General features: G+C 49.1%; 55 protein-coding genes and 2 pseudogenes (1 of these 57 running past the window's edge). 33 read left to right on the top strand and 24 right to left on the bottom strand.

The window, feature by feature from the left end:
• The 5 genes from AWU56_RS09660 to AWU56_RS09640 all read right to left on the bottom strand — a co-directional run.
• Positions 1-131, bottom strand: partial view of a M28 family metallopeptidase gene (locus AWU56_RS09660; protein WP_272977527.1) — the beginning only. 1,267 nt of this gene lie to the left of the window's left edge; only the first 131 of its 1,398 coding nucleotides appear in the window; it begins with the start codon at positions 129-131; its stop codon lies beyond the left edge, outside the window.
• 107 nt (positions 132-238) lie between these two features.
• On the bottom strand, positions 239-2,158 hold the full coding sequence (locus AWU56_RS09655) for a nucleoside-diphosphate sugar epimerase/dehydratase (RefSeq protein ID WP_286682385.1): 1,920 nt from the start codon (positions 2,156-2,158) through the stop codon (positions 239-241).
• A 157-nt stretch (positions 2,159-2,315) separates the two neighbouring features.
• The gene (locus AWU56_RS09650) at positions 2,316-3,065 is read right to left on the bottom strand and encodes an HNH endonuclease family protein (RefSeq protein ID WP_286682384.1); all 750 of its coding nucleotides are present in this window, start codon (positions 3,063-3,065) and stop codon (positions 2,316-2,318) included.
• Between the two features lie 55 nt (positions 3,066-3,120).
• Complete coding sequence (locus tag AWU56_RS09645) at positions 3,121-5,379, bottom strand: putative inorganic carbon transporter subunit DabA (protein WP_286682383.1); 2,259 nt, start codon at positions 5,377-5,379, stop codon at positions 3,121-3,123.
• The gene (locus tag AWU56_RS09640; protein ID WP_286682382.1) at positions 5,376-6,689 is read right to left on the bottom strand and encodes an NADH-quinone oxidoreductase subunit L; all 1,314 of its coding nucleotides are present in this window, start codon (positions 6,687-6,689) and stop codon (positions 5,376-5,378) included. The genes AWU56_RS09645 and AWU56_RS09640 overlap by 4 nt, the downstream gene beginning before the upstream one ends.
• Before the next feature lie 116 nt (positions 6,690-6,805).
• Between AWU56_RS09640 and AWU56_RS09635 the strand changes: the two genes are divergently transcribed.
• Entirely contained in the window at positions 6,806-7,672 is an 867-nt protein-coding gene (locus AWU56_RS09635) for a LysR family transcriptional regulator (RefSeq protein ID WP_006955049.1), read from the top strand.
• Here the strand turns inward: AWU56_RS09635 and AWU56_RS09630 are convergent, their stop codons facing one another.
• The gene (locus AWU56_RS09630) at positions 7,673-7,840 is read right to left on the bottom strand and encodes a hypothetical protein (protein WP_006955048.1); all 168 of its coding nucleotides are present in this window, start codon (positions 7,838-7,840) and stop codon (positions 7,673-7,675) included. It abuts the gene before it with no gap.
• A 264-nt stretch (positions 7,841-8,104) separates the two neighbouring features.
• On the opposite strand from AWU56_RS09630, the gene AWU56_RS09625 reads away from it, so the two are divergent.
• The 9 genes from AWU56_RS09625 to AWU56_RS09585 all read left to right on the top strand — a co-directional run bounded on the left by AWU56_RS09625 (position 8,105) and on the right by AWU56_RS09585 (position 20,739).
• A complete protein-coding gene (locus AWU56_RS09625; protein ID WP_286682381.1) occupies positions 8,105-10,213 on the top strand; it encodes a TonB-dependent receptor in 2,109 nt (702 codons plus the stop codon).
• Between the two features lie 38 nt (positions 10,214-10,251).
• Positions 10,252-11,304: a sensor histidine kinase gene (locus AWU56_RS09620; RefSeq protein WP_286682380.1), complete on the top strand. Its 1,053-nt coding sequence runs from the start codon at positions 10,252-10,254 to the stop codon at positions 11,302-11,304.
• On the top strand, positions 11,277-11,816 hold the full coding sequence (locus AWU56_RS09615) for a response regulator transcription factor (RefSeq protein ID WP_286682379.1): 540 nt from the start codon (positions 11,277-11,279) through the stop codon (positions 11,814-11,816). Before AWU56_RS09620 ends, AWU56_RS09615 begins: the two co-directional genes overlap by 28 nt.
• Before the next feature lie 108 nt (positions 11,817-11,924).
• Positions 11,925-14,234: a bifunctional diguanylate cyclase/phosphodiesterase gene (locus AWU56_RS09610; protein ID WP_286682378.1), complete on the top strand. Its 2,310-nt coding sequence runs from the start codon at positions 11,925-11,927 to the stop codon at positions 14,232-14,234.
• A gap of 102 nt (positions 14,235-14,336) precedes the next feature.
• Positions 14,337-16,187 (top strand): methyl-accepting chemotaxis protein, encoded by a 1,851-nt coding sequence (locus AWU56_RS09605; protein WP_286682377.1) that lies wholly within the window; start codon positions 14,337-14,339, stop codon positions 16,185-16,187.
• A 97-nt stretch (positions 16,188-16,284) separates the two neighbouring features.
• Positions 16,285-17,433 (top strand): PepSY-associated TM helix domain-containing protein, encoded by a 1,149-nt coding sequence (locus AWU56_RS09600; RefSeq protein ID WP_286682376.1) that lies wholly within the window; start codon positions 16,285-16,287, stop codon positions 17,431-17,433.
• A gap of 1 nt (position 17,434) precedes the next feature.
• A complete protein-coding gene (locus tag AWU56_RS09595) occupies positions 17,435-17,914 on the top strand; it encodes a PA2404 family protein (protein ID WP_286682375.1) in 480 nt (159 codons plus the stop codon).
• Positions 17,915-17,981: 67 nt separating this feature from the next.
• Positions 17,982-19,334 (top strand): sensor domain-containing diguanylate cyclase, encoded by a 1,353-nt coding sequence (locus tag AWU56_RS09590; RefSeq protein WP_286682374.1) that lies wholly within the window; start codon positions 17,982-17,984, stop codon positions 19,332-19,334.
• Between the two features lie 154 nt (positions 19,335-19,488).
• Positions 19,489-20,739, top strand: coding sequence for a hypothetical protein (locus tag AWU56_RS09585; protein ID WP_286682373.1), 1,251 nt, complete (start codon positions 19,489-19,491; stop codon positions 20,737-20,739).
• Between the two features lie 3 nt (positions 20,740-20,742).
• Here the strand turns inward: AWU56_RS09585 and AWU56_RS09580 are convergent, their stop codons facing one another.
• Positions 20,743-21,654, bottom strand: coding sequence for a LysR family transcriptional regulator (locus AWU56_RS09580; protein ID WP_006955038.1), 912 nt, complete (start codon positions 21,652-21,654; stop codon positions 20,743-20,745).
• A gap of 109 nt (positions 21,655-21,763) precedes the next feature.
• Between AWU56_RS09580 and AWU56_RS09575 the strand changes: the two genes are divergently transcribed.
• The gene (locus AWU56_RS09575; RefSeq protein WP_286682372.1) at positions 21,764-22,618 is read left to right on the top strand and encodes a DMT family transporter; all 855 of its coding nucleotides are present in this window, start codon (positions 21,764-21,766) and stop codon (positions 22,616-22,618) included.
• 21 nt (positions 22,619-22,639) lie between these two features.
• Here AWU56_RS09575 and AWU56_RS09570 read toward each other — a convergent pair whose 3' ends face one another.
• The gene (locus AWU56_RS09570; protein WP_286682371.1) at positions 22,640-23,494 is read right to left on the bottom strand and encodes an NAD(P)-dependent oxidoreductase; all 855 of its coding nucleotides are present in this window, start codon (positions 23,492-23,494) and stop codon (positions 22,640-22,642) included.
• Positions 23,495-23,612: 118 nt separating this feature from the next.
• On the opposite strand from AWU56_RS09570, the gene AWU56_RS09565 reads away from it, so the two are divergent.
• Positions 23,613-24,242 (top strand): DUF502 domain-containing protein, encoded by a 630-nt coding sequence (locus AWU56_RS09565; protein WP_286682370.1) that lies wholly within the window; start codon positions 23,613-23,615, stop codon positions 24,240-24,242.
• Here the strand turns inward: AWU56_RS09565 and AWU56_RS09560 are convergent.
• The 3 genes from AWU56_RS09560 to AWU56_RS09550 form a co-directional block, all read right to left on the bottom strand.
• Complete coding sequence (locus AWU56_RS09560) at positions 24,239-25,582, bottom strand: diguanylate cyclase domain-containing protein (protein ID WP_286682369.1); 1,344 nt, start codon at positions 25,580-25,582, stop codon at positions 24,239-24,241. The genes AWU56_RS09565 and AWU56_RS09560 overlap by 4 nt on opposite strands.
• A 133-nt stretch (positions 25,583-25,715) precedes the next feature.
• Positions 25,716-25,919: a hypothetical protein gene (locus tag AWU56_RS09555; protein ID WP_006955033.1), complete on the bottom strand. Its 204-nt coding sequence runs from the start codon at positions 25,917-25,919 to the stop codon at positions 25,716-25,718.
• A 39-nt stretch (positions 25,920-25,958) separates the two neighbouring features.
• Positions 25,959-26,249, bottom strand: coding sequence for a hypothetical protein (locus tag AWU56_RS09550; protein ID WP_286682368.1), 291 nt, complete (start codon positions 26,247-26,249; stop codon positions 25,959-25,961).
• Positions 26,250-26,387: 138 nt separating this feature from the next.
• On the opposite strand from AWU56_RS09550, the gene AWU56_RS09545 reads away from it, so the two are divergent.
• The gene (locus AWU56_RS09545; RefSeq protein WP_006955031.1) at positions 26,388-26,669 is read left to right on the top strand and encodes a hypothetical protein; all 282 of its coding nucleotides are present in this window, start codon (positions 26,388-26,390) and stop codon (positions 26,667-26,669) included.
• 97 nt (positions 26,670-26,766) lie between these two features.
• Entirely contained in the window at positions 26,767-28,215 is a 1,449-nt protein-coding gene (gene dgt, locus AWU56_RS09540) for a dGTPase (RefSeq protein ID WP_416361538.1), read from the top strand.
• Between the two features lie 27 nt (positions 28,216-28,242).
• Here the strand turns inward: dgt and AWU56_RS09535 are convergent, their stop codons facing one another.
• Positions 28,243-29,022: an HAD family acid phosphatase gene (locus AWU56_RS09535; protein ID WP_286682366.1), complete on the bottom strand. Its 780-nt coding sequence runs from the start codon at positions 29,020-29,022 to the stop codon at positions 28,243-28,245.
• Between the two features lie 400 nt (positions 29,023-29,422).
• Between AWU56_RS09535 and AWU56_RS09530 the strand changes: the two are divergent.
• A pseudogene (locus tag AWU56_RS09530) lies at positions 29,423-29,515 on the top strand (VOC family protein); the annotation flags it as partial.
• A gap of 22 nt (positions 29,516-29,537) precedes the next feature.
• On the opposite strand, the gene AWU56_RS09525 reads toward AWU56_RS09530, so the two are convergent.
• Positions 29,538-30,797 carry a M23 family metallopeptidase gene (locus AWU56_RS09525; RefSeq protein ID WP_286682365.1) on the bottom strand — a complete coding sequence of 420 codons (1,260 nt, stop codon included), beginning with the start codon at positions 30,795-30,797 and terminating at the stop codon, positions 29,538-29,540.
• A 296-nt stretch (positions 30,798-31,093) separates the two neighbouring features.
• Here AWU56_RS09525 and AWU56_RS09520 point away from each other — a divergent pair, with 296 nt between their 5' ends.
• Positions 31,094-31,588 carry a hypothetical protein gene (locus AWU56_RS09520; protein ID WP_006955026.1) on the top strand — a complete coding sequence of 165 codons (495 nt, stop codon included), beginning with the start codon at positions 31,094-31,096 and terminating at the stop codon, positions 31,586-31,588.
• Between the two features lie 19 nt (positions 31,589-31,607).
• Here AWU56_RS09520 and AWU56_RS09515 read toward each other — a convergent pair whose 3' ends face one another.
• From AWU56_RS09515 to AWU56_RS09505, 3 genes are all read right to left on the bottom strand, one after another.
• Positions 31,608-33,170: a PAS domain-containing protein gene (locus AWU56_RS09515; RefSeq protein ID WP_286682364.1), complete on the bottom strand. Its 1,563-nt coding sequence runs from the start codon at positions 33,168-33,170 to the stop codon at positions 31,608-31,610.
• A gap of 83 nt (positions 33,171-33,253) precedes the next feature.
• A complete protein-coding gene (locus AWU56_RS09510; protein WP_286682363.1) occupies positions 33,254-33,454 on the bottom strand; it encodes a hypothetical protein in 201 nt (66 codons plus the stop codon).
• Positions 33,455-33,543: 89 nt separating this feature from the next.
• Positions 33,544-34,029, bottom strand: coding sequence for a hypothetical protein (locus AWU56_RS09505; protein ID WP_286682362.1), 486 nt, complete (start codon positions 34,027-34,029; stop codon positions 33,544-33,546).
• 256 nt (positions 34,030-34,285) lie between these two features.
• On the opposite strand from AWU56_RS09505, the gene csrA reads away from it, so the two are divergent.
• The 8 genes from csrA (at position 34,286) to AWU56_RS09465 (ending at position 40,859) form a co-directional block, all read left to right on the top strand.
• The gene (gene csrA, locus AWU56_RS09500) at positions 34,286-34,453 is read left to right on the top strand and encodes a carbon storage regulator CsrA (RefSeq protein ID WP_286682361.1); all 168 of its coding nucleotides are present in this window, start codon (positions 34,286-34,288) and stop codon (positions 34,451-34,453) included.
• Positions 34,454-34,597: 144 nt separating this feature from the next.
• Positions 34,598-35,509, top strand: a complete 912-nt coding sequence (locus tag AWU56_RS09495) for a GGDEF domain-containing protein (protein ID WP_286682360.1) — start codon at positions 34,598-34,600, stop codon at positions 35,507-35,509.
• A gap of 144 nt (positions 35,510-35,653) precedes the next feature.
• The gene (locus tag AWU56_RS09490; RefSeq protein WP_286682359.1) at positions 35,654-36,493 is read left to right on the top strand and encodes a sigma-70 family RNA polymerase sigma factor; all 840 of its coding nucleotides are present in this window, start codon (positions 35,654-35,656) and stop codon (positions 36,491-36,493) included.
• A complete protein-coding gene (locus AWU56_RS09485) occupies positions 36,490-37,167 on the top strand; it encodes an anti-sigma factor (protein WP_286682358.1) in 678 nt (225 codons plus the stop codon). The genes AWU56_RS09490 and AWU56_RS09485 overlap by 4 nt, the downstream gene beginning before the upstream one ends.
• A gap of 82 nt (positions 37,168-37,249) precedes the next feature.
• A complete protein-coding gene (locus tag AWU56_RS09480) occupies positions 37,250-38,824 on the top strand; it encodes a DUF4331 domain-containing protein (RefSeq protein ID WP_272977806.1) in 1,575 nt (524 codons plus the stop codon).
• A gap of 15 nt (positions 38,825-38,839) precedes the next feature.
• On the top strand, positions 38,840-39,331 hold the full coding sequence (locus tag AWU56_RS09475; protein WP_286682357.1) for an Ig-like domain-containing protein: 492 nt from the start codon (positions 38,840-38,842) through the stop codon (positions 39,329-39,331).
• The gene (locus AWU56_RS09470; protein WP_286682356.1) at positions 39,328-40,380 is read left to right on the top strand and encodes a tetratricopeptide repeat protein; all 1,053 of its coding nucleotides are present in this window, start codon (positions 39,328-39,330) and stop codon (positions 40,378-40,380) included. The genes AWU56_RS09475 and AWU56_RS09470 overlap by 4 nt, the downstream gene beginning before the upstream one ends.
• A complete protein-coding gene (locus AWU56_RS09465) occupies positions 40,377-40,859 on the top strand; it encodes a hypothetical protein (protein ID WP_286682355.1) in 483 nt (160 codons plus the stop codon). Before AWU56_RS09470 ends, AWU56_RS09465 begins: the two co-directional genes overlap by 4 nt.
• Positions 40,860-41,648: 789 nt before the next feature.
• Here the strand turns inward: AWU56_RS09465 and AWU56_RS09460 are convergent.
• A complete protein-coding gene (locus AWU56_RS09460) occupies positions 41,649-43,700 on the bottom strand; it encodes an EAL domain-containing protein (RefSeq protein WP_286682354.1) in 2,052 nt (683 codons plus the stop codon).
• A gap of 498 nt (positions 43,701-44,198) precedes the next feature.
• On the opposite strand from AWU56_RS09460, the gene AWU56_RS09455 reads away from it, so the two are divergent.
• A complete protein-coding gene (locus AWU56_RS09455) occupies positions 44,199-45,461 on the top strand; it encodes a M1 family aminopeptidase (protein ID WP_286682353.1) in 1,263 nt (420 codons plus the stop codon).
• A 300-nt stretch (positions 45,462-45,761) separates the two neighbouring features.
• The gene (locus AWU56_RS09450; protein ID WP_006955007.1) at positions 45,762-46,406 is read left to right on the top strand and encodes an epoxyqueuosine reductase QueH; all 645 of its coding nucleotides are present in this window, start codon (positions 45,762-45,764) and stop codon (positions 46,404-46,406) included.
• Here AWU56_RS09450 and AWU56_RS09445 read toward each other — a convergent pair.
• The 4 genes from AWU56_RS09445 to AWU56_RS09430 all read right to left on the bottom strand — a co-directional run bounded on the left by AWU56_RS09445 (position 46,403) and on the right by AWU56_RS09430 (position 49,005).
• Positions 46,403-46,564, bottom strand: a complete 162-nt coding sequence (locus AWU56_RS09445; RefSeq protein ID WP_286682352.1) for a hypothetical protein — start codon at positions 46,562-46,564, stop codon at positions 46,403-46,405. The two genes, AWU56_RS09450 and AWU56_RS09445, sit on opposite strands and share 4 nt — an antisense overlap.
• A 36-nt stretch (positions 46,565-46,600) precedes the next feature.
• Positions 46,601-47,122, bottom strand: coding sequence for a DNA starvation/stationary phase protection protein Dps (dps, locus tag AWU56_RS09440; protein ID WP_040487759.1), 522 nt, complete (start codon positions 47,120-47,122; stop codon positions 46,601-46,603).
• A gap of 340 nt (positions 47,123-47,462) precedes the next feature.
• Positions 47,463-48,035, bottom strand: a complete 573-nt coding sequence (locus AWU56_RS09435; RefSeq protein WP_286682351.1) for a DUF6624 domain-containing protein — start codon at positions 48,033-48,035, stop codon at positions 47,463-47,465.
• Positions 48,036-48,270: 235 nt separating this feature from the next.
• Positions 48,271-49,005, bottom strand: a complete 735-nt coding sequence (locus tag AWU56_RS09430; RefSeq protein WP_286682350.1) for an SIMPL domain-containing protein — start codon at positions 49,003-49,005, stop codon at positions 48,271-48,273.
• Between the two features lie 82 nt (positions 49,006-49,087).
• Between AWU56_RS09430 and AWU56_RS09425 the strand changes: the two genes are divergently transcribed.
• The 4 genes from AWU56_RS09425 (at position 49,088) to AWU56_RS09410 (ending at position 53,471) form a co-directional block, all read left to right on the top strand.
• A complete protein-coding gene (locus AWU56_RS09425; RefSeq protein ID WP_286682349.1) occupies positions 49,088-49,453 on the top strand; it encodes a hypothetical protein in 366 nt (121 codons plus the stop codon).
• 168 nt (positions 49,454-49,621) lie between these two features.
• Positions 49,622-50,092: a GNAT family N-acetyltransferase gene (locus AWU56_RS09420; protein ID WP_286682348.1), complete on the top strand. Its 471-nt coding sequence runs from the start codon at positions 49,622-49,624 to the stop codon at positions 50,090-50,092.
• Between the two features lie 509 nt (positions 50,093-50,601).
• Positions 50,602-51,156 carry an REP-associated tyrosine transposase gene (locus tag AWU56_RS09415; protein ID WP_286682347.1) on the top strand — a complete coding sequence of 185 codons (555 nt, stop codon included), beginning with the start codon at positions 50,602-50,604 and terminating at the stop codon, positions 51,154-51,156.
• 224 nt (positions 51,157-51,380) lie between these two features.
• A complete protein-coding gene (locus AWU56_RS09410; protein WP_286682346.1) occupies positions 51,381-53,471 on the top strand; it encodes a TonB-dependent siderophore receptor in 2,091 nt (696 codons plus the stop codon).
• Between the two features lie 559 nt (positions 53,472-54,030).
• Here AWU56_RS09410 and AWU56_RS09405 read toward each other — a convergent pair.
• Entirely contained in the window at positions 54,031-54,600 is a 570-nt protein-coding gene (locus tag AWU56_RS09405; RefSeq protein ID WP_286682345.1) for a hypothetical protein, read from the bottom strand.
• Positions 54,601-54,655: 55 nt separating this feature from the next.
• On the opposite strand from AWU56_RS09405, the gene AWU56_RS09400 reads away from it, so the two are divergent.
• On the top strand, positions 54,656-54,829 hold the full coding sequence (locus tag AWU56_RS09400; protein WP_286682344.1) for a hypothetical protein: 174 nt from the start codon (positions 54,656-54,658) through the stop codon (positions 54,827-54,829).
• 71 nt (positions 54,830-54,900) lie between these two features.
• Here AWU56_RS09400 and AWU56_RS09395 read toward each other — a convergent pair whose 3' ends face one another.
• On the bottom strand, positions 54,901-55,302 hold the full coding sequence (locus AWU56_RS09395) for a GFA family protein (RefSeq protein WP_006954998.1): 402 nt from the start codon (positions 55,300-55,302) through the stop codon (positions 54,901-54,903).
• A gap of 119 nt (positions 55,303-55,421) precedes the next feature.
• Positions 55,422-55,979: a hypothetical protein gene (locus tag AWU56_RS09390; RefSeq protein ID WP_286682343.1), complete on the bottom strand. Its 558-nt coding sequence runs from the start codon at positions 55,977-55,979 to the stop codon at positions 55,422-55,424.
• Between the two features lie 96 nt (positions 55,980-56,075).
• Between AWU56_RS09390 and AWU56_RS09385 the strand changes: the two genes are divergently transcribed.
• Positions 56,076-56,882, top strand: coding sequence for a TonB-dependent receptor (locus AWU56_RS09385; RefSeq protein WP_286682342.1), 807 nt, complete (start codon positions 56,076-56,078; stop codon positions 56,880-56,882).
• Positions 56,876-57,671, top strand: a pseudogene (locus tag AWU56_RS09380) (cytochrome-c peroxidase); the annotation flags it as partial. The gene AWU56_RS09385 and the pseudogene AWU56_RS09380, both read left to right, overlap by 7 nt.

The raw sequence follows: 57,671 nt of genomic DNA, 5'->3' as shown, positions 1-57,671 counted from the left end.
CGTTTAGCACTTACGGCATCGGCAATGTCGTGTAATTTTTGCTGGTCGTTGTACGTGATAGCATCTTGAGCCTGAACACCACCCGCCAATAGCAGACCAAGACCGAGAGTCACGGAGGAAAGTTTTTTCATATTGTTTTCACCATATTTGGACTGTATTTAACGATTATGGTGAGAAAAAATAGATTTGCAATCCCGCGGCGATGATTCCGCGAGACTGCAAGTTGTATAAGTGTAAACTACTGAGGCTGTTGAGGTTGGCTCAAAGAATGTTTAATCTTTTTTGTGATCTGTACCGGGTAGTGCAGGTCAACACAGCGACTATCCGGAGTGTAGTCCAAAGGAGCGTCTTTTAAAATGTCACGTAAGCGCTGCCCATCCATTTCTGCACAACACGCAATCACATCATTTAATAGCGCCTCAACCTCCGCCCAAGCAAGCGAATGCTCAGATGCACGACGAATACGAGGGTGAGGAGTGAGGCGATCGGTATTGCCGATAATTAACTCTTCGTATAGCTTTTCGCCCGGTCGCAGCCCGGTGATTTTGATCTCGATGTCGCCATGAGGGTTTTGCTCATCTTTAACCGTTAAACCCGACAACCGAATCATTTGTTTCGCCAAGTCATAGATTTTAATCGGTTCGCCCATATCCAAAACAAACACATCGCCTTGATCGCCCATAGCACCTGCCTGAATAACGAGCTGAGCGGCTTCAGGGATAATCATAAAGTAACGCGTAATATCCTTGTGAGTGAGCGTAATGGGTCCGCCTTTCTTGATCTGTTCTCTAAATTTAGGCACAACAGAACCCGACGAACCCAGCACATTCCCAAACCGCACCATACAAAACGCAGTTTTATGGGTCGTTTTAGCGAGTCCTTGTAGGATCAACTCAGCCAAACGCTTTGTCGCCCCCATCACATTGGTAGGACGGACGGCTTTATCGGTAGAAACCAAGACAAACTTCTCGACACCAGCGTCAATCGCTGCTTGCGCGGTGTATAAAGTACCCAGTACATTATTTCTAGCTGCCTGTATAATGTTCATCTCCACCATTGGGACATGTTTATAGGCAGCGGCATGATATATCGTATCAATACGATGCGAATTCATCACCGATTTCAAGGTAATCTCGTCTTGCACCGAGCCCACAAATGGGAAAATAGCAACGTCTGGATAGGTTTGTGTGAGCTCTTCATGTATATAATACAGCGAAGGCTCTGACCACTCGTATAAAATAAGTGCCTTGGGCTTCTGTGCAGCAACTTGACGGCACAATTCTGAGCCAATCGACCCTCCTGCGCCCGTGACCATCACCGCTTTACCGCGGATGTTCTGGGTCAACAGATCCATTTGCGGCGCGACCGCATCTCGTCCGAGCAGGTCTTCAATATTCACCTCGCGCAACTCATCAATTTTTGCATCCCCGGCAATAATATCGGCCATACCGGGAATGGTTTGTACAGTTACGGGTAAGTGCGACAGCATTTCAAGTGCGTTCCGACGTGTTGAACGCGATGCACTTGGAAATGCCAACAGTATCCGTTTGACGTCAAGCTTGTGCGTCAGTTCGCCAATTTTGCTGACAGGAAATACAGACAAGTTCTGTATCATTGCACCTTGCAACGTTTCATCGTCGTCGACAAAGGCAACCGCGTGATATTCACGCCCATGTATCAGCGCATGTGCCAGTTGGCGCCCTGCCTCACCCGCGCCATAAATAATGACGTTGTCTTTCGGTCGCGACTGCACCTGACGAAACACAGAACGCGCCCCAAAACGCGAAGCGGCGATAAAAATAAAGGCTGACAAACTATAAATAACAACAACGTTGAGGTTAACGCGAGCATCCATCAGCGCACTAAAAAGCACCAACGCCGAGGAAGAGGCGAGCATACCAAATACAACCGCTCGAAATGCTTTCGAACCGATATAGCGGGTTACTGAACGATAAAGACCTAATTTATAAAACAAAAATACTGAAGCTACGGAGAGCACAAAAGCAAAAGCAACATCGTTCCAATTTCTCGGCAAGTAGAACACTCGAGCATCAACACTCACGGCAAACCACAGTGCCAGCATAATGCCAAGCACATCAACGGTTGCAGCGACCACCCGCTTTAAATTTCTTGGCAGAGCCAAAAGTTGAATCAGCATATTACGCTTAATCCTCAATTCTCAAAAAATCCCTTTATGCAACGAGACGCTATTGTAAGCCGACACTTGGCTAAAATAAATAATAAAACCGTGTATTATGGATAGTATATCTGATTGTCTGATTTTTGCATTATTAGCACACAAAAATTTTCAATCATTAACGCTCTGCAACGGTCGTCTCCGCACACACCCGTTGTCGCTGTGCGTCGATGCGTTGTCGCGCTGCAGCCTGAAACGAATAGATCCTGAGTACACGTTGAAATCGTGTTAAATATTGGCACTGAAATGCTTGATTAGGCGGCAGCCAGTCCATCGGACCCTGAGCGCCTTTACGACGGTTGGTACTATCATCGACGGCAAACAGATTAATAGGATCATTAGCAAAACGCTCGCGTTGAGCGCGATCCCACCGATCCGCTCCATGCGTCCAGGCCCATTTGAGCGGTACTAAGTGGTCAACATCTAAGTCGTCCGCACTTAGGAATGTGCGTCCCGTATACGGGTCCAGCCAGTGTCCTCGTACCACACGACAGCCATCTTCACTCAAGGTAACCGCGACACTCGATAACCGTGCGAGTAACTCATGACGCGTGTTCATACAGTCGTTATCATCGTCGTTCCAACGGCCAAACGCGTTACGTTGATAAGCCTTTGATTCATTTGAGCTGGCAGACGCTGCCGGCTTATAACCTTTTGGCAATCGTCCGCCATCGGCTAAGCAATCTTTTAAATTGTGATAAGCGGTAAACCGCTTTGTGCGATCATAGTAGGGACTACTTGGCGTATGACAGATACCAGACTGGGACTGTTTAACAACATCGTCCACCGACGTCTGTGCACTCGCCAAAAAGCTATAACTCGTTAACCATAACGCCAGTGAAATGATAATAATGGGGGCAACACGCATGGGACAACGCCATAGTCCAGTGATGCCCCCCTTTTACGCGAACTGATTTGTAAGTTCAAGCGTACATTTGAATCAGCTGACCATCCTCCGCCAGTCGATACAAATAGAGCCATCGATTCTGAACCAATGGTTTAAAACTCGGACTCGCGTCCAGCGCTTGCTTGATCTGTGATTCTGTTGCCTCAACGACCACCTGAAGCCGACACGGCCGGTGCCGCCATTGCGTGCCATCCCAAACCGACTGCAATGACAGGCCGATACGCAGATCGCCACTGTTGCCCTCAAAAACTCCGACATTTTGCGCCACACGGTTATGTAATAACTTATTACCACTACCGAGCCGCGTCGGTGCAGTCACCGACGTGAGATACTGCCAGTTTATCCAGTGAGCAACGACACCCGGAGCACTGATTAAGGCGGCCAAAATACTCGCATCAGGGTCCTGCTGGGCATCGTAATCGTGCAAAAACGCACGTCCGTCTAAGTCGATCGAAGCCGTACGTTGCCGTGACGCGATAATCATCATAAAGTTATCTGCCAGCCCCCATTCCGGTCGAACCTCGGCCCAATCACGCGTTTTCTTGAACAGACCAGCCAAGCGGTTCAAACCCGAGCGCGTTTGCGGATACTGCTTGCGGTCCCGAACCGCTGCACTCGCCTGTTCAAAGGTTTGTCTTACAGCGTCCGGAAACGCCTCACTGAGGGGCAAAATTCTATCCGTCACAGTCTCATGTAACCCCGCATAGAATCGCGTCCGTTCTGGAATATCAATGCCTCGCGTCGACAGTGCTTGCCGGATGTCCGGCTGATTCAACAACTGGCACATGAGTCGGGCATTAATGGCGCCACTCTGTCCCCCGCAGGCACCACAATTCATCGCTGCGCGTTGCGGATTATTTTCATGATGCGAACTGTGTCCAACCCAAACAAAGTGATCTGCAAAGTGCGTAATTCCCAAACTGGTTAACGTACCCGCCAATGCATCAAGCAGCGGTTGCTCATTGTCGGCTAAATTGATAGTCAAGTCCGACTGCGGCGTGTCAGTCGCTTCCACCTCATTATGAGCACTAAATAAGCCAATGCCTTTCGCTAAACCGAGCACCTCAACCGCATTGAGACTTGAGGTTGGCGTGTCCAACAGTTCACCGATGGCTGTAATCGTTGCACTGGGGGTCGCCACGTCTTTCTCAGTCACCCAGAGTTGTGGAGTTAAGAGCCCGGGTAACTGGGGACGCTGCTGTCCTTGCGAGCGAAAGCCAATCGGTAGACCAAAAAAGCCAGCAACCCCGATACTGGCAACCCCTGGTTGGGCATCGAGCGCGCGTCTTAGCGGCTCAGATCGGACATCAATACAAAAAGCCGCCTGCATTGTAGGATACGCTTGCTGCGCGCCCTCAGATTTAGACACCAAGCGATAATTGAGAAGCTGTTTATGCTCATAAGCACGTTGACATTGCCAAAGTATTTTCTGCGATTGCTCAACACGCTCACAATCGCGTTGGCAACGCGCCGCTTGTTGAGCAAAGCGTTGGCTGAGTCGATTAAATAGCTCCGTCGAGGTGTCCTTAGCCCACTGCCATAGAACGTAGTCCCATGCCAAACGAATCCCCAGCAGCGACAGCACCGGCTCAATATTATGGTGCGGCGAAGAAGGATCCCAATCACGGTAACGCAGCGCCGAGGACCACCCGAGGACATCGATCAATAGCGCAAACAAGTAATAATTCAGCGCATCTTCGCTGTAATGTCGTAACCAATCATCCGCCAACATGCGAAAAAGCGCATCGATATCATCCGGCAAGGGATCAAAGTAGTCGGGTAGCTGACTTTCTGCCATCAACGTTGCGATGCCTTTATCCTCTCGTACAACCGTCAACCAACCACGATACAAACCATTGTCAGGTTGTGATTCGTCGACAAACCGCTCAGGAAACTCGGTGTGTAAACCACAAAACTGGCTAATTTGCAGTACCACCTCATCTTTCCAGAGCATTTTGCGCTGCCGTGCTTGTAGCTGATCGACAATGTCTGTGACATTAAACCAGCGCGGTAATCGTTGTGGCTCAGATAAACATTTTGTCGCATCCGAGGGCAGCATCTGCTCATCAAGATGACCTTGCAACAGTTGCTGACGATAAAATGCGCGGTCCATCACTAAATCGATATCTGACACATACTTCCAAATCGCTGACACGCGCTCGACGGGCTTATCGGTAAAAAACCAGCATGGATTTACCGCAATCGATTCGGCGAGCGGCCACATCGGCGCAACGCGCGCACACTGCTGACGGGCCAGTTGGATAAACTCACTCATGATGCCGACTTCTCCTCATCTACTGAATCATAGCGATGCCGATCCTCAGGTCGTGGCCACAGCCATAAAGCCAAGCGCGTAAACCACTCATCGATATAAAGACCCGCGTTTAAACGAATAAACCAGCGCTGACTCACCGCATGAGCCACATGTTGTTCTAACCACCAATACAACGCGACCAGCATAATAAACCAAGCAGCAACAGCTAAATCGAGTCCAATATGCACCCGTCCATCTTGCATAATTTGGGCGGCAGATAGTGTCAATGCGGTGTAGATAGCCACCCAAACAAGCGCCAGCAGAATGCTCTTTGGCCAACTAAATTTATGCGCTTGTGACATCAATAAAGTAATAGAAAGGCTTAGTAAAACAGCCGCGGTCGGCTTAAAGTGTCCAAAACTAAACCACAACGCTAAGTTGATCATGACTAAACTGACCAGGAACCAGCCCAACGTCACCCAGCTGTTACGAACCAACACATTATGAATGGGTCGTACCGTACCCGATGATAAAAATGCGTAAGCTTTATATAAGGAGTGTGCGACCAAGTGCAGGAGCGCCAGACTATAGTAACCTAACGCGATTTCTAACAGCATCAATCCCATTTGCGCACAGGTGGACCATGCCAAACGAATTTTAATACTGATTCGAGTCGACATGATTAAAATGGCTAATCCGCACGAAACCGCGCTCAATACGCCAAGTAACCAACGCGCCGCTTCTGCCTCGGTCAGCAAGGGCGCAAAACTCAGCAGCAAAAAGCCGCCCAAATTAACGATGCCTGCATGCAATAACGACGACACCGAAGTCGGTGACTCGACAACTTGCATCAACCAGCCGTGAAATGGCATCTGAGCACAACTTAGCAACGCGGCAATGACCAAGGTTATCATGCCACCCAGTGGCACCACGCCCGTTGCCGAGAAGTAATCTAGCGTCCCCGAAAGGGTCGGATCGCCTGACCATAGATATAGCTGAATAAAACTGACTGCCAACAGCGCTTCAGTGATGCGCGCCGTAATCATGCGTTTATGGGTTGCCAGTACAGCGCGCGAGCGCTCCGGATAGAACAACAACAAGCGGTGCAAACACACGCTGATGCTCACCCAGCTTAACCAAAACAGAATAAAATGGTTGGCAATCAAGGTGACCGTCACACTCGCTAAACAGCCAATCATCCATCCCATCGCGCGCGGTCGACTCGGCTCAAGCGCAAAGTTTCGCCAGGTGTACCGCAACACCACCCAACTCAACAAAGCCACCATCACCAATAACGTCACACGCAATTCATCGACTTGAATCCAGTTCAACGTGGTTGCTCCCCTCGTTCTATTTAACTGCGCCGTAGTATCTCGACTTGTCATAATTAAGTAAAATAGATATATACTATTATACTATTCTATTTAAAAGAACGATTGCCCTCACCATGAATTATCGTCATCTGTATTACTTTTGGTCGGTCGCAAAAACAGGTCATTTGACACACACCGCGCAACAACTGCATGTGTCGCAATCGGCGCTATCCAGTCAAATTAAGCAATTAGAGGAGTGGCTCGGACAAACTCTATTTGAGCGCGAAGGGAGACGATTAAAACTGACGCAAGCAGGCTACATCGCTAAGCAATATGCCGATCGCATTTTCGCAGAAGGACAAAGCTTGGTCGAGCAACTCAAACAAGGTAAGACCAGTCAAACCAGTGTCGTACGTATTGGACACGCATCGACCATGTCACGTAACTTTGTAGAACAATTTATTGCGTCGCTCATGAGTCCTTCACCGCAACCCTTTCGTTTACACTCAATGTCGACTCATCAGTTGCTGACCGAACTTGCCGAACATCGGATTGATATTGCACTGGCAAATACCGATGTGGCGGGTCATGATGAAGATATTTGGCAAAGCCGTTTATTAGCGCGCCAGCCGGTATCGATTATCGGTGTGCCAGGCTTACCCATTCAATCACTCAGCGATCCAGCACTAAAGGAACGCGCCTGGGTACTCCCGCCAACGAGTGCGCCGTTGCGATCAGGGTTCGACATGCTAGCGACTCAGTATCAATGGGCACCTCGCGTGATAGCCGAGGCTGACGATATGGCAATGTTGCGATTATTAGCGCGCGATGGTGGTGCGCTTGCAGTCATTCCTGATGTTGTGGTGAAAGACGAGCTTGATAGTCAGCGCTTACAACGCTATGTCACGCTTCCCAACCTATTCGAGCAGTTTTATGCGATTACCATTAAACAACCGTTCCAACATCCGTGGCTCAGTCGGCTGTTGGCGCGCTATGACTGATTAACGTGTTCGATTACGCACAAACTCACGACGTAACGCTTCCAACTCAGCTTTGGTCAATAGTTGCTGTATATTCCGCGTCTTCGGAGAATGACAATAACGCATGTGCGCTCTGTCCTTTAATGTCTCATCAAGTTGTCGGTTTATTGAGGTCCAATCGATAGTCATCACGTTATCCTCAGCCTAAAGAATTTCGCCGAAGGCTCTGAGCTATTCGGGGGGTCACTCGAGCCGTTCAGCGATGTATCAACAATAGGTCTTGAATTGGTATTCAACAAGGTGGTTGCGCGTAAAAGGTTCGTAAAGGTGAGTACTTACCAACATACCGTCTCTCTCATATTGGCTAGGTGCGACAATTTGTCGCATGGTCAAATCCCATCCGAGACGTAAACTAGGTCAAAAATTTACGTGTGACGCTAGGAAACCTTAATCATGCAATCGACGTTTAAAATGACACGCATAACGGCTTATCTCATTTCGGCACTCGCCATATTCAACAGTTCAGCGCAAACAACGGACGCACCCACCGAAGTCATAAAAATAAAAGGTCACGAGCCGCACGATGCGCTAGGCAATTTATCGCGCCAACTGAGCGAACAAGGCGTCGACTTTTCGGCCGCAGGCGGTGTCTCGGCGTTACCGGTGATGAACGGCATGATGGGCGATCGCATCAAAGTCATTATCGATGGTGCAGAGCTCACTGCGGCTTGTGCCAACCAAATGAACCCTCCTCTATCTTATGTATCCGCCAACCAAGTCAAATCAACCCAAGTGATTGCGGGGCTCACCCCCGTCCGCAGCGGTGGCGACAACATCGCTGGCGTTATCAACTTACAACAAATGCGGGCACAGTTTGCCGATACCGAAAGCCTCTCTTGGCAACGCGGTTACGTCGCGGGTGAGTATCAAAGTAACGGTGACCAATGGCTTGCCGGTATCGGTGCGCATTGGGCGAGTGACACTTGGTCTATCGATTATCAAGGCGCTTACGAGCAGTCAAAAAGCTACGATGATGGCAACGGAGATAAAGTACTCGATACGCTTTATGAGTCACAAAATCATGCGTTGACGATGGCATGGCGCGATAGTCAGCAACAACTGAGCACCAAAATCACAGCGCAAATGATCCCGTATCAAGGCTTTCCCAACCAATACATGGATATGACAGATAATCAAAGTCTGGGCGCACATATTCAATATCAGCGTGAACTCGCCACAGGCGGCCAACTGACCGGCTATGTTAACTGGCAGTCAGTTGAACACGAGATGGGCTTCTTCAGCCCAGAAAAACCTGGCATGATGCCAATGGTGACCGATGCCACCGATCGCAGTTACAAACTTCATTGGCACTTGCCAACGCAACAGATAGGCGCATATAGCAGTCAAATCACGCTGGGTCATGAACTGTTCGATTACCAGTTAGATGATTACTGGCCGGCATTGGCGGGGTCAATGATGATGGGTCCAAATCCGTACATCAATATCAACAATGGACAACGGCAGCGCATCGCCGTATTCGCCGATTCTGATACGGAGATCACCGACAACTGGGTGTTGAATGCCGGTATTCGCATTGAACATGTACGTACCGATGCCGACGAAGTTCAACCCTACAACGACAGTCCAATGATGGGGATGCCGAATGTCGACGCTACGGCGGCAACCGCCTTTAATCAGGCAGACCGAGAGCAAACAGATAACTTAGTCGATGCGACCCTGGCAACAAAATATACCATCGATCCGCAGCAAAGTTTGGAGTTGGGCATCGCTCGAAAGAATCGTGCACCTAATTTATATGAACGTTACAGCTGGGGTCGCGGTATCATGGCCACGACAATGATCGGCTGGTTTGGCGATGGTAACGGTTATGTGGGTCGTATCGACTTGCAACCTGAAACGGCGACAACATTAAAAGCAACCTACCAACGTGACGATGCCAACAACGCCTGGCAATTCAGTGTCAGTCCTTTTTACTCACGCGTTGATGACTACATCGATGCCAACGTTATCGATACATTTAATCGCGGCACCCAACCCAGCACGGCGCGCAATATTCTGCAAATGACCAATGTCGATGCCACTTTAAAAGGTATCAGTGCACACTACGCATATCGTTGGACGCAGGTACTTGGTGCCGATGAATGGCAGTTACGCTCGTCCGCAAAATATACCCACGGTGAGCAAGCCTCGGGTCGTGAGCTGTATCAGATTCAACCACTCACCATCCGCGTCGAGCTGAGTCAACAGTGGGGCCATTGGCGCCAAACAGTCCGCGTTGAACACGTTGAGCAGAAAGATCGTGTCGACCAGCAGCGCCTCGAAAATCGTACCGACGCCTATCAGGTTGTCGATTGGCAAGTGAACTATACTCGAGCAAACTGGCAACTTAACTTGGGTATCACCAACCTACTTGATGAATTTTATCGACAACCATTAGGCGGCGTGAGCATCGCAGCGCAAAAGGCCGGACAAACTCAAGGCTTCGAGAATGTGGCCGGCGCAGGACGCTCAATTAACTTTGGCGTTCGTTATACATTTTAAGTAAGCTGATACCTTGCTAAGCGTTACCGAGATAACTGATGATCTTGCTTCTCTATATGGCGGCGCTACGTAATCGCCGCCTATCATTGCTGGGTATGTTTGCGTGCTTACTCGTTGAAATCGTCCTGCTCAATTTACTGATAGCCTTTAACGGGGCCGCAAGCAACCCATTCAGCGCGGTGTTGTTAATTCCGCTCATCATGGCGTGTGTTTGGCTACCCCATGCAGGTGCCGTCGCCATCGTCGGATTAAGTATCGCCGCGCAATGGACACAGTGGCAATTTACTCACATGGATACCAGCCATGCGCTATTGGCTCACGCGCAAGGCATGTTAGTCAGCTTTACTATCACCAGCGTGTTAATCATGACGGTGGTGTTTTATCTACGCCATCGTCTTGCCCAGCAAGAGGAAAAATTACATGCTTTACGCGAAAAACAATTGCGAAACGAGCAACTACTCGCCATAGGCACAGCGGCAGCACAACTGACCCATGAACTGGCAACCCCGACACAGGCGGCGCAATGGTTACTTGAGGAGGGGGTAGAGAAAACGCAACCAACGCCAGCGTGGCTCAGCGATCTCAGTGCACAGCTCTCGCACATAACACACAAATTGACACAGTGGCGACAGGTCACTGATGACGTCCGTCACCAACGCACGGTGGCGGTGAACGCGCGTGAGTTAGCGTCAGAGATTCAACATTTAATGCAGTTGGTGCGACCCGAGGTTGCAATCAACTGGCATATCGAGGCGCAACTTGACACACTTAAAGTCAATGCTGATCGTACGTTGTTACCCGCGCTGAGTAATGTAATTGTCAACGCGTGCGATGCTCAAAAACGTGTCAATGATGAGCCCGTTAGCGTCTCGTGTAGCCATAAAAATAACACGGTATTCATTGAAATCCGTAATGCGGGTCATACAGAAAACCTCGAGCAACTCGGCCAACGTTTACTACCAAGCAGTAAAGGGCACGGCGCAGGCGCGATTATAAGCAATGCAACGCTCGAGAAATTTGGCGGCACTTTACGCTGGGAACACGTTAACCATGAGGTAATCACTTGGATCACGCTACCGTCATCATCATAGACGACGATGCGAGTTATCGTCGTGTGTTACAGCGCAGACTGGCACAAAAAACGAGTTTCGAGATACTCGCCTTTGCCTCGACGCAAGCGGCACTCGCCGAGCAGACGGCAACGCCGTGCCACGGCATTATTCTCGACATGATGTTATCTGATGAATCAGGTCTGGATGCAATTACTCGACTTAACCATCACTTCTCGCCCGCTCACTTAATCATGCTGACAGGCTACGCAAGCATTGCCACAACCGTTGAGGCGATGCGCCGCGGAGCGACTGATTATCTAGCCAAGCCCATCGAACTTAATGCGCTTATCCAACGGTTGATGCCTGACCAAACATATCATCACAGCGACGTTGAAGAACAGACCACGCTGACACCGGCACAGCTCGAATGGGAGCACATTCAGCGAACCCTCCTCGCTCACCAAGGCAACATCAGTGCCACGGCCAAAACATTGGGCATGCACCGCCGCACATTACAACGTAAGTTACAAAAACTTTCGCCGCGTCGCTGAATCGACAATCGACTAGACTAGACATTTATGCATTTTGTTTTATATTTGTTAATCACTAAATATAAAAATACGCTAGTTATTATATTCTAGGTATTAGAGGTGTGATTTATGTCATCGTCGCGTGCATTCACGTTACATCAAACCGGGTTAATGAACTCTGTCTCGGAGCGCGCTTTCGATAATATCGCCTACTTAGCCAAACTTATCTTCAACACCGATATCGTTTTAATTTCTCTCATCGATGATGACCAACAGTGGTTCAAAGCCAAAATCGGGCTTTCACTATGCGAAACACCCGTTGATATCTCAATTTGCCAATTTACCATTCAAAGCGACGAACCCTTTATTATTAACGACGCGCTTACTGACAGTCGCTTCGTCAATAATCCGTTGGTGACCGGTTATCCATACATTCGCTTCTATAGTGGCATTGCACTCCACGCGCCCAATGGTCAGCGCATCGGGACACTATGCCTCATTCATGGCGCGCCACGCACAATCAGTAGCCAAGAGCTTAAGATCCAGCGCCATCTGGTGCACATGATCGAGTATGAAATCATGCGCCGCTCACAAGCGCCGCTTCAAGGTACCGTTCAACCGAGTCGCCTCAACGAAGTCATCATCAAGGCACAACACCTGTTGTTGACCAGTCATAACGACAAACTGACGTTCGATATTCTGCTCGATGACATACTCAAACTCACCTCCAGCGCATTTGGACTGATTGGCGAGGTGCTCTACGAAGATAACAGTCAACCCTACTTAAAGGTACATAGCCTCACCAACATTGCCTGGAGTGCTGAAACTAATGCGCTGTTTGAGCGAAACAAAACCGATGGACTTGAGTTTCGAAACCTCGATAACTTACTCTGTAAACCGCTTGTAACCGGCGATATCGTCATTACTAATAACGCGACCGAAGACAGTCGTTCAGGCGGCACACCTTACGGCCATCCGCCAATCAAAAACTACGTCGGGATTCCGGTTTATTCGGGCGAGACCATGGTGGGTTTAATCGGCCTTGCCAACGGTATCAACGAGTACACCAGCACCTTCGTTGATTCACTGCATGCGCTCATCTCTGTCGTTGGGGTATTAATTGAGCGCAACCGTATGGTGCAGGAACGTAAACAATTTACCGTCAGTTTGCAATATGCCGCCTACCACGATGAACTCACAGGACTGCCCAATCGACGCAAACTCGATCAAGAAATCAAATCACTGACGCACCGGCAACAACCCAGTCAATTTTCAGTCTGCTACATCGACTTGGATAGTTTTAAGCCCATCAATGACAACTACGGTCACGAAGTCGGCGATAAAATACTTAGGTTAGTTGCCAAACGTATCAAGCACCTGATTGGCACTCAAGACTCTGTTGCCCGGATCAGCGGAGATGAGTTCGTTATCGTCCTTAACGCGCCAGCGAACGACACAGATTATCAAAAAATAACCGATACCCTTGCTCAACCCTATGCCATCGACGATATCATGATTAATTTGTCAGCAAGCATGGGCGTGGCGGTTTACCCCAATGATACACAGCATGCGGACCAACTCATCCGTTTTGCCGATCAGTCCATGTACCAAGCAAAAAGCGAAGGTAAAAACCAAGTCAGTATACACGATGCGAAAAAGGCATCGGCGCGAGAGCACAAGATCGAACTTATCAAAGAGCTCATGTACGCCATTGATGATCGACAAATTGAATGTGTCTACCAGCCCAAGTTTGATATGAACACAAATACTGTGGTCGGTGTGGAGGTACTGAGTCGCTGGCGTCACAAAAAACGCGGCTTACTGATGCCCGGCGCCTTCATTCCTCAAGTTGAGGGCTCACAAGCGGCTATCGCGCTCGATCATTATGTACTTAACGAAGCGCATCAGTTACAGGCCGTTTGGCGGCGTTCCGGTCGAGACCTGAATCTCAGCGTGAATATCGGCGGTGATTACTTTACGAGTGAATTATTTAAGCGTCGTCTCGAAGCAATGGCAGAATCCAACACTGGGCGAAACAATGGCATCACGCTGGAAATACTAGAAACCACAACCATCGACGATCTTGATGAAGCAGTAGAAATACTGAACCGTTGCCATGAGTGCGGTTATCGCACCGCGCTCGATGACTTTGGTACGCACTATTCCTCACTGACGTACTTTAGACGCTTACCGGTGGATGAAATCAAAATCGATCGCAGTTTTATTACCAACCTCAAGCCAAATACCAATGACGAGGCGATCGTCGAGAGTATCATTTACCTGTCACGACGCTTCAATCGCGACGTAGTGGCAGAAGGTGTCGAGACTCAAGAACAGGCTGACCACCTACATGCACTCGGCTGCCACCTAATACAAGGTTACCTCATTTCGCCGCCTGTCAGCTTAGAAGAATTGAACTACAACGCCATTTTGTCATAAAACGTTCATTTAAATCCTTATAATGAACGGTCGATAGATATAAAATAATCCGTCTTTAAACCTATCGCCATGCGTCGTTCACTCTCAGATAATGGAATTTCAATGTCGATTAAGCAGAAGTTATACCTACTCGGCACCGGGGTTATCGTTGCCCTACTCGTGTTAATGGGGATATTTCTTTTCTCCCAAGCTCAAATCAAAACCATCAACCACGCCGATCAGCAACAGGCAAAGCTCAGTCGGCTCATCAGCGAGCTACGTATCGCCGAGAAAAACTTTTTGCTCGATAGCGACCTCAAATACAGCGAATCAGCTAAGCAACAAATTAGCTATATTCAAGACACTCTGAAACAACTCAAACAGACCGTTGATTACCCCACAGTCTTGAGCCTATTAGAACGCATTGAGGCGGCCGTAAGTGAATACCAACAGCGTTTTTCTGCGCTTGAGCAAGCGATGATAGAACGCGGTTTAACAAGAAAACTCGGCGCCTACGGTGCATTGCGCGAGGCGACACACCAACTTGAGGCGGTGCTCGACAAACGCGACGATAGCAAGACCTTAGTGACCCTGCTTCAACTTCGACGCTCAGAAAAGGACTTCATGCTGCGTTGGGAGGATGGCTATGTCGTAAAAGTGACACGAATTGCTAAGCAGCTTAACAGTCAATTGGCAGGCTCAACAAGCGACCAAAGCAAGGTCGAAGGCTATTTAGTGCAATTTAATCGCTTTGCTGACTTATCACGAAAAATCGGCTACACGCTAACCGAGGGGTTAAAAGGTGAACTCAGCGCGCAAGGTAATGACATAAATAGCGAACTGAATGCATTAAGCCGCGATCTCAATAAACAACTGCTCCAACAACAACGACAGGCAACATGGCTACCTATCGCTATTACTGTATTGATTATCGCACTGATGATCGTGATGTTGTATTGGGTGACCCGGTCAATCAATAAACCACTACAAACGTTGAAGTCACAACTCAGCCGTATTCAAGCAACGAATGATTTATCGCTACAACTCGATAAGCATCAAGATGACGAATTTGGAGCGGCCGTTGATCATGTCAACCAATTGCTCGCTTACTTCAGACGGGTCATAGCAAACATCCGACAAACAAGCAGCAATGTCGGTGAGCTTTCGCAGCAATTATCAGCCACCGTCTCCCATTCATCAAACAAGACAGAACAGCAAAACGGCGAAATCGAACAGGTCGCAGCCGCCGTCAATGAAGTCGGCTCAACCGCGCACACCATCGCTGAGGATGCCGAGAGTACGGCTCAGCAAGTCGATGAAATCGCGCAACAAGCCTCAACCGGTCGCAGTGTGATTAACTCAGCCGTTGAAAAGGTCAACTTTTTGGCCGAGCGCCTTGCCAACAGCAACCAACACGCGTCAGAACTGGCGAAACGTAGTCAAGGGATCAGAGACATTGTCGCGGTCATCAATGGTATCGCTGAGCAGACCAACTTGCTGGCACTCAATGCCGCAATTGAAGCGGCACGCGCTGGGGAGCAAGGTCGAGGCTTTGCCGTAGTCGCCGATGAAGTGCGTAGCTTGGCTCAACGTACCCAAGAGTCAATTAACGAAATTGAGCAAATAGCAACACAGCTGACAGAGCAAACGTCCGTTATTGTGCGCTCACTTGAAGAATGCAACGAACTCGGCGCTGACAGTCGCCAAGAAGCAACTCGTTCAGGTGAGCTCTTTACCGACATCAATACTCAGTTAATTAAAGTTAACGATCGGTCCGCATCCATTGCCACCGCCGTAGAGGAACAGTCAAAAGTAGTCGATGACACCTCGCAAAATGTTGTACGCATCAAAGACGCAACCAATGACATTTTGGCGGATGCACGCACCAATGCAGAGACGGCCGAGCAACTGAGTCGCTTCGCACGCGAGTTAGGCGATTCCGTTGCACAATTTAAATGCGATTCGGGTCACTAGGGATTCCTCATTTTTCATTAATATAGCCAAATACATTTGATAATTGTTCTTATTAGCAATATCATTCAGGCCATGTTAATGAATAATGGAATGCCCTATGACGCAAAGGCAATGGTTTAAACTTCACGGGTGGTGCTCGTTACCGATATGGGTTTTGTTTTGCTTTATCTGTATCACGGGTACCATTGCGGTATTTAGCCACGAGTTAACCTGGCTGTTTAACGAGAACGCTCGCGCCTTAAACCCGAACGACCTCGCCCCTATCGCCATGTCCGAGCGCGTCGCCGCGGTTAAAGCCTTGTATCCATCCGCACACATCACCACCGTCATGACATTCGAGTCCTACCTCACCAATGCGGTGATGTTTTCTGCCGATTCAGTCCCAGCGGGCATTGCTTACGTCAACCAATACACAGGCCAAGTGCAGGAAGTCAATCAAGGTATTACCTTTATCAACTTTATGCGGTCATTACACGGTTGGTTACTATTCCCATGGCAGAGTAGCTACAGCGTCGGCTACTACCTTGTATCAGCGATGTCATTTGTGATGATGGGCGCCTTAGTCAGCGGCTTGGTTATCTACAAACGCTTTTGGCGCGCGTATACCCAACCCAAGATTCGCGTGAAACAAGGCAAGAAATCTATTCTCTCCGATTTACACAAACACGCAGGCGCATGGTCTATCTGGTTCATCATGATCATGAGTTTGACCGGCTTGTGGTACTTCACCCAACAAGTGCTTTGGCATGCCGATATTGATATTGAGCCCCATGCGCCGGTCGTGAATATCGACGACGTTCCCCAAGGTCAAGCGCCAACAGAACCAAAGGTCAGCTTTGACCAAGCTATGCAGATTGCCCAAGCACAATTCAGTGATCTACAACCCAGTTATGTCATGATGCCCGAGCACAATCGAGATATGTATAAAATCATGGGGGGTGGTGACTTCATCTTCTATGATCAGTATGCCTACCGCTTAGCCATCAATCCATGGACGGGCGAAGTCGCGCAAGCCGACTCGCCTGCCAACATGTCGACCTTACAAACCGTCATGCATGTCGTTGATCCATTGCACTATGGCACTATCGGCGGTATCTGGACCAAAGCGATTTGGTTTGTTTTCGGTCTCATTTTGTCAGCGATGTCGATCACAGGGTTTATGATTTGGAGCTCAAAAATAGTACAGGCAGCGCGCGCTAAAAAAGCGGCTAAACGTGAGCAAAAGCTGTCAGAGCAAGGAGCATGATATGGCACGTTTGAAGAATACATTTTGGCATCGTAACAAATTCAAGTTATCGGGTCTGATACTCATACTCCCCATCTATTTTCTGTACGAGTCGTTACAACCACCGGAATTTCCCGAAGTATGGGAATCAAAACCTGTGGGGCAGCTTGAGCTGGCATTGCAGCCAATGAACAATGAACCACCCTACGCGCACCATGAAGATTGGGTGAAGGATTTTTCAGTTTGGGTCAATGATGGCGCCGTTAAAAACATTCGCCAAGCCTATATCAATATCGGCCCGCGTCCATTGCCATTGAACAAGCTCGAGCAAGACGATGTAGGTATTTTGCATGGCAGTGAAAGCTTACAACATGTGCATGCGATCGCATCACCAAACTTTTCGGCGTCCGACAAGGTCTGGCTGACGCTGCAGAACTGGGATGGCAGTCAACACGTTCAGTCCTGGTCATTACCGCCACAATGGATAGGCGAACAGATATAAATTGGACTAGCCAACGTCGCTCGTTTTGATTACTCTGCGCATATAACTTACTGGTGGAGTCATCGAGTTGCGCATTGACCGTGTGTTTAAAAAACTTGCGAATACGCTCCCCTTTATGATGGCGTTCGTGGATAACGAACGTCGGTATCAATATGTCAACGAGCGCTATGAGCAGTTTTTTGACGTCAAGCTCGACGAGCTTAAAGGCAAGTTGGTCGCCGAAGTGCTCGGTGAGCAATCTTACAAGCGTATCTCGCAGATCCACTCACGTGTTTTGGCCGGTGAGGATGTATCCTTGCGAGAAAAAGTCACGCTACGTAATGGCCGCGTTTTACAACTTGAGGTCAAGTACGTTCCCAACCAAAACCAACGTACGGGAAAAACAAACGGTTTCTTCGCAATTATTAACGATGTTACCCACTATGCATCGGCTTCCGAAGTGTTACGAGCGGTTCATGACGTAATGAACAAACAGTCCGTTGGGCTGCCCACTGAGCGTATTAACAAGTTACTTAAGCTCGGCTGTGAATACTTAGATACCGATATCGGCATCGTTAGCCGCGTGATTGATAATGAGTACACCGTAAAATACGAGTGGTCCACCGGTGACCCTATCCCGCCGGGCACACAGTTTGAACTCGGTAATACCTACTGCTCGGTCACCTTGGCGGCGAGTGACGTTATTGCCACACGTCACGCCTCAACGAGTAAGGAATTCAGCGGACACCCCTGCTATACCGCTTTTCAATTAGAGACCTATCTCGGTTTACCAATCCGTATCAACGGAAAAGTGTGGGGCACGCTCAATTTTTCCAGCAAAACCTCGCGTGGCACACCCTTTACCGATCTCGATAAAGAACTCATGGGGCTCCTCTGCTCGGCCATCGAAACGTTGATTATCAACAACTCAAAAACCGATAGGTTAGATCGCCTCGCCTATACCGACTTCCTCACTGGACTCAGTAACCGCTTATTCATTAATGAGTTTTTTGAGCGTTTGGTCTATCAAAATCGTGAACGCCTTAACCATTACTACTGCGTATTAGTCGATATTGACCACTTTAAACAGCTCAACGATCAGTTTGGTCACGATGCCGGCGATAGTGTATTGCAAGCGGTCGCCATTGAGTTCACCGATAGTCTACGAAGTGATGATGTATGCGCCCGCGTTGGCGGTGAGGAGTTCATGTTACTTATCCACGCTGACGACAAAGTCGATATCGCAAATGTCGTTGAGCGCCTTCGTAAGAATATAGAAAACCTAAAAATAGAACATGATGACGAAATCATTACGACGACGGTATCGATTGGTGTGACTAAATTACAAGAGCAAGACAGCTTTAACCTTGCGTATAAACGGGCTGATAAGGCGCTTTATCAAAGCAAATCAGACGGTCGAAACTGCTGCCGTTGGAACTAACATTAATTTTTTCTTAACTTCTGTGATCTAAAAAACGTAGTACTCACTAAACTATTACTCAATCGTTCTTAAAAATCGTAAGTTCAACAAGCTTTTTTAAAGTTGTTCAAAAAAAAATCGAACAATAAGAAGCGCTTTAACTGAGTATAACAAGATGGCAAAACTAACCTCTTCCTCTATCGTAGATATTCTCGGTGCCATTATCGCCGATGAACTTGGACGTCTGCGCATGGGTGATGAACAACTTTGGAAAGGTCGACAGTGGCAATCTAACACCCAAATAGTCTTTGCCAGCAAAGCAACGGGCGATGCACAAGAAGTCATCGTTGACTCGTTTGAATGGATGTCCATTGCTAGCCGCGTCGTTGAGTTTTTTCAGCTCGACAGCAGTGGATTAGAAGATTACCTGTTGCGTTTTTCAACCCTGCAACAATGGGCAGAGGTAATAGAAACGAGTCGAGAAGATCATCGACTCGATATTACGTTTTGTTCCTCGGGTTCGGTCGCACAGGTGTCACATCACCGCCATGATTGGATGGCGTTGCTTGCCGAAGCGCAATTTTTCGTCGATTTTATTAAGCGTCATGATGTCGAAATTGAGCGCGTCGTTAGTTTTGTACCACCGCACCATATCTACGGTTTTATCTTTTCAGTACTCATACCCGAACTTCTGGATATACCGGCCGTAAGAGGCCTCAAGGCGTTTTCAATGACCCAAGCACAGCAGCTTAAAAACAATGACCTGCTGATTGGGTTTCCCGCCGCTTTTGAACAGTTTGTACAGATGGACACGTCCTTTCCCCCAGCCGCCAATGCAGTCTGCTCAACGGGGCCCTGCGCACCTGCAGTACTAAGCACACTGACTCGTAATGGACTCAACAGTGTATTCGAGGTCTATGGTAGTACCGAAACTGGGGGCGTTGGTATTCGTAACGACCCCAATCAGCCTTACCAACTGTTGCCTCGCTGGATCAAGCAAGGCAAAGAACAATTAATGGATAATCTCTCGCGCGAACTCATTGATTTACCCGACAGCATTCAATGGCATGGCCCCGGCTTATTTGAGCCGCTAAACCGCAACGATGAGGTACTTTCAATCTGCGGAAAGTCAGTCCATCCAGAAGCTATCGCTGACGTAATCCGTCAACATCCCAATATCAGTGATGCACGGGTGCGGCTTAATCATGCTCAAGAGAGCCACTCCCTCAAAGCACTGCTGATAGCCGACCCAGAGCAACGCTCAGGTCAGGCAGAAACGTTGATCGCACAAGTGCGTACGTGGCTTGCCGATAAGCTTGAACCGCATGAGTTACCTAAACGTTTCGCTGTGCGTGACTCAATTCCAACCAACGAGCTCGGTAAAGAGATCGATTGGGAGTCACAGCCCGACCTAATGCGTCGTTAAGCATTACGGTGCACTGATGGCTTGTTGCGACTGACACAGCTCGACAAGCCAGTCTCTCAAAACTTGAATAGAACTGCGATTGGAAAGCGTGCTCGGCACCACAAAATAAAAACTGTCCCCCGTTTTAAGTCCATGCATAGGTAACCTGACTAACTCTTGCTCACGCTCCCGCTGGGTCGTCATAAACTCATTCAATAGCGCGATACCGTGGCTATGTTTAGCCGCCTCCGCTGCCAGCAATAAGTGGCTAAAATGATGCACCTTGGCACTGCTGGGTAATCGCACACTGCCCTGCTTGAACCACATTTTCCAATCATAGCCGGGCGTTGCATGGGCAAACGTATAAGTTGCTGAGAGTAATGGAAAGGCGAGTAAGGCACTTGGGTCGCGCAGATCGTTTAGCCGCGCCCGAATGTCGTAAGAGCAATACGGATATAAATATTCGTCGTACAAGTGGGTCACTTCAAAACCGCTCTTAGGGGGTTGTGTCGTTATAAAGCAATCCGCTAACGCGCGTTCGAACCCACCATCTTCGGTGAGCATGGTTAGCGTTAAATCCACATTTGGGTAGCGTTGCCGGAAGCGATCAACCGCTGGGATTAACCACTTAACCGCCAGTGAACCATAAGAAGCAAGGCGCACGAATCCTGCATCGCCGTGCTGAAGTTGCGAAAACTCACGCTCTATTTGCGCGAGCGGCTCCTCGATATTTTGGTAAAAGGCTTCACCCGCTGCGGTGAGCAACAGTTGTCGCCCTTTCCGAATAAACAAAGCTTGCCCTAACCGCTCCTCCAACAGTTTAATTTGGTGACTCACGGCGCTTTGCGATACGAATAACTCTTCAGCGGCTTTAGAAAAGCTGCCACGGCGAGCTACCATGGCAAAATAATGGATCGCTCTAAAAGGTACACTCATACATTAATATCTAAATTATTCATAGTTGCTAGATTTTAATATCATTTTTAATAATATCAAACACGTTTTATCCTAACCCCATCTTCAACAAATCATCAGGGGGTTCATCATGGATAAAGCGTTAATTGCTGCAGTGTTGTGGTTGGTGTTAGGCAATAATGTGGCGATTCTATCGGACTCACTGATTAAGATGTTGGACAGCTTCGATGCGCCATTTCAATTTGTCTTATTACGGCAAGTCAGTGCAGTACTCATCCTGCTACCATTGATCAAACTGCGTGGCGAAAGCTTGGCACCCAAAGGTTTGCGTTGGCATGCAGCGCGCGCGCACATTTGGCTGTTCGGCACCGCCTTGATGGTCCTGTCACTCACCACTCTGCCGCTTGCTACTGCCAATGCGTTATTTTACGCAGCGCCCATGCTGACGGTCATCATCGCACGCATGGCATTTAAAGAGCGCGTTACGTGGCACAGTACCGTCACTGTCGGGCTCGGCATGCTGGGCGTGTTGGTCATTGTGAACCCCACTGAATTTAACCCATTTGCCGTCGCGGCGTTACTGGTGGCGGGGAGCTTGGCCGTTAATAACCTACTGATCAAGAAGCTACCGCGCGAGCACGGTATTTTACAGACCTTGTTCCTAACCAACCTGCTGGGGCTTCCAGTCGGGATCGCGATGGCAATTTGGGAAGGTGCAGCGTTTGAATGGCAACGTATATTATTTGCCACCGGCTCAACACTGTTTATTATGATTTATGCTGCTACCTGTATCTACGCTTATCGGGCGGTCGATAGCGCAAAAGTTACCAGCGCCGAATATACAGGTCTGATTGGCGCCGTTGCGATTGGTATGGTGTTTTTCGCTGAACAGCCAGGGCTTAACTTTTACATTGGCTCAGCGATGATTGTTGCACCACTGATATGGCAAAGCTGGGCGTTACAGAAAAAACCAGCGACTTCTTAACCGAAGTCGCTGGTACAGCTGCTATTCATACAGCTTGGCGACCACCGTCATGTTCCATTCGCCCAACTGTTGCTCTTGCGCCTCATTAAACACCGTGCGTGCTGCTGAGGTCATCGGTGCGACTTGGTCAGCTGCTTGCAAACAATAGCCCAGATCTTTTTCAATCAAATCAACCGGAAACTGAGGATCGTACGCTTCGCTTACCATGGATTTGCGCACGATACCTGCGGTTTTGCTCCATACCGGTGTCGTCGATACCGCCTCGAGGATCGCATCCGGGTCTTGCCCTTGTCGCTTGAGCATGCCAATCAACTCTGCAATCGTCGTTACTTGAATACCCATTAAGGTGTTAGTGACTAATTTGGCAAGTGCGCCGGAGCCCATCTCACCGGTGTGATTGACTTTTTTACCCATCAGCGACAAGACAGGTTCGGCGCGGTTTACCAAATGGGCATCACCGCCCACTAAATAGACCAACTCTGCATTCTGTGCTTGCGGACGCGAACCTGACACGGGCGCCTCAATCAATTGTTTACCGCGTTGTTGAGCCTGCTGTGCCAGCTCTTTTACCCAGTCCACTGACAAAGTAGAGCTCTCAATCGCTATCGCATTGTCGCTCATACCTTTAAAAGCGCCGGTTTGCTCATCCAACCAAACCGCTGCAGAGGCATCATCATCACGCACCATCGTAATCACGAGTTCGGCGCCTTGTGCTGCCTCAGCCGGCGTATCAGCCCATTGCGCGCCTTGTTCAAGCAACGGCTTAGCTCGGGATTCAGTGCGATTCCAAACCGTCAAAGAATGTCCTGCATCAATGAGATGCTGCGCCATGCGAATACCCATCGCACCTAAGCCTAAAAATGCAATCTGTGTCATATTTACACCTTAATATTTGCCAAAACGAGCTAAGTAGTGTCAGTGTACTACGTATAACGAACGATTTTGATTAGCCATTAGTATCGAATGGTCTACAAATTAAGGAAGTCACCCAATTATGAAACGTATTTTCCAATTCCTCCTCAAAGGGTTAGCCATTTTGCTACCGATTATTGTCACCATCATGTTAGCGCGTTGGTTGCTCGTCACAGTGGAGACATGGTTGAGTCCGATTTGGAAAGCCTTGTTAGGCGAGAGCTATTACTTTCCGGGGCTCGCGTTCGCTAGCTTTCTATTACTTGCAGTACTCATTGGCTTTACCTCGCAATGGTCATTTTTGCAGTCCATTTGGCAATTACCAGGTAAGTTGATGAATAAGTTGCCCCTGCTACGCAACCTATACGGCACCATTAACGATGTGTTCGATATGATGCAGGGCAAAGACTTTGCCGATGAGTCGGTCGTGCTAGTGACGATGCCGGGCAGTAAAATGCAACTGATCGGTATCGTCACCAAACGCAGTGATAAAAAAGCCAAGGACAAAAACGATAAGTTAGTGAATATCATGCCAGACGACCACGTTGCCGTATTCCTACCAATGGCTTACAACGTCGGTGGCTATATGATTATGGTGCCAAAAGAGTGCGTTCAATCGATCGATATGAAGCCGGCTGACGCCCTGCAATTGACAATCAGCGCGGGGCTTGGCAAGAGTCAGGGCAACTTCAAATCAGATGAAAATGACTAAGAGGTTCGTTGCTGAGCTTTGTCCCGATACATCGCTTCATCAGCGCGAATCAAAACATCTTTAACTGTGTGTTCGGATGCATTAAAAACAGCTACGCCAATACTCAGTGAGGGTTGAATCGTCGCCGTGCCCCAATGTAAAACGCGATGTTCAATTTTTTGGCGCAAGCAATCAGCGAGACGTTGTGCGCTATCCTCATGCTTTACACGATGCATAATTACAATAAATTCATCGCCCCCAACTCTTGCAACTACATCGGTCATACGCACGCCATTCAAAATTTCGTTAGCGACCAACTTAAGCAATTGATCGCCTGCTTCATGCCCGTAGGTATCATTGACTGCTTTAAAACCATTTAAATCGATATTCAATACGGCAAACGACTGACGTTTATAACTGTCTGCAGTCAGCTGATTTAAGTGGTTCATCGTATATCGACGGTTATACAAGCCGGTCAGTTCATCCTCGTGCGCAAATCGACGCACCACGCGATATGAACGCCATAAGGCAAAAACGGCGGCGAAAATCAGTAAACCCAGTGAAATCAAACCAATACGCAGTGCCAACAGCTGTCGAGAGAGATTTAAAGGAACACCGCGATCAAACTGGGCCCCGACAACCCACTCACCATTGGGGATATTAATCGAGGTTGTGAAGTCGGCATTTTGAAAAATCTGCTTGTCGCCAAAAAACACCTCGCCGTTGTCCCCCTCTGCATCAACACCTCGAATAGCAATAGGCGCGTTAGACAACGCAGAAAAGCCCGACACACGCATGAGCGATTGGTAGTCGATAACAACACTGATACTGCCCCAGTAGTCCTTATTTTCGGGATAGTCGTTGAAAACGGGGAATCGAGCAATCACCGCCATCCCACCTTGCACCAACTCCAATGGCCCAGATAGAAACACGTCTTGTAATTGGCGCGCCTTAAGCACCGTTCGGTACTGTTTAGGTACGGTTCTAAAATCAAGCCCTATCGCTTTCTCGTTACCTTTGGGTGGGTAATTCAATAAAATGACGTCATTAGGCGCAATACCCACGTTCCGAACATGAGTCGACTTGCTCATCAGTTTTTTACCAAGCGAGGTCCAATTATCAATCGCAATCTGGGGGTCAATGGTGATAACGGTGGCGAGGCTATCGGCCAAGAATACATCGCGAAAAAGTTCGGCTTCTAACTTTGATTTTGCCAACGAGACCACTTCGCGTAGCCGCTCGTTTTGCTTGGTCTGCTCACGCTCTTTTAACAAACCGACGATGATATCAGTCGCTTGTATCACGGCGAGCATGTAGACAATAAAAATGATGATACTAACTATGTACTGCTGTTTCTTCACACCGGCACCAAATGCTCACCCAAGTTTCGATTATTTTGAAGCATACGTTTAAAACTGCGACTGATGCCTTTATTACAAAAATTATTACAATGAGTAAAAGGTTATTTTAAAGTTACTTTAACTCACTCGCCTCCTACTCGTGTTCACGAGCAGTCGACTTATTTTTAAATAGAATATAGCCGATGAGCGTTATCAACTGCACCAACATGTAGCCCGCCATCGTTGGGAAAGACCCATCGGCCAGCACCACCATGCCAAAAATAATCAACGGAAAACAAACAACAAAGAGTTCAAACAAAGCACGTTTTACCCACGCACCCTTTTCCTGGTCAGCCATACCACCTCTCCACAAGCCATCATCACTAACAGCTCTAAATTAATAGCCTTTAAAGTAACCCGCGATTTCTTCACCTCGTTCATGTTCGCTTTGCGCTAAAAACAATTGATAGAGGTTTTGCTTAATCAACTTACGTCGAAGCAAAAATATATTAACAGAAATGTAAGCCGCGAGGGTGACCGCCGTTAAAACAGGCAGCAAAATCATGAAAGTAACCAGTGGTAAAGGGTAGACACTCAGAGTAAGTACGCAGCACAGCGCTACAGAAACGAGCATCAGCTCGCCTTTTATCGCATTAAGTGCGACCATTAAAATTTTTAAATTCAACATACGACATTATTATTGTTGTAATCACACAGACCATTGTAAACATCGAGTAAATAGTTGAGCGAGCAACCAGATCGTGTTTACATTAAAATAACAATCATCCATATTGTAGGAACAAGATTACAAAATCAAGGACGTCCAATGAAAAAAGTCATCTTCGTATTTGCGCTGCTCGCCAGTCTATCAGCTTGCGAAAGCCATCAAGCTGAGCCATATCAAAAAGACCGCTCGGTCGAGTCTCGAGATGAATACAACGGTTTCGAAGGCATGGATCAGTACCAAAAAGATGAACTCGAGCGGATGAAAACAGATAAATCTGAAGCTTGCCAACAAGCACAAATCGACCTTGCCAAAGCGGAAAGTGAAGGGGATGCAAAACGTATCAAACGTCTAAAAGCGCTGGTAGAGGACGTATGCAACTAATCATCGATGCTTGCTTCGCGTTAAGCGGGCTGATAAAACGGGGCTTTAGTCGTTTAACTGCGGAGTCACCGTGAATTTAGCCCGTCTCGTCACCCGAATGAAAGCCGATCGCCCCTACTCCCGCCACGCGGGGAACTGGGTCATTGCAGCCGAAAGTGATCGCGGTCGGATTATTAATTCGGCGGCGGTGCGCCGTTTGCAACAGAAAACACAAGTTTTTCCGCTAGAACGCAACGCAGCGGTACGTAGCCGTTTAACGCACTCACTCGAGGTCCAACAAAATGGGCGTTATATTACGCGCGAGATAGGTGAGCGGCTCAAACGAGGGGGCCACTTTGAGACGTTAACAGAACAAGGCTCTTCACCCCATGAACTATTTCGAGTGATGGAGAGCTGTGTCGAAATGGCGTGTATCATGCACGATATCGGCAATCCGCCTTTTGGTCACTTTGGCGAGGCAGCAATCAGTAGCTGGTTTGCGACGCATAATGATGAACTATTTGCCAATTTCGATGAACCGGATGCCGCCGATATTAAAAATGAATTGCAGAGTTTCGAAGGTAACGCCCAGGCGATTCGTTTAATTCACTCACTCATGGGTCTAAATCTGACGTACACCCAGATCGCGGCGGTTTTAAAGTACACGCGCTTAGCGAGCCAGCCGAAGCCCAGTAAAGATGACCCATTAAGTTATCTGGGTAAAAAACCAGGCTATTATCTGGCCGAGCAAGCACTGATCAACGATCTCTATCAAGTATTGGAGCTCCCAACTGGGCACCGCCACTTCCTAAGCTACATAATGGAGGCGGCCGACGATATCTCTTACGGCATAGCCGATCTTGAGGATGCCGTCGAAAAACACGTTCTTAACCGCGAACAAGTTGCCGAAGGTATTCGAGAACACTTTAGTCGCTTAGGCGGCGACCCCGACCAAGCCGAACTTTTGTACAACGGTAAAGCGATTTCAGTAAACGACATTTTAAAAAAAGCCAACCAATACGCGGCAAACGATAGCATTGATACCGATAATCAGTTTTTTATCTGGCTACGCGTCTACATCCATAATATATTGGTCAATCACGCTGCGCAGCGCTTTATCGACAACTTTGACGCTGTAGTTGATGGTCACTTTAATGAAGCTTTACTCGAGGATGATAGCCCTGCTCACCGGCTTAGCGAAGCGCTGCAAAACCTCGCCCTCAACCGGGTATTTAATCAACCCGAAGTCGAGCAACAGGAGCTGCGCGGTCATACCATTATTCTCGGCTTACTCGATATTTATGCCCCGTTACTCAAACTCTCTAGGGAAGACTTTCAAGGGCTGGTGCGTGAAGAGGCTAAAATACAACGCGTTTACCCACTAGCAAGCCGTTTATGTCATAAACTATCAGGTAAACACGTGCGCGCTTATGTCAAAGCAACCGATGCCGACGTCTCGCCACTTTGGGAACGCTACTATCGCTGTCGCTTAATTCAAGATTATATTAGCGGTATGACCGACCAGTTTGCATATGATGAATATCGTTCACTGCGCGTTATCGATTAAACGACGGAGTCGCGCGTAATGCGCGACCTACCACGAGCCGTACATCGGATTAGGTAAAATAACAACATCCTTGCCAAAGCGAGGCAATAAGGCGCTCGGATCCGCAGATGCTTGCGTAGTTTTCGCAATATCTTCAATATTGTCGCCTACTTGCATCACGATGTTATGCGGCTGTGACCATTCGGCGACCGCCTCATCAGAAGGGTTATAACAATCAACATCGCCGGTCATTAGCTGTTGGCGACGCAGATCTTTGTCATTCACAATCTGCTGACCATCGACCGCGTCCTTGTCCGCTTGGCTGCGCCCCATCAGGCACGTATTGTCAGTGTTAATTGGCAAGCCCATGGCTTCAAGGTTTTGCCAGGTATAACTATCCAATTGCTTGTTTCTATTGGTAACCAACGCGACTTTGCCTCCCGCGCTCACCACGGACGTAATAAAGTCACTCGCTCCTGGCACCAGTTTCGCCTGTTTACTTTTGACCCACTGATTCCAGCTTGCTGTCGAGTACGATTGCCCCGATTGACTCAGCATCGCTTGATAACCGCTGTTATCCAGCACCGTCTCGTCGACATCCATCACCACAACCCAGTTTGTCGGTAGCTCACGCTGCATAAGCTGTAACGCTGCGTCTCGGTATATGGCTCGAGTGATGAGTGGGTATTCTTTGCTTTGCGTTTGCCACTTTACTGACGGAGGCAAAACGGTCGACGCCGAGCTTCCCTCGTGGTTTGGCTTTGTACTACAGGCACTCAATAAAGTTAGACTTAAAGTGGTTACCAGGGCCGTTACAGTTAGTTGCACAACATTCTCCTTTTAGAAAAGCGAGGTCGCATTATCCACCGAGCAAAAATCTAGCGCAATACAACACGGTTACGTCCAGCCTTCTTGACGCTGTAAAGATTTTCGTCAGCACGCTTTAATATCGCCGCAGCAGTATTATTTTTCGCACGCACCGTGGCACCCAAGCTATAATACCGCTCGCGACTTTAACGGTCGAGAGGAGCAACGCAGGTAACCAGAGCGGAAATAAACAACCAACAAATAACCAAACGAATGCGGGTACCACCCTTATTTAGCGTTGTAAACTTCTTTCAATATGGCGCACCACGCGCGAAATACGACTAGGCAGCTGCGGACCTTTGCGCGTTACACAGTAGATGGGTTCAGCCACAGGCTGTGGTAATCGATGAATGAGGTAATAATGAGCAACGTATTTCCCAGAACTTTCTCACATATTGGATTGTCTGTTCCCGATCTCGATAAAGCGGTAGAGTTTTATACTGAAGTACTCGGTTAACCTACAGCGATGGCGCTTACTAAGGCGCCAAGCTGGCCAATTGACTGTCAGAAGATTTAAGTTGTGCCAGCTGTTGCTTGAAGCCCTCAAGCGCGGAACCTTGTAACCGCGCTTGAGCCGGCGCTTTGATATCGAGAGGATTTATAGCGCGGCCATGACGATGTACTTCGTAATGCAAATGACGCCCCGCGGAGAGACCGGTTCTACCTAAATAGCCAATCACATCCCCTTGTTGAACGTGGTCACCGGGTTTGAGCCCTTCAGCAAAACCATTCAAATGCGCATATAAAGTCTCATAACCATCACCATGATCGATCACCACCGCATTACCAAAACTCCCGTATCGATTCGCGCGCTTAACCACGCCGCGACCCGCAGCCATGATGGGGGTGCCTATCGGCGCGCTAAAATCAATCCCTTTATGCATGCGATCATAGCCCAATACGGGATGATGACGATTGCCATAATAAGATGATAGACGCGCACCGTTAAGAGGCGTTTTCAACAAAAAGCTCTGTGCTAAACGGCCATCGGGGAAATAAAACGAGCCCTTGTAGCGAATTAAACGATAGTCCTCTCCAGCATTAGTAAACCGCAAATAAGTCAGTAGTAGCGGGTTTTGTAAATGGCTGAAAAGCGGTTTAAAACTCACCACCTCCGTGCGTTCAAAGCGCACTTCCATCAGATCCCCGGGCTGCACTTGGCGTTGGAAATCAACAAAATGCGAAAGCGCCATCACTGAGCTGTTGATCACACCATTAGGTATTCCATTTTGTTCGGCATCTTGATACAAGCTATTGTGGATCACCAAGTCATGCTCTTCAGCCAATTGCTCGGTTGGCACATGCAATAGCTCGACATGCCATTGACCCTCGACATAAGTGGCTTGCACCAGCTCGCCATACTCACGCGCCAAACGAATACGATGTTGACCCGGAGCGGGCTGTGCGACCGCAATATTGACACCGACTTGCAGCCGTCCTAAGTCAATCACAGATTCAGCCGCCATCGCCAATAACGCAACCTGTCGTTGCGAAATACCCTGTTTACCCAGCAAGGTCGTGAGGTTCTGACCCGGGGCTAATGTCACTAGCGTCCCCGAACGTGAGCCACGGATCGTATTGGTGGGAACTTGCCCATAATCGGCGTCAAGCTCGGCAGAAAAAGGCGTGATCGGTTGGGGAATAGATGCGGATTGGAATGACGGGTGAGGGTCATCAACTAACCAAACACCTAATAACGTCACAATCGCTACAAGTAGGATCAGTTTACGATTCAAAGGCGAATTCCCGTGCATCTTGATTCATTCTAGCCACCGACAGCAATTTTAAGGCGTGACAAAATACCATCATTGCCATAACGCGACAAGTCAACGAGCAGGCGTTTACAGAACCTAAACTCAAGAACTTGACGACCTTTGACGTCGACCTTCGTTTTATAACACATTATATAGCGAGTCTTTTTTTTAATGTTTGCTATACTAAAGTGTGCTATGTATATTAGCGCACCCTGTGACTAGTAGAGCTTTTCTCTACTGGATCGTTTTCTCGTTGCTTGCACACTGGGTATGTTACAATGATTCTAATAATTACTGCGTTGCTCCTAATAGCCTGCACGCCACTACTCCATGCTATTGCGCACCAACGACGTTATAGCGTTAAGTATGGAGAGCTCCGTTCAGGCCTCGTTTCCAACGTTATTCTTGGTTTACTCATCCTCGTGGTCATTTTGGCGATCGTGAACATGAGCTCGGTGACTGAAGCCTTTGTCACCGACAGCGGTATCGGTATTGGTCTTTTAGTATTGGCCGTTCTCTTGCTCGGTTATTTAATCGCTGAGTCGATTTTAGTCAAAGGTTCATTTGATGAGCGAACAATAAGCTACTCCACCCCCTGGCGTAAGCCGCAAAGTGGTCAATGGAGTGAGCTTAAAAGTGCGCGTTTTTCATCATTAACCGGTCGTTATATTTTGAAGTTCGCCGACGGCACCGTCATTCGTATCTCGAAGTCAGTCGAGGGGCATGGTTGGTTACTCGACTTTTTAGCACGACGCAATGTGACCGTTCGTTAACGTTATTCAGTTCGAGGCCTCAACAGGCCTCGAACTGCACTTCACACTCGCCATTCAGTAGATTCAAACGTACTTTTCGATAACCGAACTCGCCTACATCCGCTTCCTTAATGTTGACCCCATACGCAAGTAATGCCTGAAAGGCTGCCGTAGCATTTTTTTGCCCCACTGGGCGTAGCTGTTCTTCGCCTAAAACGCTGCGCATGCGCTCACCGGCGGTCAGTTGACCACCGCCAAAAATGCGACCATCGAACTGACTGAGTTTTAAATTTCGTTCCTCTGCCAACTGAGCAAATAATGCCATTGCTTTATCGCAATAGCGTGCCGGCAGTGTTCGCTCCAGCAATTCAACCGTTTCCTCAAGCAATCCACGCATTTCTACCATTTCGGGATGCAGGTCTTGTTTGCGTGAAAACGCCAGCAACTGCTGATTTAAGCGCGCGCCCCGCTCTGAGGCTTTGATGATCAATTGTGCCGTTCGCTTTAATCGATCATCATCGGCAAGTTGCCATGCGAGCAGTTCCGCATTGTTCATAATAACCGTAAGCAGGTTGTTAAAGTCGTGCGATATGCCGCCCGTAAGCTGACCCAACGCTTCCATTTTCTGTGATACAAATAATTGCTGACTCAGTTCTTTATGCTCGGTCACATCCGATGCCACCGCCGCTAATCGACTTGCTTTACCAGTGGGATCATCACCCTCTAAATAAATTGGAAATACACGGTCATTGATCCAACGGATAGCACCATCCGGTCGGATAATTCGGTATTCCATCACTACGGGTTCATAAAAGCTACGTTCGCGCAGTGCCAGAATGTCTGCTTTATCATCAGGATGCACACAATCAAACCAACGCTCAGTGTTTTCCACCACCTCAGCAATGGATACTCCATAAACGCGTTCAAATGCCGGTGACAAATAGACTAATTCATTACTTTGTACGTCTTCTAACCAAAAGATTTCGTCAATGCGCTCAGCGAGTTCAAGAAATCGTCCCTCACTTTGGCGTAGTTCTAATTCGATACGGTTGCGACGATACTCTGAACGTAACATCGCAAGAATGATAAAGCCCATGACTAAGATCGTGCCAAACAGGGACACAAAAAACCAGAACTGCTGAGCTTCGCGGTCGTTAATCAAATTGCGCATCAGCTGTCGTTCTAATAAATGTACTTGGGATTGGAAGCTGTACGCTTGGTCGTTTAAATGGGGTGAGCCATCCTCATCATTGAGCTCGGTTTGGAAGTCTCTCAACAATGCACGAAATTTATCTCTGAGGTCGTTATTATTGAGTCGTTCACTGACGGTGGTAAAGTTATGTAGTGCCGATTGGATACGTCCTACGTAATAGGCTTGTTGCAGCGCATCCGAATCGGGTGTCATCGACAGCCCAAGCAAGCCACTACCAAAATCATCCGCTGCCACATCCAACAGTTCCAGCGTATCAATTCGATAGGCGACTTCGCGTTCTTTATTGATATGTAAACCGACTAAAGATACAACGAATACAAGAAAGCCGATTGCGATAATAACCAGCTGTGAAGAGATCAACCGTTGCTGGCGTTTATAAATTTTAGACATCCCGTCAGTCGTTTCCATGGCGCATTTAGAACCTAATTTGCATCATAGCCCAACCGACCCAATAACAACAGACTATTTTTTAATCACTTCAAAACACATTGATCGCACTTCTCGATATCACGGTAGAGCTTTTGCGCCTCCAGCATGGCATGTTGGATCGTCATTTGTTTTCCCAACGATACAACGCCAGGCTTACCTTTGGTTTTTATGCATCCGTGCTGGTGTACCAACCGTTTTATTTGTCCGTTATCTAACTGACCAATGCCCAAAACATAATAGCGCATCGCCAATACCTCGCTTTACGATTATTGGGCAAAAGTTTAAAAAAACGATCGTCGCGCAACAATAAGTAAAATTACCTATTAATGGGTGCCTAACGGCCGTCAAATGTTAATAGCGGTTGTAAAATAGTGAGGATTTCTTCGGCAACAACTTCAGCAACAGCGGGCTGCTCGAGCAACCGTTTGATGAGTAACTGAGTTTGCAACGCTGAGTCAAATTGCATAAATGCGCCATCGGCGTTATCCGAGACCACTTGCCAGACAATACAAAGTCGCTGAGCCTCGCTGAGCTGGAGCTCGGTGACTACGACTCGTTGAAACAGGTGCAGTCGGATAGCCGGACTTTTGGGGCGCTGCATCCAGGCGAGCGAATCCGTATACGCATGGTGCTTAAGACGCTGAGTTAATAAGTGCACAAACGCCTCATCGCGTTGCGCATTCGGTGTGGAGTCAAGGCGAGAAGGTTCAAAAAATGCGGTCGCCGAGAGCTGAATATCAAGTACCGAAAAGGTAGTACCTTTATCGATAAAGGATTTAAGCGTGCGCAACCCGCTACGAGTCAGTTGATATGACGTCAATTCAAAAATCTCACTACAAACACGGCATCAGTGGCTGATTTCTATTTTATAAACCGAAAACAAATTTTTCGCACCTGTTTTTATCGGTTTAAATCAACATTTAGCCGTAAGCACTTGACAAAACACCAACCAGAATGACGTTAGGCGTTGTTTGACGTCAGTTGACACATTAACTGACTTTTACGCCGATAGTCGTAAACTTATATCGATATCTTGCATATAGTGATAAAACTAACATTCAAATTTTTAGGTGACTATGCTGATATTAAGCCGAAAAATTGGTGAATCACTCATTATCAATGACGAAATCAAAATTATTGTAGTCAACGCGACAGAAAGGCAGGTCACATTGGGCATCGAAGCACCCAAAGAAGTGCCCATTCACCGCGAAGAAGTGTACCATGAAATAAAAAACAAAACGTAGCGTGCGCATTTTGCGCACGGAAAGATCCGCATGTCGCGCCAAAGGCGCGACTTACCGCACGGAAAGATCCACGTGTCGCGCCAAAGGCGCGACCTACGATGGTGGTGGTATCCACCCAAAACGCACAGGGCCATAGGAGCAGGTATGCATGAAGAACGGCAAATAAAACCTGCCGATTTCGAAAATATACTGAACAACTTAGACGCTGTCGTATACGTGGCTGATACGGATACGCACGAATTGTTGTTCATGAACACCTACGCACTGCGTCATATCGCTCATGCCGATAACTTCTCAGATATTGCTCATTTACCCTGCTATGCGGTCTTGCAAAAAAATCAGACACGTCCGTGCGATTTTTGCACAAACGCAAAGCTACCCGTCAATGGTGATGTGCTAGTCTGGGAGTTTAAAAACACACGTAATCAATGCTGGTACCAGTGCCGCGATAGGTTAATTGAGTGGCATGACGGCCGCTTGGTTAGACTCGAGGTGGCGACCGATATTAGCGAACGTAAGGAAGCCGAAGAGGCTTTGCAGCGCGCTCAAAAAGAACTGACAACCCTGGCCGAAACAGACAGTCTGACTGGCTTGTATAATCGACGTGCATTTTTTCGCTATGTCGATGAATTGATAAAGTTAAGAGTACAAACCGCTTATTTTGCGATTATCTTATTGGATATCGATCATTTTAAATTGATCAACGATCGCTTTGGTCACGAAGCTGGCGATAAATTGCTTTCCGCAATTGGTAAAGCACTGCGTAGTCTAAATAATAAAAATAGCGTTGTTGCCCGAACCGGGGGCGAGGAATTTACCATCGCGGTAACCGGAGCTTCACAAGATGCACTCGTCGCTGTTGCCCACCAGGTGCAAGCGCTTATTTCAGACATCACATTAAATTACTTCGATGCCACCCTCAGTTGTACCGCAAGCGTCGGCATTGCCACAACCAACACACAATCACCAGACATTAACCAAATCATGCGTCACGCCGACCACGCCCTCTACCGCGCCAAAGCCGCCGGCCGCGCCCGCACCGAAATCGCAACGTAGCGTGCGCATTTTGCGCACGGGGCGATGCCAGACGTCGCGCCAAAGGCGCGACCTACGGTGCCGGCGGTATCCACCCACACCGGCGTAGCGTGCGCATTTTGCGCACGGAAAGATCCACATGTCGCGCCAAAGGCGCGACCTACGATGGCGGTGGTATCCACCATCGGCGCACGGGACGATGTCGGTAATGTCCCCCACACCGGCGTAGCGTGCGCATCTTGCGCACGGAAAGATCCGTGTGTCGCGCCAAAGGCGCGACCTACGATGGCGGCGGTATCCACCATCGGCGCACGGGGCGATGCCGGTAATGTCCCCCACACCGGCGTAGCGTGCGCATTTTGCGCACGGGGCGATCCGCGTGTCGCGCCAAAGGCGCGACCTACCACGGGCTTTTGGGTTGATTCTTTGCTATGTTGTTATTTGAATGTTAAATACAATTGGGCATATATGACTGAATACGAACTTTCACACGCATTGCATCGCATCGCGCTGGGCGACAGCTCTGCGTTTGAGCGATTCTATCAAGCCACGTCTCCTAAGCTAATGAGCGTGAGCTACGCAATTCTAAGGGAGCGCACACTCGCTGAAGAAGCGCTTCAAGATACTTATTTAAAAATTTGGCATGCCGCCTCGGATTACCGCAGTGATGCGGGGTCAGTTATGTGCTGGATAACCAGTATGGTGCGCTACCGAGCAATCGATATGCTGCGAAACGCAAATCGTCAACCATTAACCAGCAAAGATATCGAGCAATTACTCGATCAACGCGCCAGCGACAGCCTCCCAACAGCAGCGCCCGATGCCGATAAGCTGGAAAATTGCATGTCGGATCTAGACGGTACACAGCGACAGTCGATTCACCTTGCGTTTTTATATGGTTTGAGCCACCGCGAAGTCAGCGATTATCTAGGTGAAGCCTTAGGCTCAATCAAAAGTTGGATACGTCGTGGCTTAGATAGCTTGAAGAGGTGTTTGCAATCATGAATTACCAAAACGACACACTGATCGATACCCTCGCTCACCGTTATGTTATCGGTCTCATGCGAGGTCAGGCACGCGTTCGCTTTCGTTACCTCATTAGCCAGCACTCGCGCATTGCTCAGCAAGTAACGCTTTGGGAACAGCATCTTAATGGACTTACCGAGCAAATAAGCCCGATGAAACCCCGACCTCAAGTCTGGCAAAAAATACAGCAAACATTATTTAAGCCATCCCAAAATAGCGCTCCTTTTTGGCGTCTCTTTGGTGGTTTGGCGGCAGCCACCGCCGCGGTACTGATGATCGTGGTTGTGCAATTACAAACCCAAACGCCCGAGGCGCCTCCAAGTGATCGCATCGCCCTGATTCAAAGCGAACAGCAACGCACATTGTGGGTACTCAATGTGAAGCCCGACAAAATTCAAGCCACTGCTCAAGCCAATGTTGAGTCACGCAATGATAAAGACTACGAGCTTTGGATGTTGCCCAAGGATGGGAGCGCGCCGGTGTCACTCGGTTTGTTACCCGAATCAACACAGCCAACGGCACTCAATCCACCGGCTGAATTTCAGTTAGCTCGTGTCGGCGCCCTTGCTGTGAGCCTAGAGCCGACGGGCGGTTCCACCACCGGAGCGCCTACGGGGCCGGTCCTCTACACAACAGATATTATAACTTTGTAAAAAAAATTTAGATTTTTTGCATCCAAAACCCGCTCTGGTTCGGATAGGTGATGAATACCTATAAAAACCAGAGAGGGTTGTTATGAAAAACACAGCATTTAAACACTCAGCGCTTGCCGGCGCTGTCGCTCTAACCGTATCGGCCGTGGGTGTGGTAACCAGCCTAGATGCCAATGCTTCAAGCCACCGCGAGGCACCGAATATTTCGCGCTTCCCTGCGCTTGATTCCACTGACTTTTATCTGTTTAACAGTTATGAACCCGGTCGCGAAGATTACATCACTGCCATAGCCAACTATGTGCCACTGCAAGATGCCTACGGTGGTCCTAATTACTTTGCCATGGACCCAGCCGCTGTCTACGCGATCCACTTTGATAGTGACGGTGATGCCCAAGAGGATCTGACCTTTGAGTTCCGCTTCGACCACACCCTGCCTAATGGGGGCGTTAAGCTGCCAGTGGGCGATAAAAATGTCAGCGTACCGCTGAAGTTTATCGGACAAGTTTCGGCAATGGACCAAAGCGCACTTAACTTTAACGAACAGTACAGCGTTAATGTCGTTAGCGGTGGTCAAATGTCTGGGATGTCCTCGCCGGTAACCTCGACGGGCGGTGCTGAATCGTTCACCAAGCCCATCGCGTTTGTCGGTGAGAAAACCTTTGGCAGTGCCTCTGGCTACTCTGATTATGCCAACCAATATGTTTACGAGATCAATATCCCCAACTGTTCTGCGCCCGGCCGTTTATTTGTCGGTCAACGCAAAGACCCATTCGTAGTCAATCTAGGCGAGACCTTTGACTTGGTTAACTACGTACCTATCGAAGCGGGCGCCTTTCCGGGCGGTATCGAACAAAGCGATGCCAATGATGACCTAGCAGACAAAAATGTGAATACTATCGCACTTGAGTTACCGAAGAGTTGTGTCACTGGCAACGGTAATGGTGTCGTAGGAGCATGGACCACCGCCCATGTACCCCAAGCGCGTCTGCAAAACCCAAATGCGAACTTCGAAAAGCCCGAAGTGAACGGAGGTGCGTTAGTGCAGGTCTCACGTTTAGGTGCGCCACTGGTGAATGAACTCGTTATTGGTATCGACGATAAAGACACCTTTAACTCAGCACACCCCAGCGACGATGGTCAATTTGCCGACTATGTGACACACCCGACGTTACCTGTCATTTTAGATGTATTGTTCAACGAGCCGGTGAACGCCACTTTAGGGACCAACATCGATTCACTCGCACCGAGTAATTATCCGCGTACCGATCTCGTTGCCGCATTCTTGACCGGTTTTGAAGGGGTCAACCAACAAGCGACCGTTACCGCTTCCGAGATGTTGCGTTTGAATACTGCTATTCCAGCGACACCGGCCGACCAACAGTCCGCCTTTGGCGTAGCCGGGGATGATTTAGCAGGCTTCCCAAATGGACGTCGTCCAGGAGATGACGTGGTTGATATTGCTTTGCGTGTCGTCATGGGAGCGCTTTGCCACGACATCCCAGTCAACGGCGAGCCCACCAACCTCGGATTCTGTACGCCCGATCAGGCACCCGTGGGTAACGTGCCGTTTACCGATGGTGCGCCAATCGACGCGAGCTACGTGGATACGCAATTCCCTTATTTAAAAACCCCCATTGCAGGTTCACCAAACCAGTAAGCTGAGGAGGGATACATGATGAAGAAACTACATACACTCTCGCTCGCAGCCGCAACGGTGCTTCTTGCCAGTTGCGGAGGTGACAGCGATGACAACTTACCGCCAGCGGCGCGTGACGCTAACTATAGGGTCGAGGCGGATACCACGCTAATGGAGCAATTGAAAGGCTTCGACGGCAACGGCGACGAATTGACCTATTCGTTGGCTTCAGAAGTCGACGTCGGTGAGCTTTCTGTCAGCCCAGACGGTTCTTTTAACTACACGCCGCCCATGGAGTACACCGGCACCGCGATGTTCAGTTACAGCGTCTCCGACGGTGAGTTCAGTGATACCGGTGATGTCATGATTACGGTTGAAGCAAAAACCGTGTCGACTGCAGCCTATGTGCGCGATGCATTTAATCAAGATGAGCGCGCACAGCCACTATCAGTCAATGGCCGTGAGTTTACTGACGATGTGGTAGACACGGCTGAATTCGCCGACTTAGTATCGGAGGGTCAGCAATGATGTTAAACGCGTTGATTTTGATGTCGGGCCTTGTCAGCGCACCATCGGATCAAAGCGACGTACTGTGGCAGCCTCAGGCTGCCGCAGTGCCTACCGATATCACACAAGCTGAAGCGGCATTACAAAAGCATCCCGAAAACATTCATTTGGCCTCAGCGTTGTTGACTGGATACCTTCGCGAGGCACGTATCGAGCAAGGTCATCACTATCTTAATCTGGCGAATAAGCTCATCGCCGACGTGGGATCTGACAACTCGCAACGCGATTGGCTCATCGCCATCGCTGATACATTGCAGTATCAACATCAGTTTGCCGAGGCGCGCACCGTACTTAATCGCGTGCTCGAAGAATCTCCACGCGATGTGCAAGCTCAGCTTATGTTGGCGCGCATCGCACTCACCTTAAACGAAACAGACAATGCCAAACAGCATTGCACCGATTTAATGGGCAGCGCCGCGTTGGGTGTTGTTTCAACCTGTCTACTCGAAGTGCAAGGACGGTCAGGAAACCTTGAGCGCGCCTATACGCGTTTAACACAATTGCACGAACAACAGCCGGGTCAGGCACAATCAGCCATTGCGCACTGGCGGCTACAAATCCTAACGGAGCAAGCTTTGCTGTTAGGTGATTATCAAGCCGCTCAGCGATGGACTGCATCGATGCCAACACCTCTAAACGTGGTCGATAAAAAAAGACGCTTAGACAGCTACTTATGGGATACCGATGCGCAAGTCCCGGATGCACTCATGCTCGACTGCAAGCAAACGCCCGTTGATAGCATCACTATTCGCTTAGCCTGGGCTGAAAAGCGTAATCAAGAGGGCCATTGTTGGCAGGACTATGCGCGTGAGCGGATGCAACTACGCGTGATGCGCGACGAAAAGCTGCACAGCGCCGATATTGCCTATTATTTTACCTATGTTGAGCCCGATGCCGAGCAAGCACGCTATTGGGCACAGCAAAATATAGAAGTGGCACAAGAACCGTTCGATTATCGTTTACTCTCTGCAGCGAACGCGCTGCAACCGACGCAGGAGTCTGCACCATGAGCTCGATTCGCTTTATTTTGTTGTCACTGGTTTTGCTAGTGGGCGTGGTGCCTACAAGTATGGCACATACGTTTAGTACTTCATTCATTAATCTCAAGTCGCAAGCCGACGGCTTGCAGATTCGTTGGCAACTAACGTTCCACGATCTACTGGCATTGAATCAAACCTGGATGCCTGAGGATCGTATTAGTGGTGAAATGCTGAATCAAAATCTAGACAAGTTACAGCTGTTCGCGCAAAAGACACTGATCATCCAATCGCATTCAGAGCCGTGTAAGCTCACACTGGACACAAACACACCTTGGTCAACCATGACCTTCGCCCGTGAGCAATACATTGTATTGGAAATGACCAGCGACTGCCCGCGCGACAAACTATCGAAGCTCGCCGTCAACGACATCTGGCAAGAATTACCCGACCACAAAATAATCGTCGAAAACACCACCCTCGACCAACACACCCCCCACATCACCCCGTAGCGTGCGCATTTTGCGCACGGGGGATCCCCCCACACCGGCGTAGCGTGCGCATTTTGCGCACGGAAAGATCCGCATGTCGCGCCAAAGGCGCGACCTACCGCACGGGGCAAATCCGCGTGTCGCGCAAAATGCGCGACCTACCGCACGGGGCCGATCCGCATGTCGCGCCAAAGGCGCGACCTACGGTGGTGGGGGTGTCGACCATCGGCGTACGGGGGGGATCCACCCACACCGGCGTAGCGTGCGCATTTTGCGCACGGGGGCGATCCGCATGTCGCGCAAAATGCGCGACCTACCGCACGGGGATATCCATCCACACCGGCGTAACGTGCGCATTTTGCGCACGGAAAGATCCGCATGTCGCGCAAAATGCGCGACTTACCGCACGGGGCGATCCACCCACACCGGCGTAGCGTGCGCATTTTGCGCACGGGAAGATCCGCATGTCGCGCAAAAGGCGCGACCTACCGCACGGGGCGATCCCCCACACCGCGTAGCGTGCGCATTTTGCGCACGGGGCCGATCCGCATGTCGCGCATGATGCGCGACCTACCGCACGGGGGATCCATCCACACCGGCGTAACGTGCGCCTTTGGCGCACGGGGCCGATCCGCATGTCGCGCCAAAGGCGCGACCTACGGTGGTGGGGGTGTCGACCATCGGCGTACGGGGGGGATCCACCCACACCGGCGTAACGTGCGCATTTTGCGCACGGGGGCGATCCGCATGTCGCGCAAAATGCGCGACCTACGGCACGGGGCGATATGCATGTCGCGCCAAAGGCGCGACCTACGCGATGGTGTTGATGTCGGCGAGGCGGCCGAATAATGATTGTAATGAATGGGGTTGTTGTGTTTGTTGTTCGGTCCAAGCTATTTCAATGGAGATTTGGTCATACATATCGGCTAAACGTGTTTCAAGACGCTGCAAGACGAATTCAACGGGTGACTCACCAGTCGGATGAATCAATAACACCAACGCTGATACATTATCCAAAGAACATACGTAATCCCATGCCTGCACAGATTGTCGCAAAGCGGCATTAAGCGACGCAACAGGAAACAGTGCACTATCTTTAGGGGTCAATCGAATCAGTGTCGCTGACAAATCAGTATCCCTCACGATCGTAAGCAATCGCTTATAGCGCTCTTCATCAAGACGCGCCAACATATGCTCATGTTTAGAAGTCTCGATAAAATGATGTATTTCGAATTCAACCAAGTGCGCCAGCTTTTCCAAGACCTCAATTGTTTTTAAACTCAAACGTCGAGCGCTTCGGTGTAATGCGCACAAAGAGCCAATAAACAGACCGTTCGAATTGTACAACGGAAAACCGGCATAAAAGTTGAGACCATGACTCAACAAAGGCGAAAGGTTGACTTTCATTCCTGACAAAGCGGTAAAGTTATCGAACGTCGTGGTACGGTTATTTTTCATAACAAACTGTACGAGCGACTGTTTAAGCGGAATAATCGTTTCCTCGACTCCCACCGCGGAACGCACAAACACATGATCGCCTTCGACTAACGATATAAATGCCACATCAAATCGCAAAAAATACTGAATAAAATGCGTAATATAGCTAAAATTAACACTACGTTTCTCGCAAGGGCCCACAATAGCGCGCGCTAAACTGCTGCGTCGTTGACTCGTCGCGGCGGCTTGCTTCATTAACCACGCTTCGGCACGGCTCCCCTCTAAGGGCTTTGCAAACAAATAGCCTTGTAACGTATCACAGCCAATTTGACGCAAATAAGTGGCTATCTCTTCGCGCTCAACCCCTTCAGCCACCGTTTTCAGTCCCAATGATTGCGCCAACTCCACGGTCGCGCGCATAATCTGTTTTGATTCGTCGCTGTATTCATGGGAAAGCACAAAGCTTTTATCAATTTTAAGTTCACTCAGCGGTAACCGGACTAACTGTTTAAGCGACGAGTAACCTGTGCCAAAGTCATCTAGCGAAAATCTAAACCCACGCAGCCTTAGATCAAGTGCACGCTTTAACACATCGGCCTGATCATCCAGCACCGCGCTCTCAGTAATTTCTAATATGATCCGTTGCGGTGGCACGGCATTTTGCTGACACGTCGCCATGAGAAAATCGAGCAACCAGTCTTTACTAAATACAAGTGCCGAAATATTAATCGCGATCGATAAATTATTTAACGCAACACGTTGAATTATCTCGGAGAACCACGTGAGTGACTCAGCGATGGCAAATTGAGTCAAGTCGTCAATCAGTCCTTCACGCTCCGCAAAAATAATGAATTCACTCGGCGGAATGGCGTCTAGTATGGGGTGTTGCCACCGTAACAGCACCTCAACCCCCTCAGGCTCGTGAGTCGGCAGTCCAACCTTGGGTTGGTAAACACAAAAAAATTCGTGGTCACGAATACCTTTTAGCACATCATCACGCGTGTAACTCTGAGCAGCAGGCTGATGAACAGTGCTATTCAAAGATGACGTCAGACGTTGTAAAACGGTTTGTAGCTGATTAACAAAGAATGGCTTTCGAAGCGTACCAATAACTTGTAGCCCTTTTTCTCTAGCGGAAAGCGCGGCAGTCTTTAATAAATTGGAGTCACTCCCGCTCATGATGATTAAAGGCGTTTTAACAGATTCCGCAGCCAATAACGCGGCGACCTCTTCGCCACTCAACAGCGGCATCATTAAATCAACAATCAATAGGTCAAAGGACTCGGCGCAGGCAAGATCAATAAATTGAGTCGGATTACACGTTGATTGTGCTAAACAACCAATGGCATTCAGCATGGTTTCGACCGTCTGACATACCAATGGCTCGTCATCTAGTATCAACACAGAAATTGAATTTTTTTCCACCAGCTTATCCCACACACGAATGATGGCGAGATAATAGACACATGGTTAAAATTTAAACATTGGGAGAAATACCTAATTTAATCCGCCGCGCATTGCGCGCGACATCCGATGCCGGCCCGTGTACGATATCATCATCGTCGTACGTCGCGCCTTTGGCGCGACATCAAATATCGTCCCGTGCGCAAAATGCGCACGCTACGTCTGTGGTTGATACCGCAACCATCGTACGTCGCGCCTTTGGCGCGACAACAAATATCGCTCCGTGCGCAAAATGCGCACGCTACATCTGTGGTTGGTACCGCCACCATCGTACGTCGCGCCTTTGGCGCGACAACAAATATCGTTCCGTGCGCAAAATGCGCACGCTACGTCGGTGGTTGATAACGCAACCATCGTACGTCGCGCCTTTGCCGCGACATCCGATGCCGGCCCGTGTACGATATCATCATCGTCGTACGTCGCGCCTTTGGCGCAACATCAAATTTATCGGAGACAACAATGAAAATTTATTTAATGACCGCATTGCTTGCTTTGGTTATGCCGGCGCAACTTTTAGCCAATACCCAGCAACAAGCCGACACCACGATTAAATACCATACCAACGTTGTCTTCCAACCCAACGATTCGCGCTTCACAGCCGACACAACACTCACGATCCCAGCAGAAAAACTGACGCACCAAGCGATCGCCCTATTGCTCAACAAACAACAGTCAGTGACCGAAATATCCGGTGCACAACTGGCATCCTCAAATATCGAGTCATCACCTCGCGTGCCACCTTGGAACCGAATTACACTGAACTTTAAAAACACCGATCAAAGCAATTATAAGGTCAGGCTAAAATACAGCGGTGCGATCGATGAGGAAGCTGGGCACGGCAACTATATTAACGCACAAGGCGCGCACTTGAGCCTCGATTCGGCATGGCATCCATTTATTGCTGATTTTGCCACCAAAATGACGGGGGCGCTTGCACTCACCGTCCCCTCCAATTGGCGCGTCTACTCGCCTGGACAGCAAGAGAGACCTACCCAAAACACCGTCATGGTCCGCAACCAAATGCCTGCGATTGATGTTGTATTATTTGCTCAGCAATCTCCTCAAGTCATAACAACCGAGCATGTAGAGGTGATTTACCAAGGCATTGACGCAAAACAAGCACAACATCTAGCCGATGACGCTACTCAGTGCCTCACCTCTCTGAACGCTACAATGCGTGCAGAAAATACACTCGATCATGCCGATTTAATTATTCTTGACCGCAGCGGACCCAGCTTTGCACGTGGGCCCTACATATCAATGAGTAAAAGTAGCCTTTCCTCTCGGGAGGCGGACTATCAATACATCTGCCACGAGCTCGCACACAACTGGACACCCTTTGCGGATGCCATGTCTCATGACTATTGGATGATGGAGTCATTCGCTGAGTACATTTCCGCACAGCAGCTCAAACAACGCTTTGGCAAAGAGGCCTACGCCGATACTGTTAAACGTTGGCAAAACTTAGCGAAAGGCGTCGAGTTTGTATGGCGTTCAGATGACCCCAAACGAGCCTCCCATCGCGTCAACTATGGGTTAGGCCCTTTACTGCTTAAGCGGCTTGCCGATCGCATGGGGGCTGATAATTTTGAGCAATTGTTGGCCTGGTATACGGCTCATGAGGTAACGCAAACTGAACAATTGCTTAATAAAGTCGGGGCGCTGACCTCCAAGGAAACGCAGGTTTGGTTCACGCAGCAACTGGCTCAAACAAACCCATAAATCACAGCCCCGTGCGCAAAATGCGCACGCTACGCGGGTGGTGTACGTCGCGCCTTTGGCGCGACATCGGTGACCGATATCACCGCCATCCCGTACGTCGCGCCTTTGGCGCGACATCAAATCCCACCCGTGCGCAAAATGCGCACGCTACGTCGGTGGTTGATATCACCGCCATCCCGTACGTCGCGCATTGTGCGCGACATCAAATCCCGCCACGTGCGCCAAATGCGCACGCTGACTTTATTTTTGCCCCGAAAAATGCACAATACTGACCTTACGCTCAAATAACTGGAATCCACCATGGCAAAGCAACAAAGCATCGTGCTTGAAGCACCCACAGAATCAAATAAAGTCTTACTACACTCGTGCTGTGCCCCTTGCGCGGGCGATGTCATGCAACGAATGGTGGATGCCGGTATTGATATCACCATCTTCTTCTACAATCCGAATATTCACCCTGAAAAGGAGTATTTGATTCGCAAAGAAGAAAACATTCGCTTTGCCGAGAAGTTGGGCATTCCGTTTATTGATGCCGATTACGACAGCCAAAACTGGTTTGAACGTGTGCGTGGTTTAGAGTGGGAACCAGAACGGGGCGAACGTTGCACGGTTTGCTTTGATATGCGGTTTGAACGCACCGCCTTATATGCTCATGAGCATGGTTTTGACGTCATTACGAGCTGTTTGGGAATCTCGCGTTGGAAGAACATGCAACAAATCAACGACTGTGGCGAACGCGCAGCCGCTCGCTACGACGATGTGACATACTGGACGTTCAACTGGCGCAAGCAAGGAGGCTCCAGCAGGATGGTAGAGCTGGCAAAACGCGAACGGTTTTACCAGCAAGAATACTGCGGATGTATCTATTCCTTGCGAGACACCAACCGATGGCGAGTCAAAAACGACCGCAAACGCATCGAAATCGGCGTCCAATATTACGGCTAGGCCTCACCGCCTGTCGACGTACGCCGGCGGTTGATACCGTCGGCATCGTACGTCGCGCCTTGTGCGCGACATTGCGTTTGCCCCGTGCGCAAAATGCGCACGCTACATCGGTGGTCGATATCACCGCCATGCCGTACGTCGCGCCTTTGGCGCGACATCAAATATCGTCCCGTGCGCAAAATGCGCACGCGGCGTTACCGTTTCAACTCGCCCGAAGACGACTCGATATGCGCGCGGACAAACCACTGGAACTGTTCTAAGTCACCGAGCTGACCTGTCAGCATATCCTCTGACACCGGATCAATCTCGCTCAGCTCATCAATGGCTTTGCGGTGGTCACCATTGACGCCGTTGTAGACCTTATCCAGTTCGGATAAATGTTCAGCTACAAGCCCTTTGCCGATTGAATAATCCTTCCAAGAGCGCTTTCTCACAACCGCCTCTGGCGTTCCTTCTGGCACACCACCTAAGGTCGCGATTCGCTCTGCAATGGTGTCTGTCATTTCTCGCACCGCATCAACCTGCGGATCAAGCATTTCATGCACACCTATGAAATTCGGACCCACCACATTCCAGTGAACATGTTTCAAAGTCAGTTGAAGGTCGATAAGCGCAACCAAGCGGTCATCGAGCAGAGCGATAGCCTTTTGAGCAGCATCCTCTTTCAAACCCGGAGCAGTAAATCCAGCGACTTTTGCATTCTCAGTATTGCTCATTATTCCTCCTACCTTTAAATTCCATTCACCTATACCTACGGCATCACCTGCCGATTGGATCGGTCCCGTAGCGTGCGCATTTTGCGCACGGGGCGGGATTCGATGTCGCGCACAATGCGCGACCTACGATGGCGGCGGTATCAACCACCGCGTAGCGTGCGCATTTTGCGCACGGGCGGGATTCGATGTCGCGCACAATGCGCGACCTACGATGGCGGTGGTATCAACCACCGCGTAGCGTGCGCATTTTGCGCACGGGCGGGATCTGATGTCGCGCACAATGCGCGACGTACGGGATGGCGGCGATATCGGTCTCCGGTCGTCGCGCACAATGCGCGACCTACATACCGTATGCTTCTTCGAGCAGCTTTTTATATGTGCTCAGCGTCGACATGTTCATTTCAGCGCGTCGCTCGTCAACGGTTTCTGGGTCTTTAATGGGTTCAAACATAATTTCTCCCGAAACCACTCTAGCCTGTGTACCGTAAATTTGCTTTTTTCCATCGCGGACATAAACACGGTCCGTAAGCAAAGCCACTTGTTCACCCGAAATACCTTCATCAGCCAAATAAGATTGCTTTATTTTTGGCAGCATTCTTTTTTGAAACTCTGTATCAGGTGAATGCTGAATAATTAAAAAAGCGGCACTAACACCCTTTTTTCCCACTTGTTCTGAGTTAACCCACCCTTCTTTTGCAAAGATCTCTTTCAGTCTTTCTGTATTTTTTTTATCGACATTAGCAAGTTTATCAAGCAAAGCTCGGGGCGCATTAGACCAACCCGCTTCTCCCACTTCCTGACGAATAGACTGGTCAACTCTAGCCATATTAACCAGCTCACTTTGTAAATTTGGATTGCTTTGAGCATCCACAAGCAACGGAAACAAAGATATTAAAATCAAAACTAAACGCATATAAAAAGCCTCCATTTTCACAAGCCATGATTAGACACGAACCAATATCAAGCCTCAGCGCGCACGGGCCAACCCCATCGTCGCGCACAATGCGCGACCTACAACACCAACGTAACGTGCGCCTTGGGCGCACGGGGCGGGATCTGATGTCGCGCACAATGCGCGACCTACAACACCAACGTAGCGTGCGCCTTTGGCGCACGGGGACAACCCAACGTCGCGCCATAGGCGTGACCTACTGTATGGTGAACACGACATATACGGTGGCGGATGCGGTCATTTCGCCTATTTCAAAAAGCCCGCCTTGCTGGGGCGCAGCACGAAACCTTACCGATACACCGGCAAGTTCGTTAGAAGACTGACCATAAATTTCTTGCGAGGGTATCAAATCGTAAACACTTTCATCACGTGTTTTAAATTCTGAGATTGAATACACATCTTTTACCTTCTTACCATTTAGCTCAGCAAGTTGTTCGGCTTTTTGACGCGCGTTTTTTAATGCCTCAAACAGCACTTGTTTCTTAATCTCTCGCGGATTCTCAACCTTAACTTCAGCATCTAATGTCTCTGACACGCCCGCATCAACCAGCGATTGATTGAGTTCGTTATATAAGGAAAGATCACGTAACGTAATATCGATACTGCGCACGACGCGCGTGCCTAAATTAATTTCCTCGCCGTTCTTATACTCATTGTGCGGCGCAATTCTAAGTGGCGTCGCTCGAATATCTTCTTGAGCTATTCCCATTTTTTTGACTACTTCAAACAGCTCAACTGACCGCCGATCAACTTCACTTTTGGCGACGGAGGCGTCCTTGTCGGTATGCCTCAAGTACGCGCTAATAACGATTATTTCCGGCTTAACACGTTGTTCAGCATACCCTTCAACATAGATATGAGGAGCATTTGGAATTACATCACTCCATGCTGAGCAACTCACCAAGAACAAAAAAAATAAATATTTTTTCAATGTATACCCTCCATTTATTTTTAATAGCCGAACAAAGTTGCTAAGTTAAAAATCATGTTTGTTATATAAGTGATTCAATATAATGATTAATCAATTCAAACTGCATATTTTTATTATCTGTTTACTATTAACCAATTTAGTAGCTTGCACAACAACTAAAGAAAATAATGTAGCAACCTATTGTTATTCAACTGAACAAGCAGCCGTCGCAGCAGGTTCAAAAGTAATAAACGATATGCTTCGCGAATATCGGCTGAGAACAGATGGCCGTCCAGGCTTCGGTGTAAGCTATAACACCAAAGACAACGAATGTGGCAGTAACTTAGGCGCGGTAGTCATGAAGCCTCCACACGAAACGAACGATGAAAAAGGCGCCGAAATCATCGCCATCTCTCGTAATATTTTCACAAAACACATGGAAACAACCGATTACCAATATAAAATTTAGGCGTAGCGTGCGCATTTTGCGCACGGGCGGGATCTGACGTCACGCACAATGCGCGACGTACAACACCGACGTAACGTGCGCCTTTGGCGCACGGGCGGCGTCTGATGTCGCGCACAATGCGCGACCTACGGAATGGCGGTGATATCCAAAAAGCGGAACAACACAAACATGTACGACATCAAAATACGAAGCTATAAATCGACCGATGCGGCAACATTGCGAGATATATTTTTCGACACAGTGAGAAACATCAACATCAAAGACTACTCGCAAGCACAAATCGAAGCCTGGGCACCAAGAGATTACGATTCGAATGAGTGGGCACGTAAGATGAATAAAATCGCGCCATACGTTGCAGAATTAAACGCCGATATCGCAGGTTACGCAGATCTTCAGCAAGACGGTCTTATCGACCACTTTTTCTGTCACCACAAATATCAGCGAAAGGGCGTAGGCGGCGTGCTCATGCAGCAGATAATAGGTGACGCGAAAACCCGCGGGATCAGTAAGCTTTACTCACATGTCAGCATCACCGCACGCCCCTTTTTCGAGCGCTTCGATTTTATCGTAAGCACATCACAACACGTCAAAGTGCGCGGTGAAGAGCTACAAAACTTCATCATGGTAAAGCCGGTTTAATAGCAATGTCGCGCACAATGCGCGACGTACGGAATGGCGGTTATATCAACCACCGACGTAACGTGCGCCTTTGGCGCACGGGCGGGATCTGATGTCGCGCACGATGCGCGACCTACACCACCGACGTAACGTGCGCCTTTGGCGCACGGGCGAGATCTGATTTCGCGCACAATGCGCGACCTACACCACCGGCGTAGCGTGCGCCTTTGGCGCACGGGGCGGGATCTGACGTCGCGCACAATGCGCGACCTACACCACCGGCGTAACGTGCGCCTTTGGCGCACGGGGCGGGATCTGATGTCGCGCACAATGCGCGACCTACACCACCGGCGTAGCGTGCGCATTTTGCGCACGGGCGGCATCTGATGTCGCGCACAATGCGCGACCTACAACACCGGCGTAGCGTGCGCCTTTGGCGCACGGGGCTATCCCGATGTCGCGCACGATGCGCGACCTACGTACACGATTTTAAAATGTTGTGGTGGGACTTTTGGTCTTAAATAAGCGGCATGAAAAATGTTCGTCGCTATTTCGAAGACGGTTACTATTTTTTTATTACCGTCGCTACTCAAGGTCGCAAGCCTCACCTAACGCGCCAGCCCGTCATTCAGGCGCTGCGTAATGCTGTGCGAACGACCATGGCATCCCACCCTTTTGATATTCAGGCGTGGGTTGTCTTGCCCGATCATATGCATCTATTGATTGGTGTTACCGATCAGAAGGTCGACCTGCGCATTAGAAAAATTAAAGCGCTCACCACTCGCGCCCTACCCGAATTTTCTTATAAAAATTCACAAAAAAATTTTTCCAAACGACGCCGACGTCAAGGTAGCCTTTGGCACAATAGATTCTACGACCGAATCATTCGTAATGAGCAAGAGCTCTACATGTATACGCTGTATTGCTGCTTTAATCCTGTCAAACATGGCTATGTCAAGAATGCCTTAGAATGGCCTTACTCCACCCTTAACACGTATTTAAAGCAAGGTCGTTACCCAGAATCATGGCAATACATCACAGATGCATGGGTGGACGACAATTTCGCCGATTACGACATGTGGTAGCGTGCGCCTTAGGCGCACGGGCGATATCCAGCGTCGCGCACAATGCGCGACCTACGTCGGGTTGAACGTTCGACATCACCGTAGCGTGCGCATTATGCGCACGGACGATATCCAGCGTAGCGCACAATGCGCGACCTAAGGACGAATCAAAAACTTTTATTTAAATACGAATCGTTTTCATTTATGATCCGCTCGTGAATACACATTCAGGAGTGGACAGGGATATGACGATTCAAAAAACAGTGATGGCATCAAGCATTCTCGTTGCATTAGCAAGCAACTACGCTGCAGCTGAAGAGCAGCAAACTAAAAAAGAAAAAGAAGACATGATGGAGACAATTGAAGTGAGCTCACGCGGGCTGATTTCATACGTCAGTGCGACCGGCTCCAAGTCCGATACACCTATCATTGAAACTCCCCTCTCAGTTTCCGTATTGACGGAGGCGCGTATTGAGGACTTAGGCGCCGTCACCGTTCAGGACGCCATTGGTTATGTGGCAGGACTTTACAATGGCCCATACGGCGTTGATACGCGAGGCGACTGGGCACAAATACGTGGTGTCTCGCCGGTACAATACTTAGATGGTTTAAAGTCACTCTTTGGCTACTACAACAACGTCCGCATTAATCCTTATTCACTCAGCCAAATTGAAATATTAAAAGGCCCGAGCTCTGTACTCTACGGTCAGGGCTCTACCGGTGGTATTATCAACCTAGTAAGTAAACGTCCCCAAGCCGAGACTCAAGGCGAACTTTGGGGTCAACTCGGTAATTATTCTCGCAAGCAAGTCGCTGGAGACATTACAGGCGCACTTAATTCCGATGCCTCACTTACAGGCCGTTTAGTTGGACTTTATCGTGACAGCGACACACAAACCGATTATGTTCCGGATAATAGCCTCGTATTAAATCCATCCCTCACTTGGCACGCATCAGACGAAACTAAAGTCACTTTAATTGCCAATATTCAACGTAATGAATCAGGCTCAAGCACGCAGTTTTTCCCTTGGCAAGGCACCCTGTTTCCCAATGAGTTTGGTCAAATTGATAGCTCAACCTTTGTTTCAGAGCCGGGTTTCGATAAATACGACACCGAACAAGACGCATTGACTGCGATCATCGAACATGACATCAACTTGAACTGGCATATTCGATTAGCCAGTCGTTACAGCGAGAGCAACGCCGAATACAACACAATGTACGGCTGGCCCCCTAAATTTGCAGAAGATAACCGTACTGTCGACCGAGTCTCGTACCTCTCACGAGCCAATGCGCGTGCCTGGACATCGGATCTTCAACTTCACGGCTCCATCACAACAGGCCTCATCGAGCACGATTTAGTGTTTGGTCTCGATTTCCAAGATGCCTACACCGATAACGACTACGCTTACGGTGCTAATAACACACTTGACGTGTACGACCCGGTCTACGGTGAAGCCACGGGCTTACCCACCGAGGCGGATATCACTGATTTTGCGTCAACTAAGAATTACCAACTTGGTTTATACGTACAAGATAACATGCGCATTGACGACAAATGGCTCGTGTCAGCCGCGTTACGTCGTGATCGCGCAACCACTAATCCTGAAAACAGCGCCGCCAATGAGCAATATGCTACGACGGGTCGTTTAGGATTAATGTACCTGTTTGACGGTGGTATTTCGCCGTATGTAAGCTACAGCGAATCGTTCCAACCAGTGTTCGGTCGCGATGCGTATAACAACCCATTCGTACCTATCGAAGGTAAGCAATGGGAGGCGGGAGTGAAATACCAGCCGCAAGGCACGGAGCATTTAATTACCGCATCGGTCTATCGTATCAAGCAAGAAAACCTACAGGTACAAGTCAACGATCCCGAGGCACCTAATTCAAGTGGTCAAGTGCAAATGGGTGAAGTCGAAATTGAAGGTGTCGAGCTCGAAGCGCAGTTAGCCTGGGACTTTATGGATGTTTATGCGAGCTACGCCTACAACGATGCCGCCGATATTCTGACAGCCACACCCGATCATCAGGCATCTGTTTGGGCAACATACCGCCCTGATAGCTGGGGTGGCTTTAAAATCGGCGCAGGCGCACGATATGTGGGTCATACCTCGGGGGGGTTTGGCGTTTATAACGGCAACAACGTGTTGCTCGAAACTCCAACTTACACGCTTGTTGATGCGATGATCGGCTACGACTGGGACCAATACTCGGTCAGTGTCGATATCGACAACCTGACCGACAAAACGGTACTCACATCATGCCTAAGTCGTGGCGACTGTTTCTACGGTCAACAACGTACCATCATGGCCAATTTCCGGTATAAATTTTAACAATCGGGCGGTGCCGTGCGCCTTGGGCGCACGGCGCGGATCTGATGTCGCGCCAAAGGCGCGACCTACGTCGGGTTAAACGTTCGACATCACCGTAGCGTGCGCATTGTGCGCACGGGGCGGCATCGGTTGTCGCGCCAAAGGCGCGACCTACGTCGGGTTAAACGTTCGACACCACCGTAGCGTGCGCATTGTGCGCACGGGGCGATACCGGTTGTCGCGCCAAAGGCGCGACGTACGTCGGGTTAAACGTTCAACATCACCGTAGCGTGCGCATTATGCGCACGGCGCGGTATCGATTGTCGCGCCAAAGGCGCGACCTACGTCGGGTTGAACGTTCGACATCACCGTAGCGTGCGCATTATGCGCACGGCGGGGTATCGATTGTCGCGCCAAAGGCGCGACCTACGTCGGGTTAAACGTTCAACATCACCGTAGCGTGCGCATTGTGCGCACGGCGCGATATCGGTTGTCGCGCCAAAGGCGCGACGTACGGGATGGCGGTGGTGTCGCACACCGGCGCACTGGGCGGCATCGATTGTCGCGCCAAAGGCGCGACCTACGAACAACCGTTTTTGACGTCTAACTCGCTAAGATCTATGTCGTCTAAAAACAACAAAAATTCATCGCTTTGGTCGATTTTTAGATAAACGTCAAGCTCCGAATCCTTCCAAGCAGAACCACCGCTTTGACATGCCGAGATTAATCTGACATTTATGCTGCCAGCTCCGCCTTCCTCATGCTGGCGGCGATACTCACGAATTGCTTTTTGTCCACTCTTCATGTGTTGAGCATCAGCCTCAGATAAACGCATTACGGTAAACTGCTCGTCGTTCTCAAGCTCGTCTTTCAGCTCCGCGGATAACGCGTAATCTGAATCAACTATAACCGGAAAAGTATAGTTAAAGCTGCTTTCAGGTTCGCCTGTTCTAAAACTAAAATCTAGCACTACATCACCGTCGTTGACACTGACTCCAACCGGAGATTTCACTGCCACAATGATCTGGTTCGGGTCCGCCTCTAAAGGATTAAGATCCATTAATTTAACCATGGTGCTTAACGGAATACTGCTACAAGCAGAAACAAGCGAGACCATACCTACAAGCAAGAACGTTTTTAAATTATTCACAGTGCATCCTAAATTATCATGAGAAAATGTTGAATAAATGTTTTTTGAGAAAGGTGTGACTGTAAATAAACTGAAAAGTTTCCATCATGATCGTCGCGTGTTGCGTGCGCCTGGGGCGGTATTTGATGTCGCGCCAAAGGCGCGACATACGGGATGGCGGCGGTATCGCACACCGGCGCATGGGACGGTATTTGATGTCGCGCCAAAGGCGCGACGTACGTCGGGTTGAACGTTCGGCATCACCGTAGCGTGCGCATTTTGCGCACGGGGCGGTATCGATTGTCGCGCCAAAGGCGCGACCTATCGGGGTAAACGGTCGAACACGGGGGTTTTGATGTTGGGGTTATCCCAATGTGCGCGGCTGGATGAGAAAATATGTGCGGTCGGACGGATGTCGAGATCTGTGTCTAGGCTACCGGCTGGAACCACGAGCAAACCCGCGATTTGTGTGTTCGGCACGGCCGATCCGCAGTGCTTACAAAAGCTTTTATGATGCCGCGTACCGGTTAATGTGAAAGAGGTGACTGCGTCGGCGCCAGAATGCCAAAAAAGACGAGCCGATTGAGAGAACAAATTAGCCGCGTGGGCAGAGCCGCTATCCTTTTGACAATGCTGGCAATGGCACAGATAAAAGCTATCAAACGCGCCTTGGACCTCGAATTTCACGGCCCCACATAAACAAGAACCTTGATGTTTATTCATTTGTTCTCTCCTTATCGTGCCAGCATCGGTTGTCGCGCCAAAGGCGCGACGTACGGGGTGGTGGCGATATCGCACACCGGCGCACGGGGCGGCATCGATTGTCGCGCCAAAGGCGCGACCTACAGGTCGATGATGCCTTGTTCGATGTAGACGACTATGCCGGCGTTGCCGCCGATGTGGAAATTAGAATAGCTGACTTTTCCTTTTTCTTGTAATAAGGCATAGTTGGCGGTTTCATGAAGCACGGAAAATTTTTCTTCGTCGGCTTTGGTGGTTTTGAAAGCATCTAATGCAATGTCTTTTGAGGCATAGCGAATTTGCTTAGAGGTCACCAAAATTTGTTTGGCTTCTTTATCGTATAAAAAGCTGATGATAAATGTGCCGCTATCGCTGGTGTTGATATATTGTTCGACAAACGTAACGCCCGGATCTTTTATTTTTGAGGACTCTAGGTCGTTATAGCCTAACCAATATGAGTTCCAGTTTTTTGTATCAAATACAAAGTCGATACGGTCGTATATTTTTTTCTCAACCTCTGTGCTCGGTTCGAGTTTAAGAACTTCTACAATTTGCTTAATCAGTTTCTTTTCACCGTCTGACGCAGTCGAATATTCGTCGACAGCGAATGCACGAGGGGTGATAAGTAATACCGAAACGATTAAAAACCAACGAAACATATTAAATTTCCCATTCAAAAAAATAGGATGATAACATAGACTTAACAATATTATCATCCTGATATCGTTCAATTTTTTGTTGTCATCAGAGATCGATTGTCGCGCAGAATGCGCGACGTACGTCGGTGGTGGCATCAACCCTCGGCATCGATTGTCGCGCCAAAGGCGCGACTTACGACGACGTCGTATCAACCCCACCGTAGCGTGCGCATTGTGCGCACGGAGCGGCATCGATTGGCGCGGGGCGACACCCGTGCCGCCGACGGTATCACCTACATCACCGCCACCAATGCCGGAAGCGGCGAATACCAGAGGCTCACACTTTCATATCAATATCGCTGGGGCGACCACGAGTTTTGGTTACACACCAGCCATAGTGAAAACCTCACCTCCAGCCGCTCCTACGACAGCAGTGTCGATGCCGTACCCGAGGATGAAATCGTCGCCTACGTCAGCGGGGCGAATATCAACAGCCGCATCGACCTTATCAGTCTCGATGATCTAGGTCGGCTGAATGATGACTTTAGTCGCCCCGTTACCGCGAACTTATCCATACACAGCCAATGGACAGACGCTTTTAAAACCAGTCTCAACGTCAGTTATCAAGGCGCCTACACCAGTGCGGTGGATACCGGCGAGTGGTACTTTGCCGAGCGCAATACCTTTTGTACACAGTGTGAAGATCTAGAACTCGCGTATCCGGTCTATCAGGACATACATCGGCCAGCACGGACATTAGTCAACGCGAACCTGCAATATCAACTGCGTGCGTTTAACCAAGCCATTAAGTTGAGCTTAGAAATCGATAACCTACTCGACCAACGCACATACGCAGTGGCGAATAATCAGCAAGGCGTGGAAACAGGCAGAAGTTTTTGGGTAGGACTGGAGTACACATGGTGAAGAAGTGCTTAACACATATCGGCTATCCGTTGGTCATTGCTATCGGGCTCGTCGTCCCCGCGCACGCAGCCCAGCAGTCACCCACAACCGAGACACTTTGGCAACGCTACCTTAAGCCGCAATCCCAGTGGCCAGCACGTGCACAAGCAGCAACCGATGACCTCGCACCGCTGCCCGATCCAAAGCCACTGCGCGATCAGCTTAATCGCGATCGTGTGGCGCTCGGTAAAAAGCTGTTTCACGATACCCGCTTATCAGCGACCGGTGAAGTCAGTTGTGCCTCGTGTCACGATGCCGGTCGAAGACCCCGTCGAGATGGCACATAATACGCGCACCATCGCACGACAAGTCGCACAATACCCCGACTATCGCGCGCTACTCGCACCATTGACACGTACCCCCGAGACAATAAGCTGGGAGCTACTTGCCGAATCGTTAGCAGAATTCCAGCGCACGTTAATGGATGACCCCAAGACACAACCGCTCGATTCCTTTTTATTGGCGATAGAGGCAGGTGACTGGCAAAAAGCCAAAAATGCACTCACAGACCAACAATTGCAAGGCTTACACTTATTTCGTACCAAAGCCGGTTGCATCAAGTGTCATAACGGACCGTTACTGTCGGACCAACGCTTTCATAATACCGGGTTGCACTATTTTGGAAGGAAATTTGAAGATCTCGGACGCTACGTATGTAGCGTCAATTACCTTGGCCGGTTTTCCGGCAATTATCCTGGCCGGTTGATACCGATTTTTAACTACCGTTGCTCATTGCCATTTTGCGACGGT

Source organism: Idiomarina sp. T82-3, from assembly GCF_001577655.1.
Classification (GTDB): Bacteria; Pseudomonadota; Gammaproteobacteria; order Enterobacterales; family Alteromonadaceae; genus Idiomarina; species Idiomarina baltica.
This window is presented reverse-complemented; position numbering and strand designations above follow the sequence as displayed.

What these genes read in the sequence shown, in the direction of transcription:
- AWU56_RS09510 (WP_286682363.1), bottom strand. Translation starts at nt 33,454, where the DNA reads ATGCGCTATTATGTTTTGGGCATTGGTCAGTTAGATAACGGACAAATA.
- dps (WP_040487759.1), bottom strand. Translation starts at nt 47,122, where the DNA reads ATGAGCAATACTGAGAATGCAAAAGTCGCTGGATTTACTGCTCCGGGT.
- AWU56_RS09605 (WP_286682377.1), top strand. Translation starts at nt 14,337, where the DNA reads ATGTCGATTAAGCAGAAGTTATACCTACTCGGCACCGGGGTTATCGTT.
- AWU56_RS09635 (WP_006955049.1), top strand. Translation starts at nt 6,806, where the DNA reads ATGAATTATCGTCATCTGTATTACTTTTGGTCGGTCGCAAAAACAGGT.
- AWU56_RS09650 (WP_286682384.1), bottom strand. Translation starts at nt 3,065, where the DNA reads ATGCGTGTTGCCCCCATTATTATCATTTCACTGGCGTTATGGTTAACG.
- AWU56_RS09625 (WP_286682381.1), top strand. Translation starts at nt 8,105, where the DNA reads ATGCAATCGACGTTTAAAATGACACGCATAACGGCTTATCTCATTTCG.
- AWU56_RS09550 (WP_286682368.1), bottom strand. Translation starts at nt 26,249, where the DNA reads ATGTTGAATTTAAAAATTTTAATGGTCGCACTTAATGCGATAAAAGGC.
- AWU56_RS09450 (WP_006955007.1), top strand. Translation starts at nt 45,762, where the DNA reads ATGGCAAAGCAACAAAGCATCGTGCTTGAAGCACCCACAGAATCAAAT.
- AWU56_RS09520 (WP_006955026.1), top strand. Translation starts at nt 31,094, where the DNA reads ATGATTCTAATAATTACTGCGTTGCTCCTAATAGCCTGCACGCCACTA.
- AWU56_RS09465 (WP_286682355.1), top strand. Translation starts at nt 40,377, where the DNA reads ATGAGCTCGATTCGCTTTATTTTGTTGTCACTGGTTTTGCTAGTGGGC.
- AWU56_RS09655 (WP_286682385.1), bottom strand. Translation starts at nt 2,158, where the DNA reads ATGCTGATTCAACTTTTGGCTCTGCCAAGAAATTTAAAGCGGGTGGTC.
- AWU56_RS09515 (WP_286682364.1), bottom strand. Translation starts at nt 33,170, where the DNA reads ATGTCTAAAATTTATAAACGCCAGCAACGGTTGATCTCTTCACAGCTG.
- AWU56_RS09570 (WP_286682371.1), bottom strand. Translation starts at nt 23,494, where the DNA reads ATGACACAGATTGCATTTTTAGGCTTAGGTGCGATGGGTATTCGCATG.
- AWU56_RS09410 (WP_286682346.1), top strand. Translation starts at nt 51,381, where the DNA reads ATGACGATTCAAAAAACAGTGATGGCATCAAGCATTCTCGTTGCATTA.
- AWU56_RS09470 (WP_286682356.1), top strand. Translation starts at nt 39,328, where the DNA reads ATGATGTTAAACGCGTTGATTTTGATGTCGGGCCTTGTCAGCGCACCA.
- AWU56_RS09435 (WP_286682351.1), bottom strand. Translation starts at nt 48,035, where the DNA reads ATGCGTTTAGTTTTGATTTTAATATCTTTGTTTCCGTTGCTTGTGGAT.
- AWU56_RS09630 (WP_006955048.1), bottom strand. Translation starts at nt 7,840, where the DNA reads ATGACTATCGATTGGACCTCAATAAACCGACAACTTGATGAGACATTA.
- AWU56_RS09545 (WP_006955031.1), top strand. Translation starts at nt 26,388, where the DNA reads ATGAAAAAAGTCATCTTCGTATTTGCGCTGCTCGCCAGTCTATCAGCT.
- AWU56_RS09485 (WP_286682358.1), top strand. Translation starts at nt 36,490, where the DNA reads ATGAATTACCAAAACGACACACTGATCGATACCCTCGCTCACCGTTAT.
- AWU56_RS09575 (WP_286682372.1), top strand. Translation starts at nt 21,764, where the DNA reads ATGGATAAAGCGTTAATTGCTGCAGTGTTGTGGTTGGTGTTAGGCAAT.
- AWU56_RS09620 (WP_286682380.1), top strand. Translation starts at nt 10,252, where the DNA reads ATGATCTTGCTTCTCTATATGGCGGCGCTACGTAATCGCCGCCTATCA.
- AWU56_RS09475 (WP_286682357.1), top strand. Translation starts at nt 38,840, where the DNA reads ATGATGAAGAAACTACATACACTCTCGCTCGCAGCCGCAACGGTGCTT.
- AWU56_RS09490 (WP_286682359.1), top strand. Translation starts at nt 35,654, where the DNA reads ATGGCGGTGGTATCCACCATCGGCGCACGGGACGATGTCGGTAATGTC.
- AWU56_RS09645 (WP_286682383.1), bottom strand. Translation starts at nt 5,379, where the DNA reads ATGAGTGAGTTTATCCAACTGGCCCGTCAGCAGTGTGCGCGCGTTGCG.
- AWU56_RS09445 (WP_286682352.1), bottom strand. Translation starts at nt 46,564, where the DNA reads ATGTCGCGCCAAAGGCGCGACGTACGGCATGGCGGTGATATCGACCAC.
- AWU56_RS09610 (WP_286682378.1), top strand. Translation starts at nt 11,925, where the DNA reads ATGTCATCGTCGCGTGCATTCACGTTACATCAAACCGGGTTAATGAAC.
- AWU56_RS09415 (WP_286682347.1), top strand. Translation starts at nt 50,602, where the DNA reads ATGAAAAATGTTCGTCGCTATTTCGAAGACGGTTACTATTTTTTTATT.
- AWU56_RS09425 (WP_286682349.1), top strand. Translation starts at nt 49,088, where the DNA reads ATGATTAATCAATTCAAACTGCATATTTTTATTATCTGTTTACTATTA.
- dgt (WP_416361538.1), top strand. Translation starts at nt 26,767, where the DNA reads ATGAAAGCCGATCGCCCCTACTCCCGCCACGCGGGGAACTGGGTCATT.
- AWU56_RS09580 (WP_006955038.1), bottom strand. Translation starts at nt 21,654, where the DNA reads ATGAGTGTACCTTTTAGAGCGATCCATTATTTTGCCATGGTAGCTCGC.
- AWU56_RS09495 (WP_286682360.1), top strand. Translation starts at nt 34,598, where the DNA reads ATGCATGAAGAACGGCAAATAAAACCTGCCGATTTCGAAAATATACTG.
- AWU56_RS09390 (WP_286682343.1), bottom strand. Translation starts at nt 55,979, where the DNA reads ATGTTTCGTTGGTTTTTAATCGTTTCGGTATTACTTATCACCCCTCGT.
- AWU56_RS09585 (WP_286682373.1), top strand. Translation starts at nt 19,489, where the DNA reads ATGGCAAAACTAACCTCTTCCTCTATCGTAGATATTCTCGGTGCCATT.
- AWU56_RS09600 (WP_286682376.1), top strand. Translation starts at nt 16,285, where the DNA reads ATGACGCAAAGGCAATGGTTTAAACTTCACGGGTGGTGCTCGTTACCG.
- AWU56_RS09455 (WP_286682353.1), top strand. Translation starts at nt 44,199, where the DNA reads ATGAAAATTTATTTAATGACCGCATTGCTTGCTTTGGTTATGCCGGCG.
- AWU56_RS09480 (WP_272977806.1), top strand. Translation starts at nt 37,250, where the DNA reads ATGAAAAACACAGCATTTAAACACTCAGCGCTTGCCGGCGCTGTCGCT.
- AWU56_RS09555 (WP_006955033.1), bottom strand. Translation starts at nt 25,919, where the DNA reads ATGGCTGACCAGGAAAAGGGTGCGTGGGTAAAACGTGCTTTGTTTGAA.
- AWU56_RS09395 (WP_006954998.1), bottom strand. Translation starts at nt 55,302, where the DNA reads ATGAATAAACATCAAGGTTCTTGTTTATGTGGGGCCGTGAAATTCGAG.
- AWU56_RS09565 (WP_286682370.1), top strand. Translation starts at nt 23,613, where the DNA reads ATGAAACGTATTTTCCAATTCCTCCTCAAAGGGTTAGCCATTTTGCTA.
- AWU56_RS09420 (WP_286682348.1), top strand. Translation starts at nt 49,622, where the DNA reads ATGTACGACATCAAAATACGAAGCTATAAATCGACCGATGCGGCAACA.
- csrA (WP_286682361.1), top strand. Translation starts at nt 34,286, where the DNA reads ATGCTGATATTAAGCCGAAAAATTGGTGAATCACTCATTATCAATGAC.
- AWU56_RS09595 (WP_286682375.1), top strand. Translation starts at nt 17,435, where the DNA reads ATGGCACGTTTGAAGAATACATTTTGGCATCGTAACAAATTCAAGTTA.